Source organism: Pseudomonas sp. NPDC089741 (assembly GCF_044748825.1).
GTDB lineage: Bacteria > Pseudomonadota > Gammaproteobacteria > Pseudomonadales > Pseudomonadaceae > Aquipseudomonas > Aquipseudomonas helmanticensis.
Genome location: NZ_JBIVGT010000005.1, coordinates 1 through 56,049, shown reverse-complemented (window position 1 = coordinate 56,049; position 56,049 = coordinate 1). Strand labels below are relative to the sequence as shown.

General features: G+C 58.0%; 55 protein-coding genes (1 of these 55 only partly in view). 28 read left to right on the top strand and 27 right to left on the bottom strand.

Going from position 1 to position 56,049, the window contains the following annotated elements:
- Positions 1–321 carry the 5' portion of an amino acid synthesis family protein gene (locus ACIPZE_RS07335; RefSeq protein ID WP_122594276.1) on the bottom strand. Its footprint begins 270 nt before the window's first position, so only the first 321 of its 591 coding nucleotides appear in the window; it begins with the start codon at positions 319–321; the stop codon falls past the left edge of the window.
- Positions 322–748: 427 nt separating this feature from the next.
- Here ACIPZE_RS07335 and ACIPZE_RS07330 point away from each other — a divergent pair, with 427 nt between their 5' ends.
- Positions 749–1,792, top strand: coding sequence for a WD40/YVTN/BNR-like repeat-containing protein (locus ACIPZE_RS07330; RefSeq protein WP_400772176.1), 1,044 nt, complete (start codon positions 749–751; stop codon positions 1,790–1,792).
- Positions 1,789–4,173, top strand: a complete 2,385-nt coding sequence (locus ACIPZE_RS07325) for an RND family transporter (protein WP_283436755.1) — start codon at positions 1,789–1,791, stop codon at positions 4,171–4,173. Before ACIPZE_RS07330 ends, ACIPZE_RS07325 begins: the two co-directional genes overlap by 4 nt.
- A gap of 305 nt (positions 4,174–4,478) precedes the next feature.
- Here the strand turns inward: ACIPZE_RS07325 and ACIPZE_RS07320 are convergent, their stop codons facing one another.
- Both ACIPZE_RS07320 and ACIPZE_RS07315 read right to left on the bottom strand, forming a co-directional pair.
- A complete protein-coding gene (locus ACIPZE_RS07320; RefSeq protein ID WP_129392937.1) occupies positions 4,479–5,198 on the bottom strand; it encodes a FadR/GntR family transcriptional regulator in 720 nt (239 codons plus the stop codon).
- Positions 5,199–5,434: 236 nt separating this feature from the next.
- Positions 5,435–7,171, bottom strand: a complete 1,737-nt coding sequence (locus ACIPZE_RS07315) for an IlvD/Edd family dehydratase (RefSeq protein ID WP_053121166.1) — start codon at positions 7,169–7,171, stop codon at positions 5,435–5,437.
- Between the two features lie 193 nt (positions 7,172–7,364).
- Here ACIPZE_RS07315 and ACIPZE_RS07310 point away from each other — a divergent pair, with 193 nt between their 5' ends.
- From ACIPZE_RS07310 to ACIPZE_RS07275, 8 genes are all read left to right on the top strand, one after another.
- A complete protein-coding gene (locus ACIPZE_RS07310) occupies positions 7,365–8,687 on the top strand; it encodes an MFS transporter (protein ID WP_129392940.1) in 1,323 nt (440 codons plus the stop codon).
- A 145-nt stretch (positions 8,688–8,832) separates the two neighbouring features.
- On the top strand, positions 8,833–9,825 hold the full coding sequence (gene araD1, locus ACIPZE_RS07305) for an AraD1 family protein (RefSeq protein ID WP_400772174.1): 993 nt from the start codon (positions 8,833–8,835) through the stop codon (positions 9,823–9,825).
- 9 nt (positions 9,826–9,834) lie between these two features.
- Positions 9,835–11,415: an aldehyde dehydrogenase (NADP(+)) gene (locus ACIPZE_RS07300; RefSeq protein WP_400772172.1), complete on the top strand. Its 1,581-nt coding sequence runs from the start codon at positions 9,835–9,837 to the stop codon at positions 11,413–11,415.
- A 176-nt stretch (positions 11,416–11,591) separates the two neighbouring features.
- Positions 11,592–11,903: a DUF5629 family protein gene (locus ACIPZE_RS07295; RefSeq protein ID WP_008088034.1), complete on the top strand. Its 312-nt coding sequence runs from the start codon at positions 11,592–11,594 to the stop codon at positions 11,901–11,903.
- Complete coding sequence (locus tag ACIPZE_RS07290; RefSeq protein WP_400772170.1) at positions 11,890–13,065, top strand: lactonase family protein; 1,176 nt, start codon at positions 11,890–11,892, stop codon at positions 13,063–13,065. Before ACIPZE_RS07295 ends, ACIPZE_RS07290 begins: the two co-directional genes overlap by 14 nt.
- Before the next feature lie 156 nt (positions 13,066–13,221).
- Positions 13,222–13,401 (top strand): hypothetical protein, encoded by a 180-nt coding sequence (locus ACIPZE_RS07285; protein WP_129392952.1) that lies wholly within the window; start codon positions 13,222–13,224, stop codon positions 13,399–13,401.
- A gap of 405 nt (positions 13,402–13,806) precedes the next feature.
- Entirely contained in the window at positions 13,807–14,019 is a 213-nt protein-coding gene (locus ACIPZE_RS07280) for a hypothetical protein (RefSeq protein ID WP_129392955.1), read from the top strand.
- A complete protein-coding gene (locus tag ACIPZE_RS07275; protein WP_400772168.1) occupies positions 14,016–14,273 on the top strand; it encodes a hypothetical protein in 258 nt (85 codons plus the stop codon). Before ACIPZE_RS07280 ends, ACIPZE_RS07275 begins: the two co-directional genes overlap by 4 nt.
- A gap of 165 nt (positions 14,274–14,438) precedes the next feature.
- Here the strand turns inward: ACIPZE_RS07275 and ACIPZE_RS07270 are convergent, their stop codons facing one another.
- The 3 genes from ACIPZE_RS07270 to ACIPZE_RS07260 are packed head-to-tail and all read right to left on the bottom strand — an operon-like array spanning position 14,439 to position 19,902.
- Positions 14,439–15,023 (bottom strand): glutathione S-transferase, encoded by a 585-nt coding sequence (locus tag ACIPZE_RS07270; protein ID WP_400772167.1) that lies wholly within the window; start codon positions 15,021–15,023, stop codon positions 14,439–14,441.
- Positions 15,020–18,661, bottom strand: coding sequence for an AAA family ATPase (locus ACIPZE_RS07265; RefSeq protein ID WP_400772166.1), 3,642 nt, complete (start codon positions 18,659–18,661; stop codon positions 15,020–15,022). The genes ACIPZE_RS07270 and ACIPZE_RS07265 overlap by 4 nt, the downstream gene beginning before the upstream one ends.
- Positions 18,658–19,902, bottom strand: a complete 1,245-nt coding sequence (locus ACIPZE_RS07260) for an exonuclease SbcCD subunit D C-terminal domain-containing protein (RefSeq protein ID WP_400772165.1) — start codon at positions 19,900–19,902, stop codon at positions 18,658–18,660. Before ACIPZE_RS07260 ends, ACIPZE_RS07265 begins: the two co-directional genes overlap by 4 nt.
- 222 nt (positions 19,903–20,124) lie before the next feature.
- Between ACIPZE_RS07260 and ACIPZE_RS07255 the strand changes: the two genes are divergently transcribed.
- From ACIPZE_RS07255 to ACIPZE_RS07245, 3 genes are read left to right on the top strand one after another with little or no spacing between them, the layout of a single operon-like run.
- Positions 20,125–20,493, top strand: coding sequence for a hypothetical protein (locus tag ACIPZE_RS07255; RefSeq protein WP_283436745.1), 369 nt, complete (start codon positions 20,125–20,127; stop codon positions 20,491–20,493).
- A gap of 41 nt (positions 20,494–20,534) precedes the next feature.
- A complete protein-coding gene (locus ACIPZE_RS07250; protein WP_283436744.1) occupies positions 20,535–20,933 on the top strand; it encodes a hypothetical protein in 399 nt (132 codons plus the stop codon).
- Positions 20,934–20,942: 9 nt separating this feature from the next.
- Positions 20,943–21,176 (top strand): hypothetical protein, encoded by a 234-nt coding sequence (locus tag ACIPZE_RS07245; RefSeq protein WP_283436743.1) that lies wholly within the window; start codon positions 20,943–20,945, stop codon positions 21,174–21,176.
- A gap of 104 nt (positions 21,177–21,280) precedes the next feature.
- On the opposite strand, the gene ACIPZE_RS07240 is transcribed toward ACIPZE_RS07245, so the two are convergent.
- The 7 genes from ACIPZE_RS07240 to ACIPZE_RS07210 all read right to left on the bottom strand — a co-directional run bounded on the left by ACIPZE_RS07240 (position 21,281) and on the right by ACIPZE_RS07210 (position 28,746).
- Positions 21,281–22,918 carry a BatD family protein gene (locus tag ACIPZE_RS07240; RefSeq protein ID WP_400772162.1) on the bottom strand — a complete coding sequence of 546 codons (1,638 nt, stop codon included), beginning with the start codon at positions 22,916–22,918 and terminating at the stop codon, positions 21,281–21,283.
- Positions 22,915–24,651 (bottom strand): tetratricopeptide repeat protein, encoded by a 1,737-nt coding sequence (locus tag ACIPZE_RS07235; RefSeq protein WP_400772160.1) that lies wholly within the window; start codon positions 24,649–24,651, stop codon positions 22,915–22,917. Before ACIPZE_RS07235 ends, ACIPZE_RS07240 begins: the two co-directional genes overlap by 4 nt.
- The gene (locus ACIPZE_RS07230; protein ID WP_129392976.1) at positions 24,648–25,727 is read right to left on the bottom strand and encodes a VWA domain-containing protein; all 1,080 of its coding nucleotides are present in this window, start codon (positions 25,725–25,727) and stop codon (positions 24,648–24,650) included. The genes ACIPZE_RS07235 and ACIPZE_RS07230 overlap by 4 nt, the downstream gene beginning before the upstream one ends.
- A complete protein-coding gene (locus ACIPZE_RS07225; protein WP_129392979.1) occupies positions 25,720–26,217 on the bottom strand; it encodes a DUF4381 domain-containing protein in 498 nt (165 codons plus the stop codon). The genes ACIPZE_RS07230 and ACIPZE_RS07225 overlap by 8 nt, the downstream gene beginning before the upstream one ends.
- On the bottom strand, positions 26,214–27,158 hold the full coding sequence (locus tag ACIPZE_RS07220) for a DUF58 domain-containing protein (RefSeq protein ID WP_400772158.1): 945 nt from the start codon (positions 27,156–27,158) through the stop codon (positions 26,214–26,216). The genes ACIPZE_RS07225 and ACIPZE_RS07220 overlap by 4 nt, the downstream gene beginning before the upstream one ends.
- A 5-nt stretch (positions 27,159–27,163) precedes the next feature.
- Positions 27,164–28,123, bottom strand: coding sequence for a MoxR family ATPase (locus tag ACIPZE_RS07215; protein ID WP_003218556.1), 960 nt, complete (start codon positions 28,121–28,123; stop codon positions 27,164–27,166).
- 269 nt (positions 28,124–28,392) lie between these two features.
- The gene (locus tag ACIPZE_RS07210) at positions 28,393–28,746 is read right to left on the bottom strand and encodes a hypothetical protein (RefSeq protein ID WP_400772156.1); all 354 of its coding nucleotides are present in this window, start codon (positions 28,744–28,746) and stop codon (positions 28,393–28,395) included.
- 504 nt (positions 28,747–29,250) lie between these two features.
- On the opposite strand from ACIPZE_RS07210, the gene ACIPZE_RS07205 reads away from it, so the two are divergent.
- Positions 29,251–34,146, top strand: coding sequence for an NAD-glutamate dehydrogenase (locus ACIPZE_RS07205; RefSeq protein WP_283436738.1), 4,896 nt, complete (start codon positions 29,251–29,253; stop codon positions 34,144–34,146).
- A gap of 167 nt (positions 34,147–34,313) precedes the next feature.
- Here ACIPZE_RS07205 and ACIPZE_RS07200 read toward each other — a convergent pair whose 3' ends face one another.
- From ACIPZE_RS07200 to ACIPZE_RS07185, 4 genes are all read right to left on the bottom strand, one after another.
- Positions 34,314–35,027: an ATPase gene (locus ACIPZE_RS07200; protein ID WP_400772154.1), complete on the bottom strand. Its 714-nt coding sequence runs from the start codon at positions 35,025–35,027 to the stop codon at positions 34,314–34,316.
- Between the two features lie 228 nt (positions 35,028–35,255).
- Positions 35,256–35,660, bottom strand: a complete 405-nt coding sequence (locus ACIPZE_RS07195) for a cupin domain-containing protein (protein ID WP_283436736.1) — start codon at positions 35,658–35,660, stop codon at positions 35,256–35,258.
- A gap of 188 nt (positions 35,661–35,848) precedes the next feature.
- Positions 35,849–36,142 (bottom strand): putative quinol monooxygenase, encoded by a 294-nt coding sequence (locus tag ACIPZE_RS07190; RefSeq protein ID WP_016984406.1) that lies wholly within the window; start codon positions 36,140–36,142, stop codon positions 35,849–35,851.
- 124 nt (positions 36,143–36,266) lie between these two features.
- A complete protein-coding gene (locus tag ACIPZE_RS07185; protein ID WP_400772152.1) occupies positions 36,267–37,700 on the bottom strand; it encodes a PLP-dependent aminotransferase family protein in 1,434 nt (477 codons plus the stop codon).
- Between the two features lie 423 nt (positions 37,701–38,123).
- Between ACIPZE_RS07185 and ACIPZE_RS07180 the strand changes: the two genes are divergently transcribed.
- Positions 38,124–38,564: a carboxymuconolactone decarboxylase family protein gene (locus ACIPZE_RS07180; protein ID WP_129393000.1), complete on the top strand. Its 441-nt coding sequence runs from the start codon at positions 38,124–38,126 to the stop codon at positions 38,562–38,564.
- Between the two features lie 136 nt (positions 38,565–38,700).
- Here the strand turns inward: ACIPZE_RS07180 and ACIPZE_RS07175 are convergent, their stop codons facing one another.
- On the bottom strand, positions 38,701–39,015 hold the full coding sequence (locus ACIPZE_RS07175; RefSeq protein WP_102902194.1) for a hypothetical protein: 315 nt from the start codon (positions 39,013–39,015) through the stop codon (positions 38,701–38,703).
- 150 nt (positions 39,016–39,165) lie between these two features.
- On the opposite strand from ACIPZE_RS07175, the gene ACIPZE_RS07170 reads away from it, so the two are divergent.
- From ACIPZE_RS07170 to ACIPZE_RS07160, 3 genes are read left to right on the top strand one after another with little or no spacing between them, the layout of a single operon-like run.
- Positions 39,166–39,888: a secretin and TonB N-terminal domain-containing protein gene (locus ACIPZE_RS07170; protein WP_129393003.1), complete on the top strand. Its 723-nt coding sequence runs from the start codon at positions 39,166–39,168 to the stop codon at positions 39,886–39,888.
- Positions 39,885–40,436, top strand: a complete 552-nt coding sequence (locus tag ACIPZE_RS07165; protein ID WP_129393006.1) for an RNA polymerase sigma factor — start codon at positions 39,885–39,887, stop codon at positions 40,434–40,436. The genes ACIPZE_RS07170 and ACIPZE_RS07165 overlap by 4 nt, the downstream gene beginning before the upstream one ends.
- Before the next feature lie 31 nt (positions 40,437–40,467).
- Positions 40,468–41,406: a FecR family protein gene (locus tag ACIPZE_RS07160; protein WP_400772150.1), complete on the top strand. Its 939-nt coding sequence runs from the start codon at positions 40,468–40,470 to the stop codon at positions 41,404–41,406.
- A 547-nt stretch (positions 41,407–41,953) separates the two neighbouring features.
- Here ACIPZE_RS07160 and ACIPZE_RS07155 read toward each other — a convergent pair.
- A complete protein-coding gene (locus tag ACIPZE_RS07155) occupies positions 41,954–42,562 on the bottom strand; it encodes a prepilin-type N-terminal cleavage/methylation domain-containing protein (RefSeq protein WP_400772149.1) in 609 nt (202 codons plus the stop codon).
- The gene (locus ACIPZE_RS07150; RefSeq protein WP_400772147.1) at positions 42,559–43,011 is read right to left on the bottom strand and encodes a GspH/FimT family pseudopilin; all 453 of its coding nucleotides are present in this window, start codon (positions 43,009–43,011) and stop codon (positions 42,559–42,561) included. Before ACIPZE_RS07150 ends, ACIPZE_RS07155 begins: the two co-directional genes overlap by 4 nt.
- Before the next feature lie 120 nt (positions 43,012–43,131).
- Between ACIPZE_RS07150 and ACIPZE_RS07145 the strand changes: the two genes are divergently transcribed.
- A complete protein-coding gene (locus ACIPZE_RS07145; RefSeq protein WP_400772145.1) occupies positions 43,132–43,563 on the top strand; it encodes a type II secretion system protein N in 432 nt (143 codons plus the stop codon).
- 317 nt (positions 43,564–43,880) lie between these two features.
- Here ACIPZE_RS07145 and ACIPZE_RS07140 read toward each other — a convergent pair whose 3' ends face one another.
- From ACIPZE_RS07140 to ACIPZE_RS07115, 6 genes are all read right to left on the bottom strand, one after another.
- Entirely contained in the window at positions 43,881–44,603 is a 723-nt protein-coding gene (locus ACIPZE_RS07140) for an S-4TM family putative pore-forming effector (protein WP_400772144.1), read from the bottom strand.
- A complete protein-coding gene (locus ACIPZE_RS07135; RefSeq protein ID WP_400772400.1) occupies positions 44,566–44,814 on the bottom strand; it encodes an S-4TM family putative pore-forming effector in 249 nt (82 codons plus the stop codon). Before ACIPZE_RS07135 ends, ACIPZE_RS07140 begins: the two co-directional genes overlap by 38 nt.
- Before the next feature lie 4 nt (positions 44,815–44,818).
- Complete coding sequence (locus tag ACIPZE_RS07130) at positions 44,819–45,817, bottom strand: hypothetical protein (protein WP_400772142.1); 999 nt, start codon at positions 45,815–45,817, stop codon at positions 44,819–44,821.
- Positions 45,818–46,288: 471 nt separating this feature from the next.
- Entirely contained in the window at positions 46,289–46,879 is a 591-nt protein-coding gene (locus tag ACIPZE_RS07125; protein WP_400772140.1) for a hypothetical protein, read from the bottom strand.
- On the bottom strand, positions 46,880–47,311 hold the full coding sequence (locus ACIPZE_RS07120; protein WP_400772138.1) for a hypothetical protein: 432 nt from the start codon (positions 47,309–47,311) through the stop codon (positions 46,880–46,882).
- A 33-nt stretch (positions 47,312–47,344) separates the two neighbouring features.
- Positions 47,345–48,331: a hypothetical protein gene (locus ACIPZE_RS07115; protein WP_400772137.1), complete on the bottom strand. Its 987-nt coding sequence runs from the start codon at positions 48,329–48,331 to the stop codon at positions 47,345–47,347.
- Positions 48,332–48,893: 562 nt separating this feature from the next.
- On the opposite strand from ACIPZE_RS07115, the gene ACIPZE_RS07110 reads away from it, so the two are divergent.
- On the top strand, positions 48,894–49,253 hold the full coding sequence (locus tag ACIPZE_RS07110; RefSeq protein ID WP_008087957.1) for a DUF6124 family protein: 360 nt from the start codon (positions 48,894–48,896) through the stop codon (positions 49,251–49,253).
- Between the two features lie 135 nt (positions 49,254–49,388).
- Here the strand turns inward: ACIPZE_RS07110 and ACIPZE_RS07105 are convergent, their stop codons facing one another.
- On the bottom strand, positions 49,389–49,799 hold the full coding sequence (locus tag ACIPZE_RS07105; protein ID WP_400772135.1) for a hypothetical protein: 411 nt from the start codon (positions 49,797–49,799) through the stop codon (positions 49,389–49,391).
- A gap of 284 nt (positions 49,800–50,083) precedes the next feature.
- On the opposite strand from ACIPZE_RS07105, the gene ACIPZE_RS07100 reads away from it, so the two are divergent.
- From ACIPZE_RS07100 to ACIPZE_RS07065, 8 genes are all read left to right on the top strand, one after another.
- The gene (locus tag ACIPZE_RS07100) at positions 50,084–51,232 is read left to right on the top strand and encodes a hypothetical protein (RefSeq protein ID WP_400772134.1); all 1,149 of its coding nucleotides are present in this window, start codon (positions 50,084–50,086) and stop codon (positions 51,230–51,232) included.
- A complete protein-coding gene (locus tag ACIPZE_RS07095; RefSeq protein WP_400772133.1) occupies positions 51,229–51,612 on the top strand; it encodes a hypothetical protein in 384 nt (127 codons plus the stop codon). The genes ACIPZE_RS07100 and ACIPZE_RS07095 overlap by 4 nt, the downstream gene beginning before the upstream one ends.
- An 85-nt stretch (positions 51,613–51,697) precedes the next feature.
- A complete protein-coding gene (locus ACIPZE_RS07090) occupies positions 51,698–52,084 on the top strand; it encodes a hypothetical protein (protein WP_400772131.1) in 387 nt (128 codons plus the stop codon).
- 61 nt (positions 52,085–52,145) lie between these two features.
- Positions 52,146–52,433: a hypothetical protein gene (locus ACIPZE_RS07085; RefSeq protein ID WP_400772130.1), complete on the top strand. Its 288-nt coding sequence runs from the start codon at positions 52,146–52,148 to the stop codon at positions 52,431–52,433.
- A 473-nt stretch (positions 52,434–52,906) separates the two neighbouring features.
- Positions 52,907–53,266 carry a DUF6124 family protein gene (locus ACIPZE_RS07080; protein WP_095122814.1) on the top strand — a complete coding sequence of 120 codons (360 nt, stop codon included), beginning with the start codon at positions 52,907–52,909 and terminating at the stop codon, positions 53,264–53,266.
- A 303-nt stretch (positions 53,267–53,569) separates the two neighbouring features.
- Complete coding sequence (locus tag ACIPZE_RS07075) at positions 53,570–54,895, top strand: hypothetical protein (protein WP_400772128.1); 1,326 nt, start codon at positions 53,570–53,572, stop codon at positions 54,893–54,895.
- Entirely contained in the window at positions 54,895–55,275 is a 381-nt protein-coding gene (locus tag ACIPZE_RS07070) for a hypothetical protein (RefSeq protein WP_400772126.1), read from the top strand. The genes ACIPZE_RS07075 and ACIPZE_RS07070 overlap by 1 nt, the downstream gene beginning before the upstream one ends.
- Before the next feature lie 55 nt (positions 55,276–55,330).
- On the top strand, positions 55,331–55,651 hold the full coding sequence (locus tag ACIPZE_RS07065; protein WP_400772124.1) for a hypothetical protein: 321 nt from the start codon (positions 55,331–55,333) through the stop codon (positions 55,649–55,651).
- The last annotated feature ends 398 nt before the right edge of the window (positions 55,652–56,049 follow it).

The window sequence follows — 56,049 nt, the reverse complement described above, 5'->3', positions numbered from 1 at the left end:
GTTGCCGAAGCGCAGGGTGTGGATCACCGCAGAGGCGTGTTCGATTTCACCATCGGCGCCGACCACGGCAGCTTTGCCGTAGGCCTCGATTTTGTCCGCACCGCCGATGATGCCGACCAGACGCTCGACCATCAGCGCGCCGAGGTCGGAGCAGTTGGCGCGGATCTGCGGCTTGAGGTCTTCAACGAAACCGTTGCCCACCCAAGGGTTTTTCATCACCACGGCGAGGCCGACCATGGTCACCGGCTTGTCGGTGGCTTTGCCGCCTTCGATGAAGGTTTCTTCGACATAGCTGACGATCTTGCGAATTTCGAAACTCATGAGCTGCTCCGTTGGGGGATTGAGAGTGTCTGTGCGTCTGATGGTATACCATAATACCGATCGTGCAAGTCCCCCTCGCAAGATTCCCCTCATCCATCCGACGAATCCTCCGTCATAACAACGCGAAATCCCTGTAGGAGCTGCGGCACGCTGCGATCTTTTGATCTTTAAAGGCCAGGATCAAAAGATCGCAGCCTCGTTTCACTCGTCAGCTCCTACAGGGTTGTGCGTTCATGCCATGCGGTTAACAAAAGATAACGTGGCGCCGATTGTCAGACGTTTCGAAAGCCCGATAGGATGAGCCAGCTTCCGAAGTGGCTCTGGATTGCGGGTTTCAGGACTATGCTCCTGAGCAGCCATCAGCGGAGCACACTTGCGGCGCCCTTGAAGGCCAGAAGGCCTAACAATAATAAATAGGGGAAGGTCTATGAGTCGTTGCCGCCCGCCGGCGTTACGCAACACCGCTTTGCTGGCCACAGCACTCGCCCTGCTGGGCTTCGCCACGTTATCGGCACCTGTGCTGGCCGCCGAGGCTCCAGCCGACGTGGTTTATGCCACCGAATCCGGCAAAGCCGCGAAAAGCCTGATTCTTGATGTCGTCCACGCCGGCACGCGCCTGGTCGCAGTCGGGGATCGCGGGCACATTCTCTATTCCGATGACCAGGGCAAAACCTGGACCCAGGCCAAGGTGCCAAGCCGGCAACTGCTGACCGCGGTGTATTTTGTCGACGACAAACACGGCTGGGCGGTCGGCCACGACGCGCAAATCCTCGCCAGCGCAGACGGCGGTCTGACCTGGAGCAAACAATTCGAAGACCTCAAACGTGAATCGCCGCTGCTCGATGTCTGGTTCAAGGACGTCAACAGCGGCCTCGCCGTGGGCGCGTATGGCGCGCTGCTGGAAACCACCGACGGCGGCAAGAGTTGGCAAGACGTCAGCGACCGCCTCGACAACGAAGACCAGTTCCACCTCAACGCCATCGCGGCGGTGAAGGACGCCGGGCTGTTCATCGTCGGCGAGTCGGGCAGCATGTTCCGCTCCGCCGACTGGGGCCAGACCTGGGAAAAACTCGAAGGCCCGTACGAAGGCTCGCTGTTCGGCGTGATCGGTACGGCTCAGCCGCAAACCCTGCTGGCCTACGGCTTGCGCGGCAACCTCTACCGCTCCACAGACTTCGGCAGTACCTGGGAGCAGGTCGAACTGAAAGCCGCCCGTGGCTCCCTGGAATTCGGCTTGTCCGGCGCGACCTTGCTGCCTGACGGTTCAATCGTGATCGTCGGCAACGGCGGCTCGGTGATCAGCAGCAGCGACAACGGCGAAACCTTCAGCGTGTTCAACCGCCCGGATCGCATCTCGCTGTCTTCCGTCACCGCTGCCGGCGACGGCAACCTGATCCTGACCGGGCAGGGCGGCGTCCACACCACGCTGCCGAACGGTGCCGAAATCAATAATAAGAAGGCGGGGCTATGACTTCCTTGATCACTCCTCAGCAGGAAAAGGCGACGTTCCTTGAGCGCCTGATCTTCAACAACCGCCCGGCAGTGATTCTGATCTGTCTGGTGGTGAGCATTTTCCTGTTCTGGCAGGCCACGCTGATCCGGCCGTCGACCAGTTTCGAAAAAATGATCCCGCTCAAGCATCCGTTCATCGAGAAGATGATGGAGCACCGCAACGACCTGGCGAACCTCGGCAACACCGTACGAATTTCGGTGGAAGCCACCGACGGCGACATCTTCTCCAAGGAGTACATGGAGACCCTGCGCCAGATCAACGACGAAGTGTTCTACATCTCCGGCGTCGACCGTTCCGGGCTGAAGTCGCTGTGGAGCCCGAGCGTACGCTGGACCGAAGTGACCGAAGAAGGTTTTGCCGGCGGTGAAGTGATCCCGCAGAGCTACAACGGCTCGCAGGACAGCCTCGATCTGCTGCGCAACAACGTGCTCAAGTCCGGTCAGGTCGGGCGCCTGGTGTCCAACGACTTCAAGTCGAGCATCGTCGATATCCCGTTGTTGGAGTCCTATCCGGACCCGCAGGATCAGGGCAAATTGCTGGCGCTGGACTACCGGCAGTTCTCCCATGAGCTTGAAGACAAGATCCGCAACAAGTTCGAAGCGCAGAACCCCAACGTCAAGATCCACATCGTCGGTTTCGCCAAGAAAGTCGGCGACCTGATCGACGGCCTGGTGATGGTGGTGTTGTTCTTCGGCATCGCCTTCGTCATCACCCTGATCCTGCTGTTGTGGTTCACAAACTGCGTACGCAGCACCATCGCGGTGTTGAGTACGACGCTGGTGGCGGTGGTCTGGCAGCTCGGTCTGATGCACTTCTTCGGTTTCGGGCTCGATCCGTATTCGATGCTGGTGCCGTTCCTGATCTTCGCCATCGGTATTTCCCACGGCGTGCAAAAGATCAACGGCATCGCCCTGCAATCCAGTGAGGCCGATAACGCGTTAACCGCAGCACGGCGCACCTTCCGGCAATTGTTCCTGCCGGGGATGATCGCGATTCTCGCGGATGCGGTGGGCTTCATCACGCTGCTGATCATCGACATCGGCGTGATCCGTGAACTGGCAATCGGCGCATCGATCGGCGTTGCGGTGATCGTGTTCACCAACCTGATTCTGCTGCCGGTGGCGATTTCCTATGTCGGCATCAGCAAGCGCGCGATTGCCCGGAGCAAGAAGGACGCCAACCGCGAACATCCGTTCTGGCGCTTGCTGTCGAATTTCGCCAACCCGAAAGTCGCACGCATCTCGGTGGTGCTGGCGCTGATCGCCTTCGGTGGCGGCCTCTGGTACAGCCAGAACCTGAAAATCGGTGACCTCGACCAGGGCGCGCCGGAACTGCGTCCGGACTCGCGCTACAACAAGGACAACAACTTCATCATCAACAACTACTCGACCAGTTCTGACGTGCTGGTGGTGATGGTCAAGACCAAGGCTGAAGGTTGCTCGCGCTTTGAGGCCATGGCGCCGATCGACGAGCTGATGTGGAAGATGCAGAACACCGAGGGCGTGCAGTCGGCGATCTCGCTGGTGACCGTGTCCAAGCAGATGATCAAGGGCATGAACGAGGGCAACCTGAAATGGGAAACCCTGTCACGCAACCCGGACGTGCTGAACAACTCGATTGCCCGCGCCGACGGTCTGTACAACAACAGTTGCTCACTGGCGCCGGTGCTGGTGTTCCTCAACGATCACAAGGCGGAAACCCTGGATCGGGCGGTGCACGCGGTGCAGGAATTCGCCAAGGACAACAACAAGGACGGCCTGGAATTCATCCTCGCCGCCGGTAACGCCGGGATCGAAGCGGCTACCAACGAAGTCATCAAGCAGGCTGAGCTGACCATCCTGATCCTGGTGTACATCTGCGTGGCGGTGATGTGCATGATCACCTTCCGTTCATGGGCGGCGACCTTGTGCATCGTCCTGCCACTGGTACTGACCTCTGTACTCGGCAACGCACTGATGGCGTTCATGGGCATTGGCGTGAAGGTTGCGACGCTGCCGGTGGTGGCGCTGGGTGTGGGGATTGGTGTCGACTACGGCATCTACATCTACAGCCGTCTGGAGAGTTTCCTGCGTGCCGGTCTGCCGTTGCAGGAAGCGTATTACCAGACGCTGAAATCCACCGGTAAAGCGGTGCTGTTTACCGGCCTGTGCCTGGCGATTGGCGTGTGCACGTGGATCTTCTCGGCGATCAAGTTCCAGGCCGACATGGGCCTGATGCTGACCTTCATGCTCTTGTGGAACATGTTCGGTGCGCTGTGGCTGCTGCCGGCACTGGCGCGGTTCCTGATCAAGCCGGAGAAACTGGCGGGGCAGAAGGGTAATTCGCTGTTTGCCCATTGATCTGAAGGGCTGAAATGACAAAGCCGCAACCTTAGGGTTGCGGCTTTTTTTGTGGCTAAAGATCAAGAGCCCCTCACCCTAGCCCTCTCCCGGAGGGAGAGGGGACTGACCGAGGGGGGCGGCTTGATACATCGACCTGAAATACCGAGTTGATTATGGATTCACAGCAAATCATTAGACTTGAGATACCAGTCGATTGTGGATTCACAGCAAATCGTTCAAGTCGGCGTAAATCTCGAATATCCCCCAATCGGTCCCCTCTACCTCTGGGAGAGGGCTAGGGTGAGGGCAGAGGATCTCAAGCGTTAAGTGAGTTCAGCGCCAAGCACAACACTCAAAGCACTACGCGCATCATCCAGCTGCACCAACGTCGCATGCCGGGCGCCAAGGGCATCGCGATTCTCGATAGCAGTCAAAATCGCCTTATGCCGAGGCAACGCCAATTCATGCAGATTCGGCCGCTGATTCGAATGCTTCAACGCCTCGGCAATCGCCACCGACAACATGTTGCACAGGTTCGCCAGCAAATCATTGTGCGTCGCATCGGCGATCCGGCTGTGAAAGTCCAGATCCGGCTGCAACAACGCTTCCGGTGTCGGCGCCGCCTCCATGCGCTGGTAAGCCTCACCAATCGCGGCAATTTCGACATCGGTCGCATGCTGGGCGGCGAGGGCGGCAGCGGCCGGTTCGATAATGCTGCGCACGCTGGTCAGCACATTGAAGAATTCATTCTGCGGGCTGCTTTGCATCAGCCAGTGCAGCACGTCCGGGTCGAGCATGTGCCATTCGCGGCGCGCCTTGACCACCGTGCCGACGCGCGGCCTGGAATACACCAGCCCCTTGGCCACGAGTACCCGCGTGGCTTCACGCAACACCGGCCGGCTGACCGCGTATTCCTCGCACAATAAGGCTTCGGCGGGCAGTTTGTCGTCGGGCTTGAAGCGTCCGGAGACGATCTGCATGCCCAGTTCCTGGACGATGCGCGAGTGCATGCTTTTGCGGTCGGAGGGTTTGCGGTAATCCATGGGGAACGGCGCGATCCTGAGCGATGGAGATGCCGCGCATCATAGCAGGCACGACACAATCTTGAGGGAATGCACAAAGGCCAAATGTGGGAATGCTGCCCCGGGACGCTCTGTGTCCCATTTCAGAGCTGGAACGCGGAGCGTCCCTAGAGGCATTCCCACGCGAAGCGTGGGAACGATCAAACAGGGGAATGCATTCCAATGTAGGAGCTGCCGCAGGCTGCGATCTTTTGCTCTTAATGGGAATGACGAGGCACTTCAGCCCCTCGGCAACCGACCAGGAAATCAAAGTCACAGCCCTGATCCGCTTGCAGCACATGGTCGATGTACAACTGACGATAGCCGCCCACCAACAACTGCTGCGGTGGTTGCAGATCCGCCATCCGCGCCGCCAGTTCCGCATCCGGAATATCCAGGTGCAAACGGCCAGTGGCGCAATCCAGTTCGATCCAGTCGCCTTCCTTCACCGTCGCCAAAGGCCCGCCAGCCGCCGCTTCCGGTGCCACGTGCAAAACCACCGTGCCGTACGCGGTGCCGCTCATCCGCGCATCGGAAATACGCACCATGTCCGTCACACCCTGCGCCAGCAACTTGGCCGGCAGCCCCATGTTGCCGACTTCGGCCATGCCCGGATAACCCTTCGGCCCGCAGTTCTTCATCACCAGAATCGAATCCTTGTCGACATCCAGCTCCGGATCATTGATCCGCGCCTTGTACATGTCGAAGTTCTCAAACACCACCGCACGACCGCGATGCTGCATCAGTTCCGGCGTTGCAGCGGACGGCTTGAGCACCGCACCCAGCGGCGCCAGGTTGCCGCGCAACACACAAATCCCGCCGTCGGCGCGGATCGGATTGTCGAGCGTGCGGATCACTTCGTCTTCGCCATAGATCGGCGCGTCCTTGGTGTTCTCGCCGATGGACTTGCCGTTCACCGTCAGCGCATTCGGATGAGGAATCAGATTGGCTTCACCGAGGCGACGCAATACTGCGGGCAAACCACCGGCGTAATAGAACTCTTCCATCAGAAAACGCCCCGACGGTTGCAGGTCGACAATGGTCGGCATGCCGCGCCCCATGCGCGTCCAGTCATCCAGATCCAGCTCGACACCGATGCGCCCGGCAATGGCTTTCAAGTGAATCACCGCGTTGGTCGAACCACCGATGGCGGCGTTCACGCGGATAGCATTCTCGAAGGCTTCTTTAGTCAGAATCTTCGACAGTTTCAAATCTTCGCGAACCATCTCTACGGCCCGCATGCCGGACATGTGCGCCAACACATAACGCCGCGCATCCACCGCAGGAATCGCCGCGTTGTGCGGCAAGGACGTGCCGAGTGCTTCAGCCATGCAGGCCATGGTCGATGCGGTGCCCATGGTGTTGCAGGTGCCCGCCGAACGCGACATGCCGCCCTCGGCCGCAAGGAAATCGTCAATCGTGATGGTGCCAGCCTTGACCTGTTCGCTGAGCTGCCAGACCACCGTGCCGGAACCGATGTCCTTGCCCTTGTGCTTGCCGTTGAGCATCGGCCCGCCGGTGACGACGATGGCCGGCACGTCGCAACTGGCCGCGCCCATCAACAGCGCCGGGGTGGTTTTGTCGCAACCGGTCAGCAGCACGACGCCGTCAATCGGGTTGCCGCGAATCGCTTCTTCAACGTCCATGCTCGCCAGGTTGCGGGTGAGCATGGCGGTCGGGCGCAGGTTCGATTCGCCGTTGGAGAACACCGGGAATTCCACTGGAAACCCACCGGCCTCGATCACCCCGCGTTTGACGTGCTCCGCGATCTGGCGGAAGTGCGCGTTGCACGGGGTCAGTTCCGACCAGGTGTTGCAGATGCCGATGATCGGCTTGCCGTGGAACTGGTGGTCGGCGATGCCCTGATTCTTCATCCAGCTGCGGTACATGAAGCCGTTCTTGTCGGCCGTGCCAAACCATTGGGCGGAGCGCAGGGTGGGTTTCTTATCAGACATGATCGATTCTCTTATTGTATGACTATAGTGTTCGAGCTACGGCCTAATCTAAGCGCAAAATCCTAGGTTTGGAAGTGTTGTTGGTGAATTAGTATTACTATATAGTCGTTTTCGACGGAGGGTTGGCCCTGACGGTTTTCCGTGAGAGGCGTCCCCCGAGGTTCTATAAAAACAACAATCGGAGACCGATCTCATGAGCCAGGAACTGCGGCTAATCCGGCGCATCACGCTGAAACTGATTCCCTTCCTGATCCTGCTGTACCTGATCGCCTATGTGGATCGCTCCGCCGTCGGCTTCGCCAAGCTGCACATGGGCGCCGACATCGGCATTGGCGATGCGGCTTATGGCCTCGGTGCCGGGCTGTTCTTCATTGGCTACTTTCTCCTCGAAATTCCCAGCAACCTGATGCTCGAACGCTTCGGCGCGAGGCGCTGGTTTGCGCGAATCATGATCACCTGGGGCGCCATCACCATCGGCATGGCCTTCGTCCAAGGGCCGCACAGTTTCTACGTGATGCGCTTTCTGCTCGGCGCGGCTGAAGCGGGGTTCTTCCCCGGCGTTCTCTACTACATCACCCAATGGTTCCCGGTGCGTCATCGCGGCAAGATCCTCGGGCTGTTCATCCTTTCTCAGCCCATCGCGATGATGATTACCGGCCCGGTGTCCGGCGGTTTACTCGGCATGGACGGCGTCCTTGGTCTGCACGGCTGGCAGTGGCTGTTCATCGTCATCGGCACGCCGGCGATCCTGCTGACCTGGCCGGTCTTGCGCTGGTTGCCGGATGGCCCGCAGCAAGTGCAGTGGATGGATCAGGCGGAAAAGGACTGGCTGACCGGCGAGCTGAAAAAGGATCTGCAGGCATACGGCCAGACCCGCCACGGCAACCCGCTGCATGCGCTGAAAGACAAACGCGTGTTGCTGCTGGCGCTGTTTTATCTGCCGGTGACGTTGAGCATTTATGGCTTGGGTTTGTGGTTGCCGACGCTGATCAAACAGTTCGGTGGCAGTGATCTGGTCACTGGTTTCGTGTCGTCGGTGCCGTACATTTTCGGGATCATCGGCTTGCTGATCGTGCCGCGCAGTTCTGATCGCTTGAATGATCGCTACGGGCATCTGGCCGTGCTTTATGTGCTGGGCGCGATTGGTCTGTTCATGAGCGCGTGGCTGTCGTTGCCGGTGGCGCAACTGGCAGCGTTATGTCTGGTGGCGTTTGCGCTGTTTTCCTGCACGGCGGTGTTCTGGACTTTGCCTGGGCGGTTCTTTGCCGGGGCGAGTGCGGCGGCGGGGATTGCCTTGATTAATTCGGTGGGGAACCTGGGCGGGTATATCGGGCCATTCGTGATTGGGGCGTTGAAGGAATACACCGGCAACCTCGCGTCCGGCCTGTACTTCCTCTCGGGGGTGATGGTCTTCGGTTTGATCCTGACCGCAATCGTCTACCGCGTGCTGGAACGCAAACACGTTCTGCCAGTCGACCAATTCGCCGCCAGCGCCCGCGGCGCCACCCGCACCTGAATGACCAACACCGGTCCCCTGTAGGAGTGAGCCTGCTCGCGATAGCGGTCTATCAGTTGGCAACTTTTTGGCTGACACACCGCTATCGCGAGCAGGCTCACTCCTACAAGGAGCTGCGGTGTTTCGAATTACACAGGAGAAGAACATGCATCTGGTTCAATTCGAATTAAGCAACCGCGAACGCCGTGTCGGCGTGGTCGACAACGGTCTGGTGCGCGAAGTGCAGGACGCCCGCACAGTGCGCGATCTGGCGCTCGCCGCCATTGAGGCCGGCAACACCCTTGAGCAGCAAGTGCAAACCTTGGGCCTTGGCATCAGCCACGACTATGCCGAACTGCTGTCGCAACTGCGCATCCTGCCGCCACTCGACCACCCGGATCCGGCGCACATGTTGATCAGCGGCACCGGTCTGACCCACCTGGGCAGCGCCTCGGCGCGCGACAAAATGCACCAGCAGGCCGGCGACGAAGCGACGATGACCGACACCATGCGCATCTTCAAATGGGGCGTGGAGGGCGGCAAACCGGCGGCGGGGCAGGCCGGTGTGCAGCCGGAATGGTTCTACAAAGGCGACGGCAGCATCGTCGTCCGTCCCGGCCAGCCGTTCCCGGTACCGCCGTTTGCCGAAGACGCTGGCGAAGAACCGGAGATGGCCGGCCTGTACCTCATCGGCAACGACGGCAAGCCTTATCGCTTGGGCTTCGCGGTGGGCAACGAATTCTCCGATCACATCATGGAGCGCAAGAATTACCTGTACCTCGCGCACTCGAAACTGCGCAGCTGCAGCTACGGCCCGGAACTTCGCACCGGCGAACTGCCTCAACATCTGGCAGGCACCAGTCGTATCCTGCGTGACGGCGAAGTGCTCTGGCAGAACGAGTTTCTCAGCGGCGAGGCGAACATGTGCCACAGCCTCGCCAACCTCGAATACCACCACTTCAAATACAGCCAGTTCCTCCGTCCGGGCGATGTGCACATTCACTTCTTCGGCACCGCGACCCTGTCGTTTGCCGACGGCATTCGCACCCAACCGGGCGACGTCTTCGAAATCAGCCAGGCCGAATTCGGCGCGCCGCTGGTCAACGGCATCGTCCCGGTTACCGCGGTGTTTGAACCGGACAGCATCGGCACCCTTTAAGGAGATCCCATGACTCAGATTCTCGGTCACAACTACATCGGCGGTCAGCGCAGCGCCGCTGGCGACGTCAAACTGCAATCGGTCGACGCAACCACGGGCGAGCAACTGCCCCACGATTTCATCCAGGCCACGGTGGAAGAAGTTGACGCCGCCGCCAAGGCTGCCGCTGCCGCGTACCCGGCGTATCGCAGCCTCAGCGCCGAACGCCGCGCGCAGTTTCTCGACGCGATTGCCGATGAACTCGACGCGTTGGGTGATGACTTCGTCGCCGTGGTCTGCCGCGAAACCGCCTTGCCGGCGGGGCGCATTCAGGGTGAGCGCGGGCGTACCAGCGGGCAGATGCGGCTGTTCGCCAAAGTGCTGCGCCGTGGCGATTTCTACGGTGCGCGGATCGATCTGCCGTTGCCGGATCGTCAGCCATTGCCGCGCCCGGATTTACGCCAGTACCGTATTGGTCTCGGCCCTGTCGCGGTGTTCGGTGCGAGCAACTTCCCGCTGGCATTTTCCACTGCGGGCGGCGACACCGCTGCGGCGCTGGCCGCCGGTTGCCCGGTGGTGTTCAAGGCCCATAGCGGGCACATGGCGACAGCAGAACTGGTCGCCGATGCGCTGATCCGCGCCGCCGAGAAAACCGCGATGCCGGCCGGCGTGTTCAACATGATCTACGGTGGTGGCGTCGGTGAATGGCTGGTCAAGCATCCGGCGATTCAGGCGGTCGGCTTCACCGGTTCGCTCAAGGGTGGTCGTGCGCTGTGCGACATGGCCGCCGCGCGTGCGCAACCGATCCCGGTGTTCGCCGAGATGTCGAGCATCAACCCGGTGATTGTCTTGCCGCAGGCATTGGCTGAACGTTCGGAAACGGTTGCTCGCGACCTGACCGCGTCGGTGGTGCAGGGCTGCGGTCAGTTCTGTACCAATCCGGGTCTGGTGATCGGCATCCGCTCGCCACAGTTCAGCGCGTTTGTGCAGCAAGTAGTGGGTTTGATCGCTGATCAACCGGCGCAAACCATGCTTAACGCCGGCACCCTCGGCAGCTACGGCAAAGGCTTGCAGAAGCTGTTGGCGCATCCCGGCATCGAGCATCTGGCCGGTAATCCGCAGCAGGGCAATCAGGCGCAGCCGCAGTTGTTCAAGGCCGACGCCAGCCTGTTGATCGATGGCGATGAAGTGCTGCAGGAAGAAGTGTTTGGCCCGACCACGGTGATTGTCGAAGTGGCCGACAAGGCGCAACTCAGCGCTGCACTACACGGCCTGCACGGGCAACTGACGGCGACAATTATCGGCGAACTGGCGGACTTCGAGCGCTTCCCTGAACTGACGCCGTTGCTGGAGCAGAAGGTCGGGCGGATTCTGCTTAACGGTTATCCGACCGGTGTCGAGGTGTGCGATTCGATGGTCCACGGCGGGCCGTATCCGGCGACATCCGATGCACGCGGCACCTCCGTCGGCACGCTGGCGATCGACCGTTTCCTGCGCCCGGTGTGTTTCCAGAACTACCCGGACAGCTTGCTGCCTGAGCCGCTGAAAAACGCCAACCCGCTGCGCATTCAGCGCCTGGTCGACGGTAAACCCAGCCGCGAAGCCCTCTGAAAAACACCCCTGTAGGAGCTGCCGCAGGCTGCGATCCTTTGATCTTGTTTGATCGTTCCCACGCTGAGCGTGGGAACGATCAGGCATCAAAAGATCGCAGCCTGCGGCAGCTCCTACAGGGGGAGTGTGCTTCTTGAGCTATCATTGCCGGTTTCCCCCTGAAAGACTTTACTGCCATGACTGCCCAAACCCTTCTCAACGCCCTCGAACACTGCGGTATGGTCGAAATCGACGGCCTGCACGCCTTCGAATTCGCCCTCGATGAAGACGATAACCTGCACATCGAATGCATCGACGGCCGAGCGGCCAAACATTGGGAATTCACTCCGGCGCAGGTTGCCGCGGCAACCTTCGACGACTCTTTGCAGAGCTGGTTGATCGTCGGCTATTTCAATGAAACCAAAGCGATCGGCGAACATCGCCTGGTTTGTCATGGCGATGTAGTCAGCAGCAGCGACGACGAGGATGACACTGATGAAAATGCGTAAATTCTGGCCGCTGCTGATGGCCGGCAGCGTCGGCGCCATGGGCCTGTCCACGGCATCGGCAGAAAGCTTCCAGTTGCTGGTCGGCTCCTACACCGCTGACACCAGCCAGGGCATCTATCGCATGAACTTCGACAGCGCCACCGGCCAGATCGATGCCAAGCCATTGCAAGTGGTCAAGAGCGAAAACCCGTCGTGGCTGACCTTGTCCAAAGACCAGCATCGCCTGTTCGTGGTCAATGAAAACGGCCCGGGCCAGAAAGACCCGGTCGGCCGCGTCAGCAGCTATGCGATCGATCCGAAGACCCACGCGCTGAGCCTGATCAATCAGGTGCAGAGCCTGGGCAACGAACCGACTCATTCGAGCCTCAGCGCTGACGCCAGTCACCTGTTCGTCAGCAACTATTCGGTAATGGAAGATCCGGGTGGAACCCTCGCGGTGCTGCCGGTCGGTGCTGACGGCAAACTGAAGCCGGTCGTACAGATGAGCGCGCACCCGGCGAGCCGGGTCAATCCTGAGCGTCAGGCCTCGAACCACGTGCACTCGACGGTCTCTTCGCCGGACGGTCGCTACGTGTTCTCCAACGATCTGGGTGCGGACAAGGTCTTCATCTACAAATTCGACCCAAAGGCCAATCCGGATTTGCCGCTGACCCCGGCGAAATCCGCCTCGGTGTCCCTCCCGGCAGGCAGTGGCCCGCGTCATCTGCTGTTCAGCGCTGACGGCAAGCACGCCTGGCTGAGCATGGAAATGAGCGCGCAGGTCGCGGTGTTTGATTACAACGACGGCGTGCTGACCCAGACCCAATTGGTCGATCTGGCTGCAGGTCAGCCGACGTCGGACAAGGCCGGCGCCGCGCTGCACACCTCGGCGGACGGCAAGTTCCTCTATGTCAGCAATCGCGGCACCGCCAATCAATTGGTGGTATTCAGCATCGATCCGGCGACTGCCCAGCTCAAAGAGCTGCAAAAGCGCTCGGTGGAAGGTGATCACCCACGCGAATTCAGCCTCGATCCGAGTGGCAAGTTCCTGTTGATTGCCAACCAGAAGAGCAACCAGATTGTTGTCGTCGAGCGCGACAGCAAGACCGGTCTGCTCGGCAAAACCGTGCAGAAACTGCCGATGGACGCCCCGAGTGACCTCAAGTTTATAGTGCGACAATAAGCCACAGGCCCCGGTTTACGGGGCCTGTCTGGTTGTATTAATTGCACTGATATGCGCTAACGTTACAAAGCATTTCAAGCGATCAGCCCTCGAGCGTTAAGTTTGCTTCACGGCCCAACCGGGCAAGCAAGCCAACCGAACACGAGGGTTACCGCCATGAACTTCAATCTCTTCTCCGTTATCGCCGCTTCCGCCATCTCCGCCACCGTGGTTCTGCCAGCCGGTGCCAACGTTGAAATCGCCAGCAAAAAATCCCACACCCAGAGCTACACCCAGAAATACCTGCAACAGAGCGCCAACTTCTACGCCGCCCTGGATCACAAAAGCCAACACTGAGCACCAGCACACAACTCCCCTGTAGGAGCTGCCGAAGGCTGCGATCTTTTGATCTTGTTTTTAAAAAGCAAAATCAAAAGATCGCAGCCTTCGGCAGCTCTTACACGTGTGCGTTGTTGATCGTTGTTGATCGTTCCCACGCTCTGCGTGGGAATGCCTCTAGGGACGCTCTGCGTCCAGTGACGCGGAGCGTCACGGGCTGCATTCCCACGCAGAGCGTGGGAACGATCGGTAAAGACCGTCGCCCTCGTGTGCGTTTCGTAGCGTCATAGGTTTTCTTCAACACGCAAATAGACCGGCTAAATAATCAACGAAGCTGATGTTCACTATGGAAAACCCTGAGTGGTTGCCACCGCTGTTTTGATCGATTCTGTGGCCATCGAAACATGCCCACGGGAGAACACCATGGCCAGCGCAATCATCACTTCAGCCAAACGCGGCGCCTACCTGGCCATCGGTCTTTACCTGGCCGTGGTGCTCGTTGTCAGCGTCGCCTCGCAAATGGAACATCGCTTCAGCGCACCGATTGACGTCGCCCACCCTGGCATCCAGTTCGAAGTCCGCTCGCAAAGCGTGACGGTCGACCGGGCTGAACTCGCAGGAGTCGGCGGCGCATGAAAGGTTACAGACTTTGGGTCATTGCCAGTCTGGCGGTCATGACCAACGGCGCTTCATTGCTGGGGATAGGCCAAGGCTCGGTGGGAGGGCTGGCGCGGGCCATAGAGGCCAATCACACCATCGCGCACAACATCGAACGGGCGAATACGCTGGGGTTGATGGCGGGGAATCCACCGGTGAAGGTTTCGACCAATTTCCTCGGTCCCTTCGAAGTTGATTGCATGGCGCTTGGGATGTGCAATGCACTCGCCTAGACACCGCAATCCATTGTGGCGAGGGGATTTATCCCCGTTGGGCTGCGAAGCAGCCCCAAATCCTGCAACTCAAATTTGCCTGTCACACCGCATAGAATGGTTTCACGACTGCTTCGCAGCCGAACGGGGATAAATCCCCTCGCCACAGGGGTTGAGGCGCTGTAGTTACTTTTTCATGATCGAGGTGAAGAGCTCGGATTCGAGGAAGCGCTGCAACCAAACCTGCAACCGTACATAAGGCGTCTGCGCAAACCACTCACGATCAACATGGGCAAACTGCCGAACGAACGGCAGCAAGGCGATATCGGCCAGGCTCGGATGATCAGCCAGCAAGTAATCGCGATCCTTGAGCAACGCCTCCAGCCGCTGCAAAAACACCGCCCCTTCAGCCCGATAAACCTCCATCGGTTGTTCCGGATAGCGCTCGGCATATTTGTAGCGGTTCAGATGCACCTTGAACCCCTGATCATTCGCCTCGATCAATTCGGCAATCCGCGCATCGCCATCCAGCAACCAGCCCTGCGGATCATTCTGCGCCAACGCCCAGCGCATGATTTCCAGGCTCTCATCAATCACCCGGCCACCGGCATCCAGCACTGGCACCGTGCCTTTCGGCGAGATCGCCAGCATCTCCGGTGGTTTGGCCTTGAGGCTGACTTCAACCATCTCCACTGGCACGCCGGAATAACGCAGAGCCATCCGCGCCCGCATCGCATAGGGGCAGCGGCGGAAGGAATACAGCTTGTTCATTTCACCTCCACGGTGCTCAAACCGTTGCCCTGACGCTGGACCTGAATCTGCACCGGGATCCGCTCGTGCATTTCCTGTACGTGGGAAATCACCGCGACCTTGCGGCCTTGCGCCTGCAAGCCGTCGAGCGCATCCATCGCCAATTGCAGCGACTCCGGATCGAGACTGCCAAAGCCTTCATCGATAAACAGCGATTCGATTTTCAGCGTACTCGACGCCATCGATGCCAGACCCAACGCCAGCGCTAGCGACACGAGGAACGTTTCGCCGCCGGACAACGAATGCACCGAGCGCAGTTCGTCGCCCATTTCCGTGTCCATCACCAACAAGCCGAGCATGCTGCCGCCGCGTTTCAGGCGATAGCGTTTGACCAGTTGGCGCAGTTGCACATTGGCGTGGTGCACCAGCAGGTCGAGGTTGTAGGCCTGGGCGATCTTGCGGAAGGTGTCGCCGGTGGCCGATCCGATCAAGGCACTCAGCCGCGCCCAGCGCTGGTATTCGGCATAGGCGTCGGCGATCTGCTGCGCCAGTGCCTGATTGGCATTCTGCCGGCGCTGATCTTCGACTTGTTCGGCGCGCAGTTCGGCGCATTGCTGCTCGCTGACAGTGAACTGCTGTTGCAGATCAACCAGCGCGGTGGCGAGTTGCTCAGCGTCGAGATCGCCATTGCTGTGGGCTTGATGGTCGACCAACAAGCGCTCACGCTCCTGCAACAACACCGAGGCTTGCTCGATCGCTTTTTCGTTGAGTTGCAGACGCTGGCGCAGTTCGCCGAGTTGCGCGTCATCGACCCGCAACAAGTCTTCGAGGCCGCCATCGTCCAGCTCGGGATGACCCGCGCGCCAGTCGGCGATCTTGCCGGTGAGATCCTGGTCTTCGCTTTCCAGCGCCTGCAAACGCTCCTGCTGCGCCTTCAGTTCAGCGCCGGTCTGCACCCGCTGCGTGCGCACGCTTTGCAGCTCCTGCGCCGTGCTGGTTTCAGTGTTGCGCGCCTGTTCGACGGCGTGTTCCAGTTGCTGCTGCCACTGCTCGGCGCAGCTGTGCTCGCCAAGCAATTGCGCGAGTTTCTCCTGGCAGCGCTGCTGTTGCTCGGCTAACGCAGCGTACTGCTGTTCAGCGATTTGCGCTTGTTGCAGGCGCGTCTGCTGACGATCCTGGTCTTTCTCCAGTGTCTGCTGACGTTGCTGCTGCTCGCTCAATTCTTCCTTCTGCTGCTCGACTTGCGCCAAGCGTTCGGCGATCTGCCGGTCGAGCTGCAGGAACGTCGCCGCAGGCTCCTGGCGCAGGGCTTCAAGGGTGTCTGCCGGCAGCAGAGTGGCGAACGCCGTCAGTTCCTCGTCGAGGCGCTGGCGGTCGCTGCTCAGTTCGCGCTGCTGATTGCCCAGGTGCTGCGCGGCTTGCTGATGCGCGGTTTCCGCCTGACGCAATTGTTGCGTCAGCCGCGCGGCATCCTGTTGCAGAGTGAGCAGGGCGCTCTGGCGTTGTTCGTCCTGCGCGATGCTCTGGTTGAGCTGTTCGTTCTGACGACTGAGCCAGGCATCGCGTTTGTCGGCATCTTGATTGAGCAATTGGGCGGACAGCGGATGAGCATCGAGGCTCGGTGCCAAGGCCTGTTGCTGGGCGGCCAGTTGCTCCTGTTGTTGCAACAATTCTTTCTGTTGCGCGATGACGCCGCCGACTTCGGCACGCAGTTCGATGAGCTTTTCCTTGAGCTGATCGACCACTAGCTGCGCGTTGGCCTGTTCACTCTCATCGTGGCGGCCGAGGCTTTGCAGCAGCGCTTCCGGTTGGTGATACGGATGCTCATTGCTCCCGCACACCGGGCACGGCTGGTCATCCTGCAACTGCCCGCGCAACTCTTCGACGCTGGCACTGCGCGCGAGGCGCTGGCGTTCAAGCAGTTCGCGGGTGACGTTGAGGGTTTGCTCGGCGACGGTCAGTTCGGCTTTGCTTTTCACCCCGTCCTGGGTCAACCGTTCGCGCTCCTGCTGGGCGCTGAGCTGGCGTTGTTGCAGCTCGGCGCCGCGCTTGTGCAGATCCTGCTGGCTGGCCCACAGGCGCGACAAATCTTCAAAGGCGCGCAGCTGTTTGCGGTTGTCCTGCAACAGCGTGCCGAGAATGCCGATCTGCTCGGCAACGGCATCCGGTTCGGCGCCGGCCTCTTTGAACAGCACTTCAAGCTGCTGCTTCTGGGTGGTGAACGCTTCGGCGCTGCGGGCAGCGTTCTGCTCGAGACTGGCCAGTTCAGCCTGACCCTTGTTCAGGCGATTGCCGATCAGCATCAACTGCTGCAGACGATCGCGATAGGCATTCCACGCATCGCTTAACGGTGCCAGATGAGCGCTTTGCTCAAGCTCGGCGGCAATGCGTTGCAAGCGCTCGGCGACCTGGGCCTGTTTTTCCAGCAAGGCTTGAATCGCGCCCTGACCGTCGCTGCACGCCTGTTGTGCTGCGGCTTTGGCTTCAGCGCCAGCGGCGACATCCTTGGCCAGACGGGCGAGGGTGCTTTGCTCCTCGAAGGACTGACGCAACAGCGGCGCATTCTCAGACTGGCGTTGCTGCGCCTCGCTCAGTGCGACTTTCGCTGCTTCGAGATTCTGCTCCAGTTGCGTCTGGCGCTCAGTCAGTTCGGCATGCTGGCGAGTGTGTTCGGCGATCTGTGCCGCCAACGGCGTCAGCAGCGCATCGAGCTGCTTTTTGCGCGCGAACTGATGGCGTTGCGGGCCGAGTTGCTCGAGTCGCGTCAGCTTGAGCCGTTCGCCAGCCAGGCCTTCGCGTTGTTGCTGAGCGCTGTGCAGTTGCTCGCTGGCGGCGTGCTGCGCATCCTGCAACAGGCGCAAATCCTTGAGCCACGTGTGCTGCTGCTCAAGCTGTTTCAGCTGCGCCTGTTGCAGTTTCAGTTGTTGCTGGGCGTTGTTGAAACGCTCATCCAGCTCGGCGCGGGCTTCAGCGCTCAGCGGCGTGACGCCAGTGGCCTGATCCTGCAACAGCTTGTGCGCTTCGCGGGCCTCTTTGGTCTTGTCGAAGGCGCGACGGCCGAGCCGCGTGTAGAGCGCCGTGTCGGTGAGTTTTTCCAGCAGTTCGCTGCGGTCGTTGTCGTCGGCCTTGAGGAACGCACTGAACTCGCTCTGGGCCAGCAGCACGGCGCGGGTGAACTGTTCGAAGTTCAGGCCGAGTGCCGCTTCCAGCTGGGTTTTGTACTCGCCTTTCTGGCTGGCGAGCAGTTGATCCTGATCGATATCGCGCAGGCTCTGGCGGCTGGCTTGCAGCTTGCCGCCGGCCTTCTCGCGAGCGCGATTGGCTTCCCAGCGCGCTCGATAGCGCCGGCCATCGACACCGACAAAATCGACTTCCGCATAGCCTTCACCGGTGCCGCGCCGCAGTAAGGTGCGCGGGTCGCCCGTGGCGATTTCGCCGTCGGCATCCGGGACTTTCGCGTCGCGGCCGGTGTTGTTCAGGCGCGGTACGGCACCGAACAGCGCCAGGCACAAAGCGTCGAGCAAGGTACTTTTGCCGGCGCCGGTCGGGCCGGTAATCGCAAACAAGCCGGCGCTGGCCAACGGTTCAGCGGTGAAATCGATCTCGAACGGGCCGGCCAGCGAGGCGAGGTTTTTCAACCGAATGGCGAGAATCTTCATGGCTGCTCGCCCTCCAGTTGCACGTCTTGCAGCAGTTCGGCGAAGTCCTTCAGCGTCTGCTCATCAACCTCGTTGCCGTAGTTGTCGAGCCAGGCGCGGCTGAACAACTCCTGTGGGGTCAGTTGGTCGAGTTCGATCAGCGTGGTGCCGTCCGCCTCGCCGTCAGCGCCCCGGTTGCCGGCGTATTCAGCGGCGATGCGCACCAGCCGCACGGCTTTGCCTTGCAGGGCGTTTTCCACTTGGTGGCGCAGATCCGGTTGCGGCTCGTCGAGGCGCACGCGCACCTCCAGCCACGGCTGGCGCTGGGTTTCAGCGAGCAGGTCGATGTTCGGCAGGTCTGCCAGTTGCAGCAGGATCTCGGCCAGCGGTGCCGGGCCGATGCGTTGCAGATTGACCGAGCGCGGAATCAGTTTTGATTCAACACTGACCAGGCTTTCGCCATCGAGGGTGACGTCGAGAATCTGGTGCTGATAGCCGATTTCGGAGAACGACAACGGAATCGGCGAACCGCTGTAGCGAATGCGTTCCTCACCGTTGACCTTCTGCGGCTTGTGCAAATGGCCGAGGGCAACATAGCTGATGCTCGGCCCGAACAGGCTGGCGGGCAGGGCTTCGGCATTGCCGATGATCAGGCTGCGCTCGGAATCTTCCGATACCGAGCCGCCGGCCATGTGCGCGTGGCTGATGGCAATCAAAGCCTGACCGGGTGTGCGCTTGGCGTTGGCCGCTTCGATCAGCCATTCGTGCACCTGACCGATGCCGCGCAAATAGTTGTCACCCAAGTGCGCGCCGGTCACCTCCGCCGGGCGCAGGAACGGCAGCGCCAGGCACCACGCGGCAATTTCGCCGGTTTTATCCGGCAGCGGCAGCAACAGACGCTCGGCATCCAATTGCCCGTCATCCAGCCACAACACCCGACCCAGCGCATGCGTGCGCAAACGGCGCATCAGTGGCGCGGGTAACTCGATCCGCGATCCGGAATCGTGGTTGCCGGCAATCATCACGATGGTCAGCAACGGCTGCTGTTCATGGGCGCTGACGATGAAATCGTAAAGGCGTTCCTGGGCTTTGACCGGCGGATTGACCGTGTCGAAAATGTCACCGGCGATCAGCAGCACATCCGGCTGCGCCAGTTGCAGTTGACCCAGCAGCCATTCGAGAAAACAGGCGTGCTCGAAATCGCGCTCCTGGCCGTGGAGGTTTTGCCCAAGGTGCCAGTCGGAGGTGTGAAACAGACGCAAGGCGGACTCCGCAACAATTAAAGAGGTGATGGCCGCAGGTGAAATGAGGGCGGCGAAAGAGGGGAGAGTTTACAGACTATTGCGGGCGGAGGGCTTGTGCGCGATTGGGGTGAATTCGTCAATTGACGACCTGAAACCCGCTGCCTACCATCGCGCCACTATATTGATGTCATTTTTGGCTGGTGGCGATTCGCCGCTGGTTGAAGCCGGAGGAAAACAGAAATGCGGGTTGAAAGCTTGTTCAATCAGGCCAGAGGCATGGTTAAAGGGCTTTATTTCCACGCGATGGATGAGCTTGGGTTTCGTCCGGAACAAGCTTTTGCCTATGTTCAGGATGAGCTGGAACTCTTGCTGCGCAAAGATGCGCCCGGCCCGAATGCAATTCTTCAGACGGCCATTTATATGGAGGGGCATCGTCGCGGTCTGAAGCTGTCGAAAGAAGATTCATACACGAGCGATATGTTGGATATTTTGGCGCAGACCTACAGCCAGTGCAGCATTGAGAGCCTGGTTGAGGCAGATGCCGATGACGAGGAGTTGGAGATTATCCAGTCGGACATGGAAACTGTACGAAAGCTTTTTCTTCTTTAGAAGTCGGTAGGTGGTTTCTTCACAGGGTGAGCCAAGCGACGATGTTTATTAAGTTTGATAAATTTATCGAGATGTTTGCTGATGAAGAGTACCCAAGCGATTTCTGGTCTGATGTCGCCATTATCAGCGCCTCCGAAATGCTGGATGGCTTTTCTGACGCCGATTGGCTGGAGCTATTGACAGTCGTAGACAGCAAAAGCGATTTCTGGGTATTGCGGTTATGCGAGACGTTGGGAGACCCGGATGAAAGAGCACTGGTCGTATTGCTGAAGGTGACTTCACGTCGGGGAAGCCAGGCGATTTACGTCGCATTGGAATCGATCAGGTCGATGATCAGTCTGGGTCTGGACGTGTCGGCGTATGCGGATGAGATCAATGCTGCGACTGAACGTGCGAGGCAAACGACGGGGAAAGTGAGTTTGCTTTCGACTTTCCAATGAGAAGTCGACATGGATAAATTGTTATTCAAGTTTCGTGATGTGGAAATTTGCCGGCGCCATGAGCGTTATTTCATCAAGTACGACGCGGGCAGTCATGTGGATGTCAGGCGTGAGGATGAGATTTCGGAACAGGAAGCGCTGACCGCAGCCATGGGTGAGGAAGCAGTTATGAAGTTTTTGTTTGAGTTGCAGGAGCGATTGATCCGTGAGGGTGTTGACCCTTTTGTTTCCAACACTGATTGAAGATCGATTGAGTCAGACGTCTCAAAGTCAACAGATCGCAGCCTGCGGCAGCTCCTACAGAGATCAAATGTAGGAGCTGCCGGAGGCTGCGATCTTTTGATCTTTTACTTCGGATAAAGCGGTGGCAACCCACTGTCGCCTACTGGATCGTGGACGCGCTCAGCGGTCGGAATAGTGCGGATCGCTCGCCACAAATCCTCACCTTGCCAATGCTGCCCGGTCTCGCTGTACAGCGCGCCATTGAGGCCGTCGAGCGCATCCGACAAGGGCACAAACCGCGCCGCCATATCCGCCAGCGTTTCCGGCTGCTGCCGCGCCCATGCATCCAGCGCCTGCCGCGTCGCTTGCGGATCGTTGGCCTGGCTCGCGCGTTTGATGTCGTCAAGCAGCGTGCGCGGGCTTGGCCCGGTCTGCGCGGCGCGCAGGATCGCCGGTTGCCAGCGCGCACGCCACCACAGGCCGAAGCCGAGCAGGGTGGTGCAGGCGAGGATCAGCGTGCTCAGTTTCCACCACCACAACACATCGTTATCGACGGCGCTCGGTTGCAAGCTGCCCGCCGGGGTGTCGACTTGCAGGCTCGGATTGTTCGCCACTTGCAGGGTGCGCGCGGGCAAGCTGCTGTGTTCAAGGTGATCTTCGAAAGTGTTCCACCAGACCACGTCGACCGTTGGCAGCTCGATCGAACCGCTGCGACTCGGCACCAGTGCTTCACGTTCTTCGCGGCTGCCGACAAGTCCCCGGTCAGTGCTCTGGTTGGTGAGCACCGGTTGGTCAGGATAGCGGCGCAAACCGTTGACGTCGGTGGCGGGCAGCGCCGGTAGTTGCGAACTGGCGAGGCCTTCGACTTTCAGGATCAGGCTGCGCGTCAGCGAGTCGCCGACTTGGGTGTGTTCGGGTTCCGGGTTCCAGCTTTCGCTGAGGCTCAGGCTGCGCGCCGGTAACCACGGGGCGTCGAGCGGGTAGGTCAGCGGTTTCGGCTTGACCGTCAACGGGATGTCGGCGGAGCTGACGCGCATCAATTTGCCCGGCTTCGGCCCTTGCGCGGTGGCGTCTGCGGACGGCTGGGTGTCGACCAGCGTGGCGCTGAAGGTTTGCGGGGCGATGGTCAGCAAGCCGCTGTGTTGCGGATAGATGGCATAGCGCATCTCGATCACGCCGTGGCGCACACCGTTGATGTCTTTTTCGTACGTGCGGGTGTCGCCCAGTTGTTCGACGCGCGCATCGGCGATTTGCAACGGGGTCAGGCTGCTGTCGTCGTACAGCGACACCGAATGGTAGATGCGCAGGGTCAGGATCGCTTGCGCCTGCACATACACGCTGGACTGATCGAGGCTGGCCTCGATGAACACCGGGTCGAGGCTGTTCTTGTCTTCGCGGGTGTCGCTTTCGACCACTTGCACGGTGATCGGCTGGCTCTGCACATCGCCCATCTGCAATGGCGGAATCACCACGCTGCCGTTCTCTTTCGGCAGCAGCGTGATGATCCAGCGCGTGGTTGCGCGGTTGTCGCCATTGAGCGTGTTCAACTGGTTGACCTGACGCGTGCCGCGCACCTCGAACAACGGTTCCAGCGGGGTCAGGTCAGGTTTGCCGAACTGGGTAACGTCGCTGGTTTCGAGGGTGAGTTCGACCGTCTCGCCGGAGTTCAGGCGACTGCGATCCACGCTGGCGATCAACTCGGCCGCCTGGGCGGTGGCCGTGCAGATCAGCAGGGGCAGCAAGAGAGCGGTGAAGCGGGTCATCGAGTGTTTTCCTGATCCTGATGTTGTTGCTGTTCGTACCAGAATTTGCGTCGCAGCAGTTCGCCCGGATCATCCGGGATCTTCCCCAGCCATTGCTCCAGTGCCTGACGCTGCTCGCCTTCGAGGTTGTCCTCGCTTGGGCGCAGGGTCGGCACGGTGTCCGTCTGCTCTTCCTCATCGCTGCCCGGTACTTCGTTGGGACCGGGTTGCGGTGGCGTGGCCGGCGGCGGTTCGCTGCCCGGTTCGGCCGGTTGCGCATCGCCCTGGGTTTCACTTTTCACCGCTGGCGGTGGTGCGGTCACTGGCGGAGTTTCGTCGCCCGGCAGACTCTGTTCGGTTGGCTTGTTTTCCGGCTCAACGGGCGGCGGGGTGTTTTTCTGCTTCAGCAGGTTCTCCACCAGTGCCTTGTTGGTCTGTGCCGGGCGCAGATCCGGTTGCAGTTCCAGCGCCTGCTCGTAGGCATCGATGGCGGCTTCCAGCTCAGCGCTTTTTGCCAAAGCGTTGCCACGATTGTAGTGCGCGCGGGCATCGCTGCCTTCGGCAAAGCGCTGGGCGGCGCCACTGTAATCGCCGGCCTCGTACAACGCCACCCCTTGCCATTGGTGATCGTCAAAATGGGCGGCGGCCTCGGCGGGGCGCTTCTGCTTGAGCAAATGCAGGCCCTGTTGATCCGGGCGCAGCCACAAATCTTCGAAGTCGAACGCGTAGCTCGGCTGCGGCAGACACAACAGCAGCGGCAGGCAGAACAACCAGCCACGCCGCCCGGCACACGCGGCCAGCAACAACAGCGGCAACAGCAGCCAATAACCCTGATCGGCCCAGGTATCGAGGCGCACGGTCTGGCCATCGTTGCGCAAACTGCGCGGGCCATTGAGCAGGCCGAGCGCGCCGAGATCAGCTTCGTCCAGCCGTGCAGCGTGGTATTCACCGCCAACACTGTTGAGGAACGCGCCAAGGCCCGGGCTGTCGAGTTGCGGCACGCGAATCGCACCTTGGTCGTCTTTCAGGAAACTGCCGTCCTCTTGAGCAATCGGTGCCCCTTCGGCAGTGCCGACGCCGAGCATCAACAGTTGCGCAGATTCACCGCTCAAGGCACGACGAATGCCTTGGCGTTCCTCTTCGCTCAAGGACGAGCCGATCAACAGAATCCGCCCCTGACCGAGTGCGCCCTGTTTCAACAAGGCCAGCGCCTTGCTCACCGCCAGATCGGCGCGATGACCGCTCTCTGGCATCAGCGATGGCTTGAGCGCGTCGAGCAGATTGCGACTGGTCGCCAGATCATCCGACAGCGGCACCAGCGTGTGCGCGCTGCCGGCGTAGACGACGATGGCGGTCTGCGCATCGCTGCGCGCCTGCAACAGGTCGAACAGCTTGCGCCGCGCTTGCTCGAGGCGGGTCGGCGGCGCATCGGTGGCGAGCATTTCCGGGGTCAGTTCCAGTACAACCACCAACGGATCGGCAGGTTTCTGGCTGGTCTGTTCGACACGCTCCCAACTCGGCCCGAGCAGCGCCAGAATGGTCAGCAACCACGCCACGCCGAGGGCGATCCACGGCAATTTGCTGTCGCGCCCGTTACCACCGCTGAGCAAAGTGGCGTGGAACGCCGGCGGCAGAATCATCTGCCAGCGTCCGGCGCGTTTTTGCCGGTGCCAGAGCTGCCAGAGCAACCAGCCGAGCAGCGGCAACAGCAACAGCCACCAGGGGCGGAACCAGTGCGGCCAGAGGGCGATCATCGACGCCTCCGCAGACGCAGGCGCTTGAGACGCTCGCGCCAGTCAGGTAACGGGCTTTGCAGATACAGCTCCTTGGTGAACAGGCGTTGCAAGAAATTGTCCGGCCACAATTCGCGCGCCACCAGCAACAGGCTCAACCACAGCGCCAATGCCAGCGGCCAGTGATACAACGCTTGCGCCGGGCGCGCCTGAGTCGGTTGTTGAGTCACCGGTTCGAGTTGATCGAGGGTGTCCTTGATCGCTTGCAGTTCCTTGCCATCGTGGGCACGGAAATACTGGCCGCCGGTCGCTGCGGCGATTGCCTTCAGTGCGGGCTCGTCGAGATCCAGGCTCGGGTTGACCCCGAGCAGGCCGGTGGAACCGCTGTCCTCGGGATTGGCGCCAATCCCGATCGGATAGATTTTTACACCTTCGCTCGCAGCGAGTTTTGCTGCCGTCAGCGGATCGATTTCGCCGCCATTGTTGGCGCCGTCAGTGACCAGAATCAGCACGCGGCTTTGCGCCGGACGCATGCGCAGGCGTTTCAGCGCCAGACCGATAGCGTCGCCGATGGCGGTGTTCTTGCCGGCGATGCCGATCCGCGCTTCGTCGAGCCAGACGCGCACGGTGTGGCGGTCGAAGGTCAATGGCGCTTGCAGGTAGGCTTTGCTGCCGAACAGGATCAAGCCGACGCGGTCGCCGTCGCGGCTTTCGAGGAAGTCGCCGAGCAGGTGCTGAACCAGCGAGAGACGGCTGACGTCTTCGTCCTGCCACTGCATGTCGGGGAAATCCATGGAGCCGGACACGTCCACCGCCACCAGCAGATCACGGCCGCTGGCGGCAATCGGCAACGGTTCGCCGAGCCACTGCGGACGGGCGGCGGCGGTCAACAGCAGCAACCACAAGAGCATGAACGGTGCCTGTTGGCGCCACGCCGGCAAGTTGGCGCGGGCGCGACGCCGGGCGAGGCCTTCGAGGTCGGACAAGAAACTGACTTTCAGCGCCGGCTCGCCGCTGTCGGCCACCGGTAACACAAGGCGCATCAACCACGGCAGCGGCAACAGCGCAAAGATCCACGGCCAGGCGAATTCAAACATGTTTGCGAATCCACGTGTCGACCGCTTGGGTCAGGCCGGCGATGGCTTTGTCGTCGAGTTTGCATTCCGGTTTGTACGCGCCTTCGACCAGCACCATCCAGCGCGTCAGGCCCGCCGCCGGGCAACGGTTGTCGAGGAACGCCAGCCATTTGCGACCGTTGAGGGTGTGGCTCTGGCTGTAGGGATAATGGTTGCGGCACAGGCGTTTGAGCAGGCCGTTGAGTTGCTGCAACCAGGCACCGGCCGGCGCGCCGTCGTAGGGTTTGGGCATTTGCGCGAGTTCGGCGAGGGCGGCGATGCGCACCGGGTCGAGCGGTTGTTCGGCGCGCACGATTGGGCGCTTTTTCATGGGAATGAAACGGCGCAGCTTCCACGCCGCTAAACCGAGCAGCGGCAATAACAACAGCAGCAACCACCAGCCCGGCGCCGGCGGCCAAAAGGCAATCGGTGGCGGCGAGATCAGCGGTTGCAGTTGTTCGAGGCCGTTCATCGACCTTTCCCCGGGCGCTGCGGATTGAGGAATTCGCGCATCTGCTCGACCATTTCACTTTGCGTGCTCAACGGCATCAACAGCACCCGCAGCTTTTGCGCGAGCAATTCCCAGCGCGCGATGCGTGCTTCGGCCTGGGCGCGATAGGTCTGGCGCAGGTCGAAATTCAGCGTGTCGAGTTCCAACTGTGCGCCGCGTTCGGCGAACCTGAGCAGGCCGGCAGCGGGGAGGGCGTGATCGAGTGGATCGGAAATCGGCAGCATCAACAGGTCGCAATGGCGCGACAGCAGACTCAACTGTTGCTCGGCGCTGTCGGACAACGCGCGCTCATCGCAAATCACAATGGCCAGACTGCCCGGACGCAGTACCTCACGCGCGCGGCGCAGGGCCACGCCAAAGGCATCGCGATCCGGCTCGCGCTCGCTGTGCAGCGACTGATTGACCTTGACCAAGCGGTTGAGCAACTGCAGCAGGCTTTGTTTGCTGCGCCGTGGCTTGATTTCGTAGTGCTCGTTGTCGCCGAACACCAGCCCGCCAACCCGATCGTTATGGCCGAGTGCAGCCCAGCCGATCAACGCCGCCGCTTGCGCCGCCAGCACCGATTTGAACATCAGGCCGGAGCCGAAGAACAGCCGTGTGCTTTGCTCGACCATGATGAAAATCGGTCGTTCACGTTCTTCATGGAACATCTTGGTATGTGGCTCTTGCGTACGCGCCGTTACACGCCAGTCGATGGTGCGCACGTCATCGCCGGCCTGATAGACCCGCACCTGATCGAAGTCGACACCACGACCACGGAATTTCGAGTGATGCAGGCCGATCAGCGGGCTGCGCTGGCTCGGCGTGGAAAACAGCTGCACTTCGCGCACCCGGTGACGCATCTCGATCAGCTCGGCGAGGCTGACGCGGATGCCCGGTTCGGACGGCAAGGGGGCGCTCATGGGGGTCAAGCGACGGCTACGACGTCGAGAATCCGCTGCACCACCCGATCCTGATCGATGCCGGCGGCCTCGGCCTCAAACGACAGAATGATGCGGTGACGCAACACATCGAACAGCACCGCTTGAATGTCTTCCGGGCTGACGAAGTCGCGACCGGCCAGCCAGGCGTGGGCGCGGGCGCAGCGGTCTAGGGCGATCGAGCCACGCGGGCTGGCGCCATAGGCGATCCACTCGGCCATTTCCGGGTCGAACTTGGCCGGTGTGCGCGTGGCCATGACCAGTTGCACGAGGTATTCCTCCACGGCGTCGGCCATGTACAGACCGAGGATTTCCTTGCGCGCGGCGAAGATCGCTTGCTGGCTGACGCGGCGTTCAGGCTTGGTTTCACCGTTCAACGCTTCGCCACGGGCTTGCTGGAGGATGCGCCGTTCGACGGCGGCGTCCGGGAAACCGATTTTCACGTGCATGAGGAAACGGTCAAGCTGGGCTTCCGGCAGCGGGTAGGTGCCTTCCTGTTCGATCGGGTTCTGCGTGGCCATCACCAGAAACAGCGGCGACAGTTCATAGGTGCTGCGACCGACACTGACCTGACGCTCGGCCATGGCTTCGAGCAGCGCCGATTGCACCTTGGCCGGGGCACGGTTGATTTCGTCCGCCAGCACCAGGTTGTGGAAGATCGGCCCTTGCTGGAACACAAAGCTGCCGGTTTCCGGGCGATAGATCTCGGTGCCAGTGATGTCGGCGGGCAGCAGGTCAGGGGTGAACTGGATGCGATGGAACTGGGCTTCGATGCCCTCGGCGAGTTCTTTGATCGCTTTGGTCTTGGCCAGACCCGGCGCGCCCTCGACCAGCATGTGGCCGTCGGCGAGCAGGGCGATGAGCAAACGCTCGATGAGTTTTTCCTGGCCGAGAATCTGCGTTGAAAGAAAGGTTCGCAGCGCCAGCAGCGCTTCACGATGTTCCATCGGTGACTGTTCCTGGAAAGGGGTGGCCACCGGCGTTCGGATAACGCCGGGGCTGGGGGCGTTACTTTAATCCATCGCGGGGGGTGGCGACTAACGGCATTTTGCGCAAAGTGCGGGAAATGACCGGGGCAATTGTTGGATTTTTGTAGCCGGGGAGTGATTGGTTGCCTGTGCTGGCCCTATCGCGAGCAGGCTCACTCCTACAATGGATCGCCGTACACCGACCTGTAGGAGTGAGCCTGCTCGCGATGGCGTCGGCCCAGACACCATCAAACTTCGTTAATGAACGTGCCAGTCCCGTCAAGGATGTTCTTCAAGGTCTCGACCACCTCATCCATGTCCACCATGTCCGGGTTAAAGCTGATCTCCAGCACATCATCGCCATTCAGCGCATCGGCATCCCCTGCCGCGATCTCGATTTTCAGCAGCGTCGACGTCAGCGTGACCTTCACACCGTCCAGCGTCGACGGCTCGCCATCCAGGGTGATCTCCAGCTCATCCTCATCCGGGTAGCGGCTCATCAGGAACATGTCGCCCTTGTCGCTGTGGCAGCAGAGCATGGCCATGTTGTCTTCTTCGTCATCGCACGGGTTGACGATGAGTAGCGCGGTGGTCATTTGCATGGGGAATTCCTGCCTCAAGGGGCGTGTTGGTCGCAATTGGGCGCGATTCTGCCAGTCCTCGGGAATTTCTGCATGTGAGAGTGTCAGAGGATGTGTCGTGAACGCGACGTGGGTCAATGGTCATTTCTGGCACGCATGTACCGTAAAAACGGGCATTCAGACCAGCGTTTTGCGCCACGAGTGCTAGTGTTTACCGGTGCCAAAGCCCTCGTTTACGTGCCAATGACCGAATATGTCGCAGCACCGCAAGCAGACACATTGTCGCACCCATTAAGCTGCGCAACGGATGAGCACCCGTAAAGGCATTGTCGGCACCGTTGGCAGTCGTTTTTGCAGATGCCCATTCAATGGAAGGTGAATGTGACCTGAGTGTCTCGTCCAGCTTCACCCACCTGTCACCCTGTTTCCTCTGCCCGAGATTCAGGAACAGGGCGACAGTAGCCCCGAGAGGGGTGTTGCACGCGACGCTTTCCATCAATAACAAGCTTAAGCGGAGTACCACAGATGGCGTTCTTCACCGCAGCCAGCAAAGCCGACTTCCAGCACCAACTGCAAGCGGCACTGGCGCAGCACATCAGTGAACAGGCACTGCCACAAGTGGCGCTGTTCGCTGAACAATTCTTCGGCATCATTTCCCTGGACGAGCTGACTCAACGTCGCCTCTCCGACCTCGCTGGCTGTACTCTTTCCGCGTGGCGCCTGCTTGAGCGCTTCGATCACGCGCAACCGCAAGTGCGCGTCTACAACCCTGATTACGAGCGTCATGGCTGGCAGTCGACCCACACCGCGGTCGAAGTCCTGCACCACGACCTGCCATTCCTCGTCGACTCGGTCCGCACCGAACTGAACCGTCGCGGCTACAGCATCCACACCCTGCAAACCACCGTGCTCAGCGTGCGTCGTGGCAGCAAGGGCGAATTGCTGGAAATCCTGCCAAAAGGCAGCACCGGCGAAGGCGTTCTGCACGAATCGCTGATGTACCTGGAAATCGACCGCTGCGCCAACGCGGCCGAACTGAATGTGCTGAGCAAAGAGCTGGAACAGGTTCTCGGTGAAGTCCGCGTCGCGGTCGCCGATTTCGAGCCGATGAAAGCCAAGGTGCAGGACATCCTCACCCGGCTCGACAACAGCGCGTTCGCCGTCGATACCGACGAAAAGAACGAGATCAAGAGCTTCCTGGAATGGCTGGTGGGCAACCACTTCACCTTCCTCGGCTACGAAGAGTTCGTGGTTACCGATCAGGCCGATGGCGGCCACATCGAGTACGACCAGAATTCCTTCCTCGGCCTGACCAAACTGCTGCGCACCGGCCTGACCTACGATGACCTGCGCATCGAAGATTACGCGGTGAACTACCTGCGCGAACCGACCCTGCTGTCGTTCGCCAAGGCTGCGCACCCGAGCCGTGTACACCGTCCGGCGTACCCGGATTACGTGTCGATCCGTGAAATCGACGCCGACGGCAAAGTCATCAAGGAACACCGCTTCATGGGCCTGTACACCTCCTCGGTGTATGGCGAGAGCGTGCGGGTCATCCCGTTCATCCGCCGCAAGGTCGAAGAAATCGAACGCCGCTCCGGCTTCCAGTCCAAGGCTCACCTGGGCAAGGAACTGGCGCAGGTGCTCGAAGTATTGCCGCGTGACGACCTGTTCCAGACCCCGGTCGACGAACTGTTCACCACCGTGATGTCGATCGTGCAGATCCAGGAACGCAACAAGATCCGCGTGTTCCTGCGCAAAGACCCGTACGGTCGCTTCTGCTACTGCCTGGCCTACGTGCCGCGCGACATCTACTCCACCGAAGTTCGCCAGAAGATCCAGCAAGTGCTGATGGAACGCCTGAAGGCTTCCGATTGCGAATTCTGGACGTTCTTCTCCGAGTCGGTACTGGCGCGCGTGCAGTTGATCCTGCGTGTCGACCCGAAAAACCGTCTCGACATCGACCCGGTGCTGCTGGAAAAAGAAGTCGTGCAAGCGTGCCGCAGCTGGCAGGACGACTACGCCGCACTGACCGTCGAAAGCTTCGGCGAAGCCCACGGCACCAACGTGCTGGCGGACTTCCCGAAAGGCTTTCCGGCCGGCTACCGCGAGCGTTTCGCTGCGCATTCGGCCGTGGTCGACATGCAGCACCTGCTGAGCCTCAACGAAAAAAATCCGCTGGTGATGAGCTTCTATCAGCCGCTCGGTCAGGTCTCCGGCCAGCGCGAGCTGCATTGCAAGCTGTACCACGCCGACACCCCGCTGGCGCTGTCCGACGTGCTGCCGATCCTGGAAAACCTCGGTCTGCGCGTACTGGGTGAATTCCCGTACCGTCTGCGTCACACCAATGGCCGCGAGTTCTGGATTCACGACTTCGCGTTCACCGCCGCTGAAGGTCTGGACCTCGACATCCAGCAACTCAACGACACCCTGCAGGACGCCTTTGTCCACATCGTCCGTGGCGAAGCCGAGAACGATGCGTTCAACCGTCTGGTACTGACCGCCGGCCTGCCATGGCGCGACGTTGCGCTGCTGCGTGCTTACGCGCGTTACCTGAAGCAGATTCGTCTGGGCTTCGATCTGGGCTACATCGCCAGCACCCTGAACAACCACACCGACATCGCTCGCGAACTGACCCGGTTGTTCAAGACCCGCTTCTATCTGGCGCGCAAACTCAGCGATGAAGATCTGGAAGACAAGCAACAGCGTCTGGAACAAGCGATTCTGACCGCACTGGACGACGTCCAGGTGCTCAACGAAGACCGCATCCTGCGTCGTTACCTCGACCTGATCAAAGCAACCCTGCGGACCAACTTCTATCAGACTGATGCCAACGGCCAGAACAAGTCGTACTTCAGCTTCAAGTTCAACCCGCACGCGATCCCTGAACTGCCGAAGCCAGTGCCGAAGTTCGAAATCTTCGTCTACTCGCCTCGCGTTGAAGGCGTGCACCTGCGCTTCGGTAACGTTGCCCGTGGTGGTCTGCGCTGGTCCGACCGTGAAGAAGACTTCCGTACCGAAGTCCTCGGCCTGGTGAAAGCTCAACAAGTGAAAAACTCGGTCATCGTGCCAGTGGGTGCGAAGGGCGGCTTCCTGCCGCGTCGCCTGCCACTGGGCGGCAGCCGTGACGAGATCGCGGCCGAGGGCATCGCCTGCTACCGCATCTTCATTTCCGGCCTGTTGGACATCACCGACAACCTGAAAGACGGCGCGCTGGTGCCGCCATTGAACGTGGTTCGCCACGACGATGACGACCCGTACCTGGTCGTGGCAGCGGACAAGGGCACTGCAACCTTCTCCGACATCGCCAATGGCATCGCCATCGACTACGGCTTCTGGCTGGGTGACGCGTTTGCGTCCGGTGGTTCGGCCGGTTACGACCACAAGAAAATGGGCATTACCGCCAAAGGCGCGTGGGTCGGCGTACAACGTCACTTCCGCGAGCGCGGCATCAATGTTCAGGAAGACAGCATCACTGTGGTCGGCGTCGGCGACATGGCCGGTGACGTGTTCGGTAACGGCCTGTTGATGTCCGACAAGCTGCAACTGGTCGCGGCCTTCAACCACCTGCACATCTTCATCGATCCAAACCCGAACCCGGCGACCAGCTTCGTCGAGCGTCAGCGCATGTTCGACCTGCCGCGTTCGGCCTGGACCGACTACGACACCAGCATCATGTCCGAAGGTGGCGGTATCTTCTCGCGCAGCGCGAAGAGCATCGCGATCTCGCCGCAAATGCAGGAACGCTTCGCCATCAAGGCTGACAAGCTGACCCCGACCGAACTGCTCAACGCCTTGCTCAAGGCGCCGGTGGATCTGTTGTGGAACGGCGGTATCGGCACTTACGTCAAGGCCAGCACTGAAAGCCACGCCGATGTCGGCGACAAGGCCAACGATGCACTGCGCGTGAACGGCAACGAGTTGCGCTGCAAGGTCGTGGGCGAGGGCGGTAACCTCGGCATGACCCAACTGGGTCGTGTCGAATTCGGTCTGAATGGCGGCGGTTCCAACACCGACTTCATCGACAACGCCGGTGGCGTGGACTGCTCCGACCACGAAGTGAACATCAAGATCCTGCTGAACGAAGTGGTTCAGGCCGGTGACATGACCGACAAGCAACGCAACCAGTTGCTGGCGAGCATGACCGACGAAGTCGGCAATCTGGTGCTGGGCAACAACTACAAGCAGACTCAGGCCCTGTCCCTGGCGGCGCGTCGTGCGTATGCGCGCATCGCTGAGTACAAGCGTCTGATGAGCGATCTGGAAGGCCGTGGCAAGCTGGACCGTGCCATCGAATTCCTGCCGACCGAAGAGCAGATCAACGAGCGCATTGCTGAAGGCCACGGTCTGACCCGTCCTGAGCTGTCGGTGCTGATTTCCTACAGCAAGATCGACCTCAAGGAGCAGCTGTTGGGTTCCTTGGTGCCGGACGACGATTACCTGACCCGCGACATGGAAACGGCGTTCCCGCCGACTCTGGTCAGCAAGTTCTCCGAAGCCATGCGTCGTCACCGTCTGAAGCGCGAGATCGTCAGCACCCAGATCGCCAACGACCTGGTCAACCACATGGGCATCACCTTCGTTCAACGACTCAAAGAGTCGACCGGCATGAGCCCGGCGAACGTCGCTGGCGCTTATGTGATCGTGCGCGACATCTTCCACCTCCCGCACTGGTTCCGTCAGATCGAAGCGCTGGACTACCAAGTCAGCGCTGATGTGCAGCTGGAGCTGATGGACGAGCTGATGCGTCTGGGCCGTCGCGCTACGCGCTGGTTCCTGCGTGCCCGTCGCAACGAGCAGAACGCTGCCCGTGACGTCGCGCATTTCGGTCCGCACCTGAAAGAGCTGGGCCTGAAACTCGACGAACTGCTGAGCGGCGAAATCCGTGAAAACTGGCAGGCGCGCTATCAGGCTTACGTCGAAGCCGGTGTCCCGGAATTGCTGGCGCGTATGGTTGCGGGCACCTCGCACCTGTACACGCTGCTGCCGATCATCGAAGCCTCCGACGTGACTGGCCAGAACCCTGCAGAAGTGGCGAAAGCTTACTTCGCTGTGGGCAGTGCGCTGGACATCACCTGGTACCTGCAACAGATCAGCGCACTGCCGGTTGAAAACAACTGGCAAGCTCTGGCCCGTGAAGCGTTCCGTGACGATGTCGACTGGCAGCAACGTGCGATCACCATCTCTGTCCTGCAACAGGGCGACGGCACACTGGACGTGGAAGCACGTCTGGCGCTGTGGATGGAACAACACGAAAGCATGATCTCGCGCTGGCGCGCCATGCTGGTGGAAATCCGTGCGGCGAGCGGCACGGACTACGCCATGTATGCAGTGGCCAACCGTGAACTGCTGGATCTGGCGTTGAGTGGGCAAGCGGTAGTGCCTGCGGTGACTGCGAATGCCGAGCTTGAACTGGCGTAAGTAGTGGCTGAATGAAAAAGCCCCGGTGTCGAGAGATGCCGGGGCTTTTTTATGTCTCTGGATTCGTACCGACCGGTGTAGGAGCTGCCGAAGGCTGCGATCTTTTGCCTTTTAAAGATCAAGATCAAAAGATCGCAGCCTTCGGCAGCTCCTACAGGGGGCAGGTATCAATACAACTTCTGACCTTGTTTGTTATCGAGCATCGATACTTTGTCCGAAGGCCGAGCGACTAAATTGTTGAGCGATTGGTCAAACTTCTGCAACGCCTTAACTTGCACATCCTGCTGCTGATTAATATCCGCAACAATCTCTTCCGACCGCTTGAAGTCCGCCCACACCGGCGTCAACTCACGTGCATCCGAACCTTTCGCCGTACCGATATAGTTCAACTGCGCATCATAAAAATCGGCACTGACATCGGCCTTGATATCGGAGCTGCGCGAGGTAATCAACTGGCTGTGAGTGTCGACGATTGCCACCACATCCGGCTTGGCCGCACGCAGGCTTTGCATGTCTGGATAGACCGTCACCGAGCCAAATTGACGTTGCAGCGAAGCATTCACCCATTCCACGGCCATGTCCGGTTTCGAACTGGCGACGTAGGCGTCATGTATCGGTTGCACCAGCAGGCTCTGGCCGAAACCGGTGCCGGCGTTGGCCTGATAGTCGCGCAGGTATTCGCGGTTGCTTTGCGTGCTTGGGCTGTAGACCACGCCGAGCGACACGCCGGGACCACTTTTCACCTGGGCGGCACTGCTGCGGCCGACCGGTTGGGTGAAGAGTGTGTCGAGGGACGAAACCGCTTTGGGTGCGGTGGGGACAGAACAGGCGGACAAGGCTAAAACCGATATCGCCAAGGTACTGGCAAAGGCAAGTTTCATGGTGTTTCTCCCGTGAAACAACATCAGTCGGAAAGTTTGAGTAGTCGTCGACGACGACCGTTAATTCAGACTAAACCTGGCGGGCTGTAAGTAACCTGACAATTTGCTGTCTTGTTTAGTGTTGAATAGTTTTATTTGCTGTAACCCGACCCGGTTAATTGCGTCGGGAAATAAAAAGGCGCAAATCGATGATTTGCGCCTTTTTATTTATGGCTGATTAAACATCCATCAGTTTTTCAGCGGGATCAATACTTGCTCGTCCGGGGACAGCACCATGAACACCAGCAACTTGGCAGGCTTGGTGGCGCTGGCGTTTTTTGACACCAGATGCTCGGAGCCAGCCGGTTCGTACCAGAACTGACCTTTCTTGTAGGTAATCGCCTGTTCGCCCTTCACTTGAGAGATCACTTCGCCTTCGAGCACGTAAGCCATCGCGGTGCCGTCGTGTTTGTGGGCGATGGAGGCCTGGCCGGGTTTGTAGTCGACCTCAATCATCATGGCTTTTTTGCCAGGGGCGTTTTTCAGCACCTGGTCTTGGAGGACGGTGACTTTTTCCGACGGGTCGTGGGCGAAAGCGGCCGAAGTGAAAAGGCTCAGGGCGAGGGCGGCGGCGAAGAAGGGCAGGGCTTTCATGGCGGGTTACCTGTGAGGGTTGGGGGTGCAATCACAGTAGTCCGCGAGGTGGAGCATTCAAACGGCCAATATTCGGGAAGATCAGGTGACCAATTCAGGGAATCCAAAAGCCAAAGATCGCAGCCTTCGGCAGCTCCTACACCGATCTCTGTAGGAGCTGCCGAAGGCTGCGATCTTTTGATCTTGCTTTAAACAATAGGGAAGCTGTTGAAGTCGACGCTATTGGCCAGCCGGCTATCGATCAGGTCGATAAACCCCTGCGCCTCAGGACGGTTGAAATGCGCCTGCATCGCCGCTTCGGACTGCCAACGGGCACTGACCGTCCAGCGGTGGCTGTCCTCGGGGCAGCGGTCGACCAGGTAGGAATCGCAGCCCGGCGTTTCGCGCAGGGTTTCGACAATCTTCTGCAGTTGCCTGCCCAGTTCATCCGAGCGGCCGGCGGCAGCCTGCACCTGGACCGTATTGATCACTTCGTTGGACATTGCTCACACTCCTGAATCAGGCCGGACGAATCCTGCTCACTGAGGGATAACGTCTGTGCAGGATAGGCCTGCACCCCCGGAACACCAATAACCAATCGGCGGTTAAATCTTCAGACCAATGCCTTCAGGCGACCTGCTGCAGGATGTCGCGCAGGCGATCGAGGGCGATATCGATGTCCAGCGTGTCGATGGCGCCGAAACCGAAGTACAAACCGTCTTTCGGCGGTTGCTGATAATAGAAGCCGTTGATCGAGTACAAACCGACCTCGACCTTCTTCGCCAGCTCGATCAGCAGCGGCAAGTCGATCGGCACCTTGCAGAACACCGCCATGTGGAACCCGGCGCTGGCCGGTACCGCCGCAAGCCACGGCGCGAGATCGCTGGCCATGCGCGCCAGAATACGCTCGCGGCGCTGCGCATAAATCGCGTGGCAGCGGCGAATGTGCTTGAGCAGATAACCTTCGGCGATGAACTTGGCCAACGCCCATTGTGGCAGCGTCGAAGCGTGCAGATCGGTGAGCTGCTTGGCGCGGATCACCGCCTCGAGAATGGCCGGCGGCAGAATCGCGTAACCCAGGCGCAGCTCGGGCAGCAGGGTCTTCGAGAAGGTCCCGACGTAGGCGACGATGCCACGCTGATCGAGATTGAACAGCGAATCGGTCGGCCGGCCTTCGTAGCGGAACTCGCTGTCATAGTCGTCCTCGATGATGATCGCGCCCAACTCATGCGCGCGAGCCAGCAAGGCTTCACGGCGCGCCTGACTCATCGGCATGCCCAGCGGAAACTGGTGCGACGGCGTCACATAGATGAGCCGCGTGCCCTCGGGAATGTGCTCGACCTGAATGCCCTCGGCATCCACCGGAATCCCGACCACCTCGGCGCCATGCGTGCCGAACAGCAGGCGTGCCGGCGGATAACCGGGGTCTTCCATCGCCACCAGACTGCCGGGGCGGATCAGCACGCGGGTGATCAGGTCCAGCGCCTGTTGCGCGCCGTTGCACACGACGATGTCTTCGTCCTGACAGTTGATCCCACGGGAAAACGCGATGTGCCGGGCAATCGCATTGCGCAGCGCGGGCAGGCCTTCGGCGACGCTGTAGAAGCCTTTCGACTGGGCCATCTGACGCATCGCATGGGACACGCAGCGGCGCCACTCGTCCTGCGGAAACTGGCCCTTGCTGGTGGCGCCGCCGATAAAGTCGTAGCGCAACGAGCCTTCCAGCGTCGGATGACGCAGGAACACCGGCAGATTGCGCCAGCTCTCGATCACCTCGGCACTGGCCAGCTCGGTGTGGCTTTGTTTGCGCTGGGCCTGCGCCGGGCGCGCGTTGACGTAGGTGCCTTTGCCGATCACCCCGGTGAGGAAGTTTTCGTAGGTCAGTTGCGCGTAGGTGTCGGAAATGGTCTTGCGCGAGATGCCCAGTTGCTCGGCGAGCAGACGGCTCGGCGGCAACTGCGTGCCAGCCGCGAGGCGCCCGGACTCAATGGCCCCGCGCAGTTGCTGATACAACTGACCGGCGAGATCCTTGCGGCCGTTGATCACGACGTGAAGTTCCATACCGACAAGGCTCCCGAGACTGATTGAGGTGCCCGCCAGAGTACCGCCGTTGCACGATCCACAATAGTTGCGCAGCCCAAAAAACCAAAATTGGCGCAAATCCCTGTAGGAGCTGCCGAAGGCTGCGATCTTTTGATCTTGCTTTTCAAAAGACAACATCAAAAGATCGCAGCCTTCGGCAGCTCCTACAGGAGATTGGTGTTTTGATCGTTCCCACGCTCCGCGTGGTAACTCCTCTCGTGACGCTCTGCGTCACAGTGGACGCGGAGCGTCCATGGCTGCATTCCCACGCGGAGCGTGGGAACGATCATTGGTGTTTAGCGGGGATTCAGTGGTGTAGCGGTTTTTCGTGCAATTGGGGCTGTAATGCGCCGCTGTCGGCGTTTACGGTGAACTCATTATTCCGCCTCCCCGAGACCCGCCATGTCCCCGCGTCTGGATTACTACAACGCTTCGCCCAAGGCGATGAAAGCGATGATCGCCATGGAGGCGCTGACCAGCAACCTGAGCATCGAGCAACCGCTGCTGCAACTGATCCGGATCCGCGCCTCGCAACTCAATGGCTGCGCGTTCTGCACCGACATGCACTCGGTGGATGCGCGCCGGGCCGGGGAGAGTGATCGGCGCTTGTACGCGATCGCGGTGTGGCGCGACAGCAACTTCTTCAATCCGCGCGAACGTGCGGCGCTGGGCTGGGCCGAAGCGGTGACACTGTTAGCCGAGAGCCACGTGCCCGACGATGTCTATCAGCAGGCCCGCGAGCAATTCAGCGAAGGCGAAATGGTCGACCTGACCATGGCCGTCACCACCATCAACAGCTGGAACCGCCTGGCCGTCAGCTTCCGCCAAACCCCCAGCGATTGAACCCCCTATGATCGTTCCCACGCTCTGCGTGGGAATGCCTCAACGGACGCTCCGCGTTCGGCTCTGAATGGGACGCGGAGCGTCCCGGGCTGCATTCCCACGCGGAGCGTGGGAACGATCAATCGGTTGGTCGATGTCATTGTGGTGGGCGTTGCGGTTTTACCGAGGTGCCAAAGGTATTGCCCATTCGCGTACTGGTCGCGGCCGGTGTCGCCAGGCCCACCTGATTGGGCGGGCGCTTGTTTACCGGCACATTCAGCGCCTCCTGATTCTTTTCCGCCGCCGCAGCCCCTTCAGGGTTGTTGCCCATCTGCTGGCTCAAGCAATCGTAATTCGGCGCCTTGTAGCCGCCGACCGTCACTTCCACACAGCCCAACGGCTGCTCCGCATAAGCGCTCGACAGCGCCATCAACAACAGCCCGCCAAGGCTCAATCGCCACAGTGTATTCATGCTCGCCTCCTGGCCGGCCCGACGGGGCCGCGCTATGGCTTGAGTCTAGTGCAAGCCTTGCGCAATTCCCGTGATGGTTTTTTTGCACCGGCCGTCACACCAGAGTCATAAACAGCCCTCAGGATGACGATTTCCAAGGATTCGTCAGCCGTGCAGCGAGGCAGTTCCAGGGACGGTCTTCAGCGTTCAACGACTCTTGTGCACCGGGTGTGGCTGGGGCTGCTGTGTGCCTTGCTGGCGGTTGAAGCGACGGCGGAGCCGGTGCCGGCAGACTTGCGCATGACGCTGCACATTCCCGCGCAGGATCTGGCCCGGGCGCTCGATCAGTACAGCCGCGCCACCGGCGTTGCGGTGCTGGTCGACAGTCAGCTAAGTCGTGGCCGACGCTCATTGGCCGTCGATGGCGAATACACCGCCGCCGACGCTTTGCGCCGTTTGCTCGGTGGCAGCGGCTTGATGGCGCGTTACGCGCGCAACGATGCGTTCACCCTGCAAGTGGCGCAGGTCGAAGACGTGCCGGCGCCGACACAAAGACAGACGCCCGAAAGCGTCGCCGTCAGCCGCAGTTACGCCACCGCCGTGCAAGCGGCGATCGAGCGCAACCTCTGTCGTTCGCCGCTGACCCGGCCCGGCAGTTATCGCGCGGTGTTGCAGGTCTGGGTCGGGCGCGACGGTGTGGTGCAGCACAACCGGTTGGTCACCTCGACCGGTGATGTACGGCGCGATACCGCGCTGGTGGAAAGCTTTCGCAATCTAAGGATCGACCGGCCAACGCCCAGCGCGTTACGCCAGCCGGTCACGTTGCTGTTGTTACCGGAGTCGTCAGGAAAACGCATGGAATGCACCAAATGGGAAGGAGTTTCCGGGGGATGAAAGACACCGGACAAGGTTCGATGGTCCAACTGTTCCTGACGTCCTACGAGGACTTTCGGGTGCGTCTGCGCAGGCGTCTCGGCTCAGAGGATCTGGCCAACGACGTGCTGCACGAAACCTACTTGCGCGTCGACCGCATGGAAACGCCGGCGAATATCGCCCGGCCCAACGCCTACCTCTATCGCATGGCCCTGAACATCGCCGCCGACCGTCGTCAGGCCGACGCGCGCCTGCTCACCGGCGAGGAAGTCGAAGAGCTGCTGCAAATCGGCGACGAGGCCCTCGATCCTGCGCGCGTAGTGGGCGGGCAAAAGGAAATCCAGTCGCTGCTCAGCGCCCTCTATGAGCTGCCAGCGCGGCGCCGCAGAATCTTCATCGCCGCGCGTCTGGAAGAGGCGCCGCACCTGGAAATCTCCCAGCGTTTCGGCATCTCCACGCGCATGGTCGAAAAGGAAATCAAAGCCGCATTGGGCTTCTGCGCCGCAAAACTGGAAAGAAAAGTGTTTCAGCGGTTCGGTCGCGGGGCCGGAAAACCGTCTTCAGAGTAGTGCCCGATTAATCCGTTGAGAATCTGCGCGTTTGAACATCTTTCGACTGACACCTGCCGAGCCATCGGTGGCCGACAACCTGCACAGCGAAGCCCGCGACTGGCTGGTCCTGCTGACCTCCGGCCGCGCCACCGTGGCCGACGCCCGCGCCCTGCGCGAATGGTGCGCGCAGAGCGCCGATCATGCCCGCGCGTTCGAAGATGCCAAGCGGTTATGGCAGCAACTGCAACCGGCCTTGGAGCAAATGCAGGCGCCGCGCGGGTTTGGCCGTCGTGCGTTTCTCGGCGGCGCGATTGCCGCATCGGCGGCGTTTTTGCTGGTGCGCGGGACGATTCCCGGCGGCTTCGAAGGGCTCGGTGCCGACTACATCACTGAAGTTGGCCAACAGCGCCGCTTCGAACCGGCGCAAGGCGTGAGCCTGGAGCTGAACACCCAGACGCGGATCAATCAGCGCTCAATCGATAACGGCGTGCAAGGCTTTGAACTGGTCAGCGGCGAAGTCGAAGTGCAGACCGCGCGGTTGCCGCTGGCGATGCAGGCTGGGGGAGGGTGGTTGCGTGCCAGTCAGGGGCGTTTCAACTTGCGTAACACTGATCAGCAAGTTTGTGTGACTTGCCTTGATGGTGCGGTTGAAGTGGATGTTGAGGGGCGTAGTTTGCGGCTTGAACCGGGGCAGCAGGTGACCTACGACGCGCGGCAGGTTGGCAGTGTGCAAAGCGTCGACACAGCCGCCGTGATGAACTGGCGCCAGCAAGTGTTGGTGTTCAACGGCGCTACGCTGAGCCAGATGATTGATGAGATCAATCGGTATCGGCCGGGGATGTTGTTGCTGCTCAACCGCGAACTCGGCCAACGCCGCGTCCAGGCCCGCTTCAGCCTCGACCAACTCGCTGGCGTTGCGCTGCTCATCCGCGACGCCTACGGCGTCAAATGCACTGAGCTGCCCGGCGGAGTAGTCGTCCTCAGTTAATCCATTCCCGCCAACACCACCAATCCCTGTGGGAGGGTTCCGCCCTTACGGCGGGTCACCTTTTCCAAACGCCGGAGTGCCGGCCCAGCGAAAAGGTAACCCAAAAGGCTTGCTCCTACGTGCGGCCCGCTCGCTAAAGCTCGGGGTTCCTTCGCTCCGGGATCCATCCGGGCGCATCGCCTACGGTTTGCTTCGCTGCACCTCCTCTCGCTGCATTTGGCTGCGCCAAACGGTCGCTGCGCTCCCACCCCCGGATGAATCCCGGAACGAAGCCTTCCGACGTCGCCCGTGGAACAAGATCAAAAGCTGCAGCCGAGCTTGCGCTCATCCTGTTGAGTGGGGCGGCTTTGCCGCTTGGGTTGTACGCACATTAAAAACTGTAGGAGTGAGCCTGCTCGCGAAGACGGCCTACCACGCAACCACCCTCCAACTGACCGCACCCAAATCCCAATGTAGGAGCTGCCGAAGGCTGCGATCTTTTGATCTTGAAAATCAAAGTCAAAAGATCGCAGCCTTCGGCAGCTCCTACAGTGACATCCGATGTCCGTCACTCCAACGGCCCAATCACCTGCCGATACTTCTCCACCCCCTGCGCCGTCCCCCGACTCAACCGAATCTCCAACCCCAACGGTTCCTCCCGCCGATTCCCACTCAACTGCCGCCACCCTTTATCCACCTCCCAAACCCGCACCTGCACATCACTCACACCCTGCAAAACAGCAACCCCATTCCCCGGCGCCGGCAACGGATACCGACTCCGCGCCTCAGCCACCGCCCGATACAACGTGTCGCCCTTGACCCACCAACGCACCCGCTGCAACGCCCCCGGCTGATCCGCCGCACTGCGAATGATGTCCAGCCGAAACCCCTTACTGTCGCTACTGCGCACAGTCAGAGCGGCCGGCGCCGTCAGCGGCTCATCATCCACGCCAATCTTCTTCGGCTCAGTCAACTCAATCCCCGCCCGCATATCGACATCCCGCTGCAACTGATTCAGCGCCCGCAACAAACTGTCGCTCTGCTCACCACTCGCCTGCAAATGACTGTCCGCCCGCGTCACACTGTCCAGCCCCCGCCAGGCAATCAGACTCACCACCGCCATCAGCAAAATCGCGACCATCACCTCAATCAACGTAAACCCGTGCTGATTCTTCATTGGATACTGATCCGCCCAGCGCCATCGCGCACTACGCTCAACCGATTCAAGCCATCCGACAACGTCAATTGCAGCGGCGGATTGATCCACTCAACGTTCAGCACAACCCGCTGCTTCGGCTCCACCCGCACCTCCATTTTCGGACTCTGCCAGGCACGCGGCCGCAACTGCGGATCCTGCGCGAAATGATCGAACCCCTTGCCACTGTCACTGCGCCGACTAAACCGAAACCCCTTGGCATCACTCACCCACACAATCGGCCGACCATCGGCCCGGGCCTCCGCCTGCGCCACCTGCAGTAACTGCGCCACACGCTCGGCATCCTTGCGCAGCAACTGCAGCGGATCCGGTTTGATACTCAGACTGATCGCCGCACTGGCGATACCGATGATCACCAGCACCACCATCAGCTCGATCAGAGTGAAGCCTTGTTGCTTGCCCACGTTCATCGGTTGCGCGCTCCTTTGCGTCGATTTCCAGAGTGCACGGCCAACATGTAAGGCGTGTGAAATAAAACGGAGAGAATTGCCGCGTAGGCTGAGCGCAGGGATAAAAAGGAGATTCAGCCCATGACATTCGCCACACGTGTTTCGCCACCACAAATGGTCCAGGTCCTCGCGCTGCTCGCAGCGCTGGTCGGCGTGGCGACGTGGTCGTCGCTGCTACTGACCTCCGCCGAATCCCACACCCCGGCAGCGGCCCCGCAGTTGCTGGCGGCGCGCACTGATAGCCCGGCGTTGCAGTGGTTTTCCAATCAAACGGCGCCGATGGATATCAAGGTGAGCGGGGTGATGGCGGGTGGGTCTGCTGCGGTGGCGATATTGAGTTTGAACGACGGGCCGCCGAGGAGTTTTTTGCCGGGGGAGAGGGTTGGGCCTGGGGTGAAGTTGGTGGCGGTGGAGGGGGATGGGGTGGTGATTGAGCAGGGTGGGGAGAAGGTGAGGTTGGGGTTGGAGAGGTTGGGGGAGGGGGTGGTGTTGCCGAAGCTGACTCGGCCCTGATATTTAGGGTTGAAATTATTTGCTATCGTTTATTCAGGAGACAATTCATGTTCCTCTGCAAAAAAGGCTATTGCTTCCCACCAGAACTTATTCTTGGTGAATGATCGCTATCGAAAGCGGCCCTTTGCGAACAACATCGCTCTATCGAATGCCGCTTTTCCATACAGTCAGATGGACACTAACTTCGGTGCTTGCTATGAAGTGCACTGCCTCAAGCTAGCTGCTCCACTCAGTATTACTGTAGCGGTTTCGTGTAGCTGCCAAAATAATTAACAGTGTGAAGTGGATGGGGGTACTCGTACTTTAAATGTTGGATGTCAACGATCTTTAAATATTTTCTCAAGTTGTTGGGTAGACAGGCGCATAACGGTTTCGTCTGTCTTGCGCAGAATTTTATAGAATAGATCCGGTATCAACCAGTCTGATTTTCGCTTAACAAATAGTTGATCTTGTATGGATGCTGCTGCGCGAATGAGAGAATCATTGCTTGGGTCGTTCTTTGCACTTTTGATTGAACTCTCGATACAATCCAACAATCTCTGCGACTGCTCGATTGAGGCTTTGTTTTCCTTGAGGGTTTTATAACCGTAGTCGAGAATTGGCCCAAGTAATGCTGTAAGGTTGGTGAGTATCGCCAATGTTGAAAGATCGAAGTATAGGCAAAGCGAAAGTGCGCCTGCCAGAATAGCAATACCACCGATGATCACAGCATAGTTAATTTTTTCTCTAAGATTCGAATCCCAATATAGCGAGGAATTCTGGCAGATTAATACTTGAACGTAATGCGGTGTGTGGTCTGATTTTATTGCATACCAATCAAGAAGCTTGGTGTTTTTGTGCCTTTTTAAGTGCCATTCGCCGTGTCTGATAATGTCTTCAATTCGAGGGGTAGGTCCAGCTAGCGCAAAATTCCACTCTATTTTGAATAGGTTTCTATCAAAAAGTTCTTGGATTTTTGCCGCTTTTTCTCGGTTGGCGTCTATTCTGTCCCCTATTAATAGTTTATCGGTTGTAAGGACGATTATTGAAAAAAACTGCAAGCCAACTCGAGTAATCTGTTTGGATGAAGTCGAATTGCTTGGCAAGCAGTTCGCTATTTAACCCTATGGATAAGAACGTCAGTATCGTTATCGTAACAACATTGAGCATTACATATCCGTTGTTGTATTTCTTGGCAATTGAGTACAGGCGTCGGGATGCGGCAAGCTTCTGAATATTGGTGTGCTCATTTTGCTGTGTTCTAATACTCATCGTCTCACCCATGCTCCGGAAATTCAGAGCCAAATATTTCGCGCCATTTGCCGATTGACGATTTTTCATCTTTATTGCTTTCGAATCTACGTGCCTCAAGTGCTCTTAGATAATCTAGGTTAGCTCTCGCACTTATACCAATTTTTTGCTCGAATGTCAGATTGTTTAGGTCACCTTGATATCCCTTAGGGTCAGGGATTACTTGATAGACAGCGGAAGATATATGGTTGAAAATATCAGGTAGGGATAAGTCTACAAAGCTCGAGCAGTCTGTACGGTACTTGTAAAAATTGAGTATTATATTCTCTAATAGATAGGAGCTCATCGTGTGCATGGTTGCACGGCTATTCCAGAATTTAATAATTCTAATGATATTGAGTACATTGCCATTGTTTTGTTGATTGATCGCTACTGTCCTGTCTTTATCAATCCGCGGGTCAGCTTTTTTCCAGTCCCCGGTTCCATTTGGGATTAGATAAAAGCTAGTGCCATGCTGTTCTACGGTTCTGAAGCAAGGCGCGATGTCAAAGGACCAGTCTTTATTTTTGAGATTCAATAGTATGACTTCCTGTCTTCTGTTGATTTCTGCATTTCTATACTGGTAAATATTTTCTAGGCTTTTTTTGAATTTGTTTAATATTTTTATCGAGCTTATAGTTTCGTTATCATCTTTCGTGTATTGATAAAGGGTGCTAGCTGTATTTGTGAGCGATATTGTGATGTTGTTTGGGTCGTAATCGTTGTAAGTTGCGCCTTGCGCCATCAAACAAAAAAACATATCTACGTCATCTAGAGGTCTTTTTTTTGTGCGGCGGGAAAATGATCCATAGTTTATGTCGGCGTCGGTGTAGAGCGCTGGGAAGTAATCAACTGATGTTTGAAGCCCTTGGATACGTGCACGTAGGGTATCTCTATCCTGACGTGCTAGCTTTGTATCTTCTGGATCTAAATTAACCGTTTCCTTCAAGAACTCATTGAAAGCCGAGATCACAGTGGTAGCCATATCACTTCCCTAATTGAGCGAGTCCCTAAGTCGATTGGATCATAGATCCAGTTCTCTGGCCACCACTGTGCCATTTTTGACGGAAGACTCTTGCCTGATTGTCTACGAAAAGAAATTTTTGCCTGAACCTAGGCATCTATTACGTTTTTGATACTCACCTTGGGCGCCTGCCAGCTCTAAGCTTAGACAAAAATTGCCTGACTCGCTGATAGACGGTCCACATTCGAAGCGATACCGAGGCGGGAACTGGAGCCTTTACAACGCGTTGTTTAGGGGCGTGCGTCACCGCGCCCCCTGTTGAACAGTGCGGCGGCGGTCGCTTGGCCGTAGGAAATAGAAAAGGATGGTTAGGGATGCAGTTTCACACTCTCCAAATAAAATCAACTTTTCCAGTCATTCTCGGGGCGAGGATAGGAAACGTGCTTTAGGTCGATTGAATTGGCAGTCGATAGTTGCCTTTTGTGAATACTACTATCGTGTAAGTTCGAAGTGTCCTTTAGTATTGCGGCTAGTAAAATAGTTGCCTCTAAGAACTTCGTTTCCCTCGGTGAATAATTTTAGTGTAGAAGCTCCTTCATATGGAGGCGACGGTTCCGCTCCAATATTTTTAGGGATGACTCGATAGAAGTAAAAAATTATCGGTCTACCTGAAACTGAATCTTTGGTTGTTTTTACTACGATGGTTTCTGAGTCAGAGCCAGTCGAGCGTACTTCCATGGTCATAGATACCAGGTTTTGCCTGATGCTGGCCGTAGCATCTACAACGCCCTCCGTTTCATTGCTACTCCAATGAATTTTCATGTTCCAGTTGCCATTGAGGTCTGGAAATAAGTATTCGTTTAGCTTGGGGAATTTTGCCCAAAGCTTTCTCCAGAAAAAGTGTGCGCTAACAAGTAAGAATAATTCTAGTGCTCCAGCGCCCCCTAATACAACTCGAAGGAGCGTGCCTGCCGAAATTTCAGGATTATATAAAAACAAAGCCAATACTATTAAAAGAGCCAAGGTCGCATAAGCTTGGCAAATAAGAACCATCATTTTAATTGGAGAAATAATCGCGAACACTTAAAGCTCCTCGAAATAGATTTCTTTACCGTTTTTGAAAATTGCAATGCCCAGTGCTTGTGTGGCCACAGCACTAAGTACAATTCCTTGTATTTTAGAGCCAAATAGAGCCGCTAAATACCGTCCGCCAAAACGTCTCTCACGATTTAGTCGGATCTCGTTAATAATTGGGGGTGAGAAATACTGAGCAACTCGGATTAGTTCGAGCGTTGGTGTCAGAATGTGAAAGCCATCATGGAGATCGCTACTTAGGGAAGATATTTGTGCTAAGTTTTGCACTAAATTGTCATTTTTAGGAACGTTTGCGTTAGCTCGGAGAGGGAAAATAGGTATGTCGAATTTTTCATTCCAAACTATCACGCCGACGCCAGAGAAATCCTTTCCAGCGAGCTTAACAACGTCTCTTAAGGTTTCACTAAGTTTCTCAATCATTACTGCCTCTATTTATCGTGTTGCCAAAGTCCGTCAAGCAAGCTTAGAAAATGCAGAGGCCTTTCTCGCTCTGCCTGATAGTTTGGCCTCCTGCTCTCCGGCGCTGACAATGTCACTCAATAGCTCTCTAAATTCCGACGGGGTTTTGTTTAATCTTATGCCTACAAACGTACCGGGAAATGAAAATTTCGACGTAATAAACTCTCGATTTGAACCTATTAATTTGGCTTGACCACTACCTAGTGCGAACCATCCGAAATTACTTCCAACTTGACTCAATACATACAGGCCGAAGCCAGAGTTATCATAGATGTTTTTTTCTTCGCTGAGGCCAATCGTTCGAGTTATACCGGGGCTTATTGCTTGTATTAATGCATTTTCGTCATTCTCAATTTTGAGAATGCCTCTTAATGAACTTGATATACCTATACCCTCATCAACTACAGCAAACTCCACTGCGCCATTTGCCCAGCGCTGGCCGCAAATCAAGCATTCATTAGCCCCGGAGTGCTCAAAAACATTTCTAATGATTTCTCTGATTGCATAGGTATATATTCTTAACTCCTTGCTGTCATCATGGGATCCGGCTACTACACCTCCCAAGCCTCGAGCTACTGATTCTATAGACTCATACCAAGCGTCTCGACCGGCTTCTTCTGCAGATTCCTCTGGTCGTTTTATAATCCGAATAGGCAGGTATGTAAGGGAGCCCGTTGCTTCGCCAACTTTTTTTCCTGCTTGAATATTTATGAAATCAAAAAATCCTAGATGCATTAGGTACGAGTGAGCTTGATTGTTCTCATTGACCTCGGATCGCCATGTGTCCAAATTTAATGCCTTTCGATAGGCAACCCAATTCCTTAGTACAACCCCAGCCACCAACATTGCAGTCGGTGTAGAAAACTCAAGAACACCTAAATTTATGGTGACTCGCTCTGGATGATCTTTGGCAGAATCTAAGAGATTAAAAAACGACTCTAGATACTCTTTCTCAAAACGCTTCGGAAGATCAATGTTCATATTGTTCCCTAGCTTCTCTTTCTGGCTGAATGACCAAATGTCATCCAGATGACAGAGGTCCACTTTACTCTACGTCGTTACGGAGTCGCTACCATTGAGTTGAGTCCTGACTGGCTGGGGTACAGTTCTAAGAGTGTGACTAGGCCTTAGGGCGTTTAGAGATAATGGTACAAACGTTACGAGAGAAATGTAGACGGGAGATTACGATAAACACCAACGTTTAAAAAGACATCTCCAAACACTCTTCCAGGCTACACATGCTTGCGCCTTTGCCTACAGCTACGCCAGAATCCGCCGGCTTGTGCGCTTTTGGGTCGGATTCTATTGTGGTCCGGTCGCTGACGAATCAGTGATCGGGTTTGGTAGCCCGGCTTAGACTTGGCGCATAGCGTCACCCGATACAGGCCTTTTTGGGGCTGTGTATTTATGGTGGCCATGCGCAGGGCGTCTTCGGGCGCGCCGGTTCTCCAAGTCACCGGTCTACCAACCTTCGTATGGCCACCACCCCTTCGTTTGGTAGCGAAAGATGATGGCTCCTTTTCTATGATTTGGAGATTCACTCATGATCAAACCAACACCCAACCCTCCCGAAACCGCCTCGGTTTCCCCCTACGAATCCATCGATTCCAAAAAACTCCACGAAGCCGCCGACCGCGCGCTCGACCATTATCTCTGTCCACCCGGTTCCACGCCGCCCCCACGTAAAAACCGTGGGATGTACGCCGTGACGGCGGACAACAAAACCGAAGAACTGCTGGTCGATGCCAGTGCAACACTCGCTTCGGCCAAAACCATCGCCCAGAACGTCTCCAGCCTGTTGCCGGCATCGCAGCGCCATGCGCTGGCGGGGATTGCGCAGTTGATCATGCTCGGGGAGTTGGCGGTGAATCGGGCGCTGGATAATTTGCAATTGCCGGAGTGATGCGGGTGCCGGGATCACCTGGTGATTGATCGGGTGTTCATTCTGGCGCTTTCGCGAGCAAGCTCGCTCCCACAGGGTTTTATGCTGATTGCAGGTGTTGTGTGCGACGCTGAAACCTGTGGGAGCATTCGATTGCTACCGCGTAGTCTTCGGGTGGTTATTGGGGCGCCTCGGGACATTCGCGGTCCATCGCGTCACGGTCATGTCATTGAATTGCTCACCGATGGTATCGACGCGCAGGCAAGTTCCTTTCTTCGCGTAGTACAAGATGCAGCGCGAGCTATCAAACGAGCAGGTGTCCAGTTCGAAGAACTTGCGTGCAGCCAACTCCCGCTCCACGCCACTGTATTCATAGCCGTCGGTGGCGTGCATCCGCGTCGGCTTCCATCCTTGCTTGACGAGCTTCGACTTGGCCGCAGCCAAACGTTCACCGACGACGATGTCTGCTGGCCCTCGCTGGTCGTTTCGCGCCTGTGAGGCATCGGCAAACGTTGCGCTGATACCCGTGCAATAAAGTGCGACAAGTACGAGGGTTGAAGCCTTCATTTGGTTGTTCCTCCAGCCGATTTATAGCTCGACAAAAACTCCGAGTACTCGGCACAAGGTCGCGGGTGGGTCAGGCAAATCCTGCGACTATTCTATGTGTGGCCATCTGCTGCCATACAACCATCCTCCCTCACCAGTTATCCTGCGCACCCCGCGAATGACAGGAATCATCCGTTTGGGCACAGCTTTTTAGGCTTTGTCCTACAGCCAGCACTTGGGCTTTTCGATAGCGTCGGACTGTCAGAACCTCAAGTTGGGATTCCCGAAGTGAACAAGGATGATGCATGAGTGAATATGGAAACGTACCAAGGCCCGCACAACCGAACCCTCCAAGAAAACAGGTCTACCGTGGCGTAGAACCGACCGATCTGCACGCCAAGCACTGGGCAGAATACCCTGAGGCTCCCGCAGAGAAACCGGCTGTTGCGAAGCCAGCAGCGGAACCCGGTTTCTACATCGTTCAGCAAGTCATGCCGCGTTCTGCACTAGAAGCCGCATTGTTTGATAAGCCGGATGGTGCAACGCTTGAGAAATTCACGCGCCTCAACCCTCACGTCACTGGGTACGCCAAGCCCGGGCAGCTCATCGTGTTGAGCGATCCGAACAATCCTCAGTGCACACGTGAAGAAGCGTTGCTCATGGAGGCGGCTCAGAAAGTAGACGCGGCACTCAAGCCCATGACCGACGAAGAAGCGAGCTTCATGGTTCGCTATCAGAGCCAGATTGAGTCCATTCTTTCGCAAGGCTCAACATCAATTGGCGTTGGTGAATCGATCTTCGCCAAGAACCTGGGAGACGTGACAACATCGCTGAAGGAAATCGAAACGCTGCACCAGAAAAGTTTTCAGCGAGACGGTCACTTACGTAGTTCGGAGTTCTTTGATGAACGCGCACGACTGTTTGCCAAGCTTGACAGACAGCTCACCGGGCTAACCAGAAAGGGCATCGGTTTCCCTGATCACCCAAGTCTGAAATCTGCCCTCGGCATCTCAAGCAAAAGCCTGGTGCATCACTGGACCCTGGCCGGTGCGCCGGGACAGATTCCCGGTTACGCCACCCACGCGGAAGGTGTCGCCAAAGCAGCCAAGGTTGTGAAATACGGTGGCTGGATTGGTACAGCCGTAGGGGGCGGGGCGTCTTACATGAAGGTTCAAGAAGTCTGCGCAGCAGGCAACAAAGATGCCTGTGAAAAGATTAAATACACCGAGGGTGGAAGCTTCATTGGTGGTGTGGCCGGTGGCGCGATGACAGGTGCAGCACTAACTGCCCCAGTGGTAGGTGCCATTTGTGTGGGGCTTGGCGTGCCTACTGGTGGATTGGTAACCCTCGCTTGCGGCGTAGTAGTTGTAGCGGCAGGCTCATATGCTGGCGGGGCGGTAGGAGGGGCCGGCGGTGAAATGTTCGGCGAAGTGATTTACGAGGTGGCTAAATGAATACCGCTGAACTGATAGTCGGAGGATTGTGTGGCGTAGTGATTATCTCGATGATCATCTGGATCGGGATTGCTCTCTACATTGCACATACCAAGATGGACCTGATCCTTGAACACCTCAAAAACAGCTCTGCCGGCATCAGGTTAGCTGCGCTGAAGCACGGAGGTGCGTGGGGGAGGTTGCTTTTAGTAGGTGGTGCCTCTGGTCTCGTTACGTTCACCAATTTCTACATGAGACGCGGCACGCTCAGCGCCGATGACGTAGAGAATTTTCCTTCCTCACTCAAGCAGAGACTTGTGTTGATGCAATGGAGCGCCATAGCGCTGCTTTCTGCGATGGTTGTGCTGGTTGCTTTGGGGAAATCAGGAGTGCTGAAGTAACCGGATGAGAAACGTGCTCAGCCTCGTTTTAACGCTTGGAGACTAAAAGCGAGTGAACTGGTGAGAAAATCTACTCGACAGGGAAGTGAGTTTGAACGTCGTTGATAAGGTACTTCTGTTCATTGCCATCGTTGATCTGGCAGGGCTAATTCTTTGGATAGGCGTCTGTTTGCACTTGGCCTATACGAAGATGGATTTGATGTTGGAGCACCTGAAGAATTGCTCAGCCATCATGACTCGGGCACCGCTTCGGTATGGTGGGCCTTGGGGAAAGCTTCTGCTTGTAGGCGGCATTTCAGGAATTGTGACGTTCCCTCACTTCTATTTGAAAAGGGGTGAGCTGAGCTCTGAAGATTTGGCCAGTTTCCCAGCCTCCCTTAAACGTAAGCTAGTGGTGCTGCAATGGAGCGTCATTTCTCTGTTGGTGGTCATGATCAGCTTTGGGATCGCTGTTAAGTCAGGTTTTGTTTAGCGCTGCTGACATTGAGTCATCAAAGCCAAAAAAATCTGCTTCCACCTCCGGCACCGAAAAAATGAAAAAGCTTTTAATCGCGGCAATCCTCGTTGTAGCGACCATGCTCTACGTCGGCTACTACAACGCGGTTGAGGATGGCGACATCGAGACCATTGTCTTCATCAAGAAACACCCCATGTTTCAGATGAAGTTCTACAACATCCACGCCAATGATGGAGAGATCAGGAAGGTGGAGCGCCTGACGGCGGAGGAGCGGGGGTGGATTATTGATTATTGCTGGTACCGGTTGGGTATTGATACAGACCTGAGTACTCAGGGGGACGTCGATATGTGCTGGAAGAAATAGCGCTTTTTATATGGCCGAGGTTGTCAGTTACGACTTGCAATCTCGGCCATTTTCTTTCGTCTGTTGGGATAGGGGAACGGATCTGTTGTGGGATCCGAGACGCAATGAAGGTCCCGATAAACGCCAACGTTTAAAAAGACATCTCCAGACACTCTCTCAGGCTACATATCCTTGCGCCTTTGCCTACAGCTACGCCAGAATCCGCCGGCTTGTGCGCCTTGGGGGCGAGTTCTATTGTGGTGCGGTCGCTGATGATTCAGCGATCGGGTTTAGCGACTCGACTTTTTGTAATAGGTGCATCAGCGTTCCATGCTTTGTCGCAGACTCGATGTCTGCGACTCCGCTATGGTGGCTGTATGCGGGAGACCCTTGGGTCTGCCGGGTGCCTATAACCGGTTCGCTAACCTGCGTACAGCCGCCACCTTTCTGTTTAGCGACAGTTATGGCGGCTCCACTCTAATAGGAGCTTCACCATGATCAAACCAACACCCAACCCGCCCGAAACCGCCTCGGTTTCCCCCTACGAATCCATCGATTCCAGAAAACTCCACGAAGCCGCCGACCGCGCGCTCGATCATTACCTCTGTCCACCCGGTTCCACGCCGCCTCCACGTAAAAACCGTGGGATGTACGCCGTGACGGCGGACAACAAAACCGAAGAACTGCTGGTCGATGCCAGTGCAACACTCGCTTCGGCCAAAACCATCGCCCAGAACGTCTCCAGCCTGTTGCCGGCATCGCAGCGCCAGGCGCTGGCTGGGATTGCGCAGTTGATCATGCTCGGGGAGTTGGCGGTGAATCGGGCGCTGGATAATTTGCAATTGCCGGAGTGATGCGGGTGTCGGGATCACCTGGTGATTGATCGGGTGTTCATTCTGGCGTCGCGAGCAGGCTCGCTCCCACAGGGTTTTATGCTGATAGCAGATGTTGTGTATGACGCTGATACCTGTGGGAGCAAACATTGGCGACGGATCTATTTTCTGCCCCACCCAGTACCCCCTTAAAACATTGATGATTTGAGCGCGGCGTCTGCGATTCAGAAAACCGGATTTTCCCTACAACGAACACCGATCCATCCTGCATTCAAATCTGAGTCCGTTCGCCAAAGTCCTGCGTTTTCAGAACGGGACACGGACGTGACCAGACTCATCCCACAAAGCGAGTTCCATGGTCAGCGAGAGCAGGTCCTCGATTCCTACCAATCCATGGAACACTTCCGACAGGCATTGAATCGCCCGGACGACTTGCCCGGATTCGACGACTTGTTAAACGCCATGGGCCTGCATCGTTCCAACTACATGCAAGGCGCGAACGAACAAAAACTCATCGATGCTGTGCGTAACGGTGATTGGGCTCTGGTCAAGCCACGCATGGCTACAGACAACGGCGGCGCCTCCTGGAATGCCTTCAACCCCAAACCCGAGCCACCTCCTGCACAACACTTGGTGGAGGAGCACGCCTACACCTTGCCGCAACCGGCTGAATCGGGTTTCCACATCGTTCAGAAACCCATGACGCTCGCGGCGCTTGAACGGGAGTTGTACGAAATCAGTCCCGGCGACTCACTTCGTCGCGAATTCCGTTCACTCAATCGACATCTCGGTGAGCGGGTCAAGCCTGGGCAAATGGTCCTGTTCAGCGACTCACGTAACTACATGTGCCGGCGCGAAGAAGCACAAATGATGGCCGCTGCGGAGAAGGTGAACGAGGCGTTGAAAGACCTTTCGGATGAAGAAGCTTCGTTCATGGTTGAGCATCATGAGGGCATTGAGCCGTTTCTGGAGGTGTCGGCCGGTACATTGGGCGTTGCGTCATTCATGATCGGGCAGCATCTGGAAGGATTGAAAAACACCCTCAAAGAGTTGGAGCAACTGCATCAGCAGCAATACACCCAACATCGCCATCTGCATTCGCCGGAGTTCTATGCCAAACGCAAACGTCTGATGGCGAAACTGGATGCCAGCCTTGGGCCGCTGGTACGCAAAGGTTCCGGTCTGCCAGGTCATCCAAAACTCAAACGTGCACTGGGATTGTCCACCCGCCGAACTGTTCACCGGTGGGGCAAAGCAGGCGCACCGGCACAACTGCCCGGATATGCAACCAACATTGCGGGCGTTGCCAGAGCAGCAAAGTTCATGAAGGGCGGTGGTTATCTCGGCATAGGTCTGCAACTCGGCGCATCCAGCTCAAAAATCTACGAGGTTTGCGCGTCCGACCGCGAGGCGGAATGCAGGCAAGTGAGATTTGTAGAGGGAGGGAAAATGGTCGGCGGTACCGCTGGAGCTCTTGCTGGTGGATATATCGGAGGGAAAGTAGGTTTGGCGGTATGCGCGAAACTGAAAGGAATGGGAAAACTCGTGTGTGTGCTTGTGGTCGGTGCGGCAGGGTCCGTGGAGACAGGAACAAAGATGACAGAGCTAGGAGAGTTAGTGGGACAAGAAATTCATGAGTATTCCGAGTAATGGAAATCACCAGCACAGTATTTGCCTGGGCATGTGGGGCGCAGATAATGATGGGCGTGATCAACTGCGCAATGATTTTCTACGCCGTTTACACAAAACTCGATGCTCTGGAAAAACACTTTGATGAATGGCTGTACCTATCCATGGACTGTGGTTCATCAGGGGGAAGTTTTTACTCGAGAACTCAGCGGATGGCCGCTGTCAGCCGGCTGATTACATCCAAGAGCGTCCAGCGGCAGGAACCCTTGCTGATCGACGCCGTTCAATGCCTTCCCAGAGGACTCAGGTTCTGGGCGACGAGTCCATTTCATGTCGGCTATTTCGTGTGCGGCGGGACGTCACTGCTTTGGCTATATGGGAAATACAGAGGTTTTCTGTAATGGGGCAAAAAGAAAAATCAATCCTTCGGTGAGGTCGGTTACGAAGACTCTCCCCATGACTGAAATCAAACTTCTGTTCGCCGCCACTGGCATTGCGTTACTGGTGCTGATCATCTCCAACGTTCTGGTGATGATCTATGTCGGGTATTTCAAGCTTTCCGAAATTGAATTGCACCTTGAAAATTGCTATCTGCTCCACAACTGCCCGCAGAAGGGACGTTCTGGTTTTTTGGCGCGCAGGTACAGGCTCAATCTGATCACTGCGTTACTTCGTAAACGTCCTTCGCGCCTGTTGCCGGATAATCCGGGTGCCCTCGAAGATGTCCGGAGCCTTCCGCTGAATTGCGGCGGTGGGTCGAAATACCATATCGATTGAATGCATTTTCTCTGCTGGGAATTCTGGTTTTTTATGGTTGGGCGGAATATTTAGGACTGTTCGAGTAAGCACCAGGCTAGCAATCTCGGATCTGTTGCGGGTACGTGACGGAATGAGGTCTCGTTAAACGCGAACGTTTAAAAACATCTCAAGACACTCTCTCAGGCTACACATCCTTGCGCCTTTGCCTACAGCTGCGCCAGAATCCGCCGGCTTGTGCGCCTTGGGGGCGGGTTCTATTGTGGTGCGGTCGCTGATGAATCAGCGATCGGATTTGACCGTCCGCCCAATATCAAGGCGCGCCAGCGTTCTGCACGTGTTCAGGCATTGTCTGAAATCATGTCGCGGTGGCTGTGCGTGGGACACCTTCGGGTGTGCCGGATTCCTTGATATCCGGT

Bases quoted from the DNA above. Each gene is read 5' to 3' on its own strand.
- ACIPZE_RS07325 (WP_283436755.1), top strand. From the start codon at position 1,789: ATGACTTCCTTGATCACTCCTCAGCAGGAAAAGGCGACGTTCCTTGAG.
- ACIPZE_RS07225 (WP_129392979.1), bottom strand. From the start codon at position 26,217: ATGAACGGCCTCGAACAACTGCAACCGCTGATCTCGCCGCCACCGATT.
- ACIPZE_RS07080 (WP_095122814.1), top strand. From the start codon at position 52,907: ATGATCAAACCAACACCCAACCCGCCCGAAACCGCCTCGGTTTCCCCC.
- ACIPZE_RS07155 (WP_400772149.1), bottom strand. From the start codon at position 42,562: ATGAAGAATCAGCACGGGTTTACGTTGATTGAGGTGATGGTCGCGATT.
- ACIPZE_RS07230 (WP_129392976.1), bottom strand. From the start codon at position 25,727: ATGTTTGAATTCGCCTGGCCGTGGATCTTTGCGCTGTTGCCGCTGCCG.
- ACIPZE_RS07245 (WP_283436743.1), top strand. From the start codon at position 20,943: ATGGATAAATTGTTATTCAAGTTTCGTGATGTGGAAATTTGCCGGCGC.
- ACIPZE_RS07195 (WP_283436736.1), bottom strand. From the start codon at position 35,660: ATGAAAGCCCTGCCCTTCTTCGCCGCCGCCCTCGCCCTGAGCCTTTTC.
- ACIPZE_RS07315 (WP_053121166.1), bottom strand. From the start codon at position 7,171: ATGTCTGATAAGAAACCCACCCTGCGCTCCGCCCAATGGTTTGGCACG.
- ACIPZE_RS07165 (WP_129393006.1), top strand. From the start codon at position 39,885: ATGAAAGACACCGGACAAGGTTCGATGGTCCAACTGTTCCTGACGTCC.
- ACIPZE_RS07270 (WP_400772167.1), bottom strand. From the start codon at position 15,023: ATGAACAAGCTGTATTCCTTCCGCCGCTGCCCCTATGCGATGCGGGCG.
- ACIPZE_RS07200 (WP_400772154.1), bottom strand. From the start codon at position 35,027: ATGAAACTTGCCTTTGCCAGTACCTTGGCGATATCGGTTTTAGCCTTG.
- ACIPZE_RS07120 (WP_400772138.1), bottom strand. From the start codon at position 47,311: ATGATTGAGAAACTTAGTGAAACCTTAAGAGACGTTGTTAAGCTCGCT.
- ACIPZE_RS07210 (WP_400772156.1), bottom strand. From the start codon at position 28,746: ATGCAAATGACCACCGCGCTACTCATCGTCAACCCGTGCGATGACGAA.
- ACIPZE_RS07135 (WP_400772400.1), bottom strand. From the start codon at position 44,814: ATGAGTATTAGAACACAGCAAAATGAGCACACCAATATTCAGAAGCTT.
- ACIPZE_RS07220 (WP_400772158.1), bottom strand. From the start codon at position 27,158: ATGAGCGCCCCCTTGCCGTCCGAACCGGGCATCCGCGTCAGCCTCGCC.
- ACIPZE_RS07265 (WP_400772166.1), bottom strand. From the start codon at position 18,661: ATGAAGATTCTCGCCATTCGGTTGAAAAACCTCGCCTCGCTGGCCGGC.
- ACIPZE_RS07145 (WP_400772145.1), top strand. From the start codon at position 43,132: ATGACATTCGCCACACGTGTTTCGCCACCACAAATGGTCCAGGTCCTC.
- ACIPZE_RS07095 (WP_400772133.1), top strand. From the start codon at position 51,229: ATGAATACCGCTGAACTGATAGTCGGAGGATTGTGTGGCGTAGTGATT.
- ACIPZE_RS07285 (WP_129392952.1), top strand. From the start codon at position 13,222: ATGAACTTCAATCTCTTCTCCGTTATCGCCGCTTCCGCCATCTCCGCC.
- ACIPZE_RS07250 (WP_283436744.1), top strand. From the start codon at position 20,535: ATGTTTATTAAGTTTGATAAATTTATCGAGATGTTTGCTGATGAAGAG.
- ACIPZE_RS07175 (WP_102902194.1), bottom strand. From the start codon at position 39,015: ATGAATACACTGTGGCGATTGAGCCTTGGCGGGCTGTTGTTGATGGCG.
- ACIPZE_RS07240 (WP_400772162.1), bottom strand. From the start codon at position 22,918: ATGACCCGCTTCACCGCTCTCTTGCTGCCCCTGCTGATCTGCACGGCC.
- ACIPZE_RS07085 (WP_400772130.1), top strand. From the start codon at position 52,146: ATGAAAAAGCTTTTAATCGCGGCAATCCTCGTTGTAGCGACCATGCTC.
- ACIPZE_RS07320 (WP_129392937.1), bottom strand. From the start codon at position 5,198: ATGGATTACCGCAAACCCTCCGACCGCAAAAGCATGCACTCGCGCATC.
- ACIPZE_RS07190 (WP_016984406.1), bottom strand. From the start codon at position 36,142: ATGTCCAACGAAGTGATCAATACGGTCCAGGTGCAGGCTGCCGCCGGC.
- araD1 (WP_400772174.1), top strand. From the start codon at position 8,833: ATGCATCTGGTTCAATTCGAATTAAGCAACCGCGAACGCCGTGTCGGC.
- ACIPZE_RS07110 (WP_008087957.1), top strand. From the start codon at position 48,894: ATGATCAAACCAACACCCAACCCTCCCGAAACCGCCTCGGTTTCCCCC.
- ACIPZE_RS07255 (WP_283436745.1), top strand. From the start codon at position 20,125: ATGCGGGTTGAAAGCTTGTTCAATCAGGCCAGAGGCATGGTTAAAGGG.
- ACIPZE_RS07115 (WP_400772137.1), bottom strand. From the start codon at position 48,331: ATGAACATTGATCTTCCGAAGCGTTTTGAGAAAGAGTATCTAGAGTCG.
- ACIPZE_RS07065 (WP_400772124.1), top strand. From the start codon at position 55,331: ATGACTGAAATCAAACTTCTGTTCGCCGCCACTGGCATTGCGTTACTG.
- ACIPZE_RS07150 (WP_400772147.1), bottom strand. From the start codon at position 43,011: ATGAACGTGGGCAAGCAACAAGGCTTCACTCTGATCGAGCTGATGGTG.
- ACIPZE_RS07205 (WP_283436738.1), top strand. From the start codon at position 29,251: ATGGCGTTCTTCACCGCAGCCAGCAAAGCCGACTTCCAGCACCAACTG.
- ACIPZE_RS07235 (WP_400772160.1), bottom strand. From the start codon at position 24,651: ATGATCGCCCTCTGGCCGCACTGGTTCCGCCCCTGGTGGCTGTTGCTG.
- ACIPZE_RS07280 (WP_129392955.1), top strand. From the start codon at position 13,807: ATGGCCAGCGCAATCATCACTTCAGCCAAACGCGGCGCCTACCTGGCC.
- ACIPZE_RS07300 (WP_400772172.1), top strand. From the start codon at position 9,835: ATGACTCAGATTCTCGGTCACAACTACATCGGCGGTCAGCGCAGCGCC.
- ACIPZE_RS07105 (WP_400772135.1), bottom strand. From the start codon at position 49,799: ATGAAGGCTTCAACCCTCGTACTTGTCGCACTTTATTGCACGGGTATC.
- ACIPZE_RS07215 (WP_003218556.1), bottom strand. From the start codon at position 28,123: ATGGAACATCGTGAAGCGCTGCTGGCGCTGCGAACCTTTCTTTCAACG.
- ACIPZE_RS07185 (WP_400772152.1), bottom strand. From the start codon at position 37,700: ATGGAACTTCACGTCGTGATCAACGGCCGCAAGGATCTCGCCGGTCAG.
- ACIPZE_RS07290 (WP_400772170.1), top strand. From the start codon at position 11,890: ATGAAAATGCGTAAATTCTGGCCGCTGCTGATGGCCGGCAGCGTCGGC.
- ACIPZE_RS07310 (WP_129392940.1), top strand. From the start codon at position 7,365: ATGAGCCAGGAACTGCGGCTAATCCGGCGCATCACGCTGAAACTGATT.
- ACIPZE_RS07130 (WP_400772142.1), bottom strand. From the start codon at position 45,817: ATGGCTACCACTGTGATCTCGGCTTTCAATGAGTTCTTGAAGGAAACG.
- ACIPZE_RS07330 (WP_400772176.1), top strand. From the start codon at position 749: ATGAGTCGTTGCCGCCCGCCGGCGTTACGCAACACCGCTTTGCTGGCC.
- ACIPZE_RS07180 (WP_129393000.1), top strand. From the start codon at position 38,124: ATGTCCCCGCGTCTGGATTACTACAACGCTTCGCCCAAGGCGATGAAA.
- ACIPZE_RS07295 (WP_008088034.1), top strand. From the start codon at position 11,592: ATGACTGCCCAAACCCTTCTCAACGCCCTCGAACACTGCGGTATGGTC.
- ACIPZE_RS07070 (WP_400772126.1), top strand. From the start codon at position 54,895: ATGGAAATCACCAGCACAGTATTTGCCTGGGCATGTGGGGCGCAGATA.
- ACIPZE_RS07275 (WP_400772168.1), top strand. From the start codon at position 14,016: ATGAAAGGTTACAGACTTTGGGTCATTGCCAGTCTGGCGGTCATGACC.
- ACIPZE_RS07100 (WP_400772134.1), top strand. From the start codon at position 50,084: ATGAGTGAATATGGAAACGTACCAAGGCCCGCACAACCGAACCCTCCA.